Origin of the sequence: Hyphomicrobium sp., assembly GCF_051860585.1 — a bacterium.
In the GTDB taxonomy this organism is placed as follows: domain Bacteria; phylum Pseudomonadota; class Alphaproteobacteria; order Rhizobiales; family Hyphomicrobiaceae; genus Hyphomicrobium_C.
The window spans coordinates 1-41476 of the sequence record NZ_JBHYDS010000018.1; the positions used below are offsets into that span (position 1 = coordinate 1).

The 41476-nt window shown below is 63.7% G+C and carries 47 protein-coding genes and 1 tRNA gene; 28 read left to right on the forward strand and 20 right to left on the reverse strand.

Annotated elements, in window-relative coordinates:
- The coding region (locus tag ACTIFK_RS18725; protein WP_439544533.1) for a hypothetical protein at positions 1 to 719 on the forward strand (719 nt) is incomplete at its 5' end.
- A 313-nt stretch (positions 720 to 1032) separates the two neighbouring features.
- Here ACTIFK_RS18725 and ACTIFK_RS18730 read toward each other — a convergent pair.
- The 3 genes from ACTIFK_RS18730 to ACTIFK_RS18740 form a co-directional block, all read right to left on the reverse strand.
- Positions 1033 to 1626: an RNA 2'-phosphotransferase gene (locus ACTIFK_RS18730; protein ID WP_439544534.1), complete on the reverse strand. Its 594-nt coding sequence runs from the start codon at positions 1624 to 1626 to the stop codon at positions 1033 to 1035.
- Positions 1627 to 1961: 335 nt separating this feature from the next.
- Positions 1962 to 2096 (reverse strand): hypothetical protein, encoded by a 135-nt coding sequence (locus tag ACTIFK_RS18735; RefSeq protein WP_439544535.1) that lies wholly within the window; start codon positions 2094 to 2096, stop codon positions 1962 to 1964.
- A gap of 319 nt (positions 2097 to 2415) precedes the next feature.
- On the reverse strand, positions 2416 to 3267 hold the full coding sequence (locus ACTIFK_RS18740) for a hypothetical protein (RefSeq protein WP_439544536.1): 852 nt from the start codon (positions 3265 to 3267) through the stop codon (positions 2416 to 2418).
- Between the two features lie 140 nt (positions 3268 to 3407).
- On the opposite strand from ACTIFK_RS18740, the gene ACTIFK_RS18745 reads away from it, so the two are divergent.
- The gene (locus ACTIFK_RS18745; RefSeq protein WP_439544537.1) at positions 3408 to 3542 is read left to right on the forward strand and encodes a hypothetical protein; all 135 of its coding nucleotides are present in this window, start codon (positions 3408 to 3410) and stop codon (positions 3540 to 3542) included.
- A gap of 282 nt (positions 3543 to 3824) precedes the next feature.
- Positions 3825 to 4541: a hypothetical protein gene (locus tag ACTIFK_RS18750; protein WP_439544538.1), complete on the forward strand. Its 717-nt coding sequence runs from the start codon at positions 3825 to 3827 to the stop codon at positions 4539 to 4541.
- Positions 4542 to 4598: 57 nt separating this feature from the next.
- Here the strand turns inward: ACTIFK_RS18750 and ACTIFK_RS18755 are convergent, their stop codons facing one another.
- Positions 4599 to 4889 (reverse strand): hypothetical protein, encoded by a 291-nt coding sequence (locus ACTIFK_RS18755; RefSeq protein ID WP_439544539.1) that lies wholly within the window; start codon positions 4887 to 4889, stop codon positions 4599 to 4601.
- Positions 4890 to 4965: 76 nt separating this feature from the next.
- Here ACTIFK_RS18755 and ACTIFK_RS18760 point away from each other — a divergent pair, with 76 nt between their 5' ends.
- Both ACTIFK_RS18760 and ACTIFK_RS18765 read left to right on the forward strand, forming a co-directional pair.
- The gene (locus tag ACTIFK_RS18760; RefSeq protein WP_439544540.1) at positions 4966 to 5379 is read left to right on the forward strand and encodes a hypothetical protein; all 414 of its coding nucleotides are present in this window, start codon (positions 4966 to 4968) and stop codon (positions 5377 to 5379) included.
- Between the two features lie 767 nt (positions 5380 to 6146).
- Positions 6147 to 6515 (forward strand): hypothetical protein, encoded by a 369-nt coding sequence (locus ACTIFK_RS18765; RefSeq protein WP_439544541.1) that lies wholly within the window; start codon positions 6147 to 6149, stop codon positions 6513 to 6515.
- A 77-nt stretch (positions 6516 to 6592) separates the two neighbouring features.
- On the opposite strand, the gene ACTIFK_RS18770 is transcribed toward ACTIFK_RS18765, so the two are convergent.
- The 3 genes from ACTIFK_RS18770 to ACTIFK_RS18780 all read right to left on the reverse strand — a co-directional run bounded on the left by ACTIFK_RS18770 (position 6593) and on the right by ACTIFK_RS18780 (position 8059).
- Positions 6593 to 6669: transfer RNA gene (locus ACTIFK_RS18770), tRNA-Pro, on the reverse strand.
- Between the two features lie 193 nt (positions 6670 to 6862).
- A complete protein-coding gene (locus ACTIFK_RS18775; protein WP_439544542.1) occupies positions 6863 to 7372 on the reverse strand; it encodes a DUF192 domain-containing protein in 510 nt (169 codons plus the stop codon).
- Positions 7373 to 7456: 84 nt separating this feature from the next.
- Positions 7457 to 8059, reverse strand: a complete 603-nt coding sequence (locus ACTIFK_RS18780; RefSeq protein ID WP_439544543.1) for a cold-shock protein — start codon at positions 8057 to 8059, stop codon at positions 7457 to 7459.
- Positions 8060 to 8963: 904 nt separating this feature from the next.
- Between ACTIFK_RS18780 and ACTIFK_RS18785 the strand changes: the two genes are divergently transcribed.
- The 5 genes from ACTIFK_RS18785 (at position 8964) to ACTIFK_RS18805 (ending at position 14045) form a co-directional block, all read left to right on the forward strand.
- The gene (locus ACTIFK_RS18785) at positions 8964 to 9767 is read left to right on the forward strand and encodes a phosphoadenylyl-sulfate reductase (protein ID WP_439544544.1); all 804 of its coding nucleotides are present in this window, start codon (positions 8964 to 8966) and stop codon (positions 9765 to 9767) included.
- Positions 9764 to 10669: a sulfate adenylyltransferase subunit CysD gene (gene cysD / locus ACTIFK_RS18790; protein ID WP_439544545.1), complete on the forward strand. Its 906-nt coding sequence runs from the start codon at positions 9764 to 9766 to the stop codon at positions 10667 to 10669. The genes ACTIFK_RS18785 and cysD overlap by 4 nt, the downstream gene beginning before the upstream one ends.
- Positions 10669 to 12225, forward strand: coding sequence for a sulfate adenylyltransferase subunit 1 (locus ACTIFK_RS18795; protein ID WP_439544546.1), 1557 nt, complete (start codon positions 10669 to 10671; stop codon positions 12223 to 12225). The genes cysD and ACTIFK_RS18795 overlap by 1 nt, the downstream gene beginning before the upstream one ends.
- A gap of 156 nt (positions 12226 to 12381) precedes the next feature.
- On the forward strand, positions 12382 to 13122 hold the full coding sequence (locus ACTIFK_RS18800) for a sulfite exporter TauE/SafE family protein (RefSeq protein ID WP_439544547.1): 741 nt from the start codon (positions 12382 to 12384) through the stop codon (positions 13120 to 13122).
- A gap of 125 nt (positions 13123 to 13247) precedes the next feature.
- Entirely contained in the window at positions 13248 to 14045 is a 798-nt protein-coding gene (locus ACTIFK_RS18805) for a sulfite exporter TauE/SafE family protein (protein WP_439544548.1), read from the forward strand.
- A 67-nt stretch (positions 14046 to 14112) separates the two neighbouring features.
- Here the strand turns inward: ACTIFK_RS18805 and ACTIFK_RS18810 are convergent, their stop codons facing one another.
- Together ACTIFK_RS18810 and ACTIFK_RS18815 are read right to left on the reverse strand one after the other, a co-directional pair.
- Positions 14113 to 15831: an NADPH-dependent assimilatory sulfite reductase hemoprotein subunit gene (locus ACTIFK_RS18810; RefSeq protein ID WP_439544549.1), complete on the reverse strand. Its 1719-nt coding sequence runs from the start codon at positions 15829 to 15831 to the stop codon at positions 14113 to 14115.
- A gap of 94 nt (positions 15832 to 15925) precedes the next feature.
- Positions 15926 to 17713, reverse strand: coding sequence for a diflavin oxidoreductase (locus tag ACTIFK_RS18815; protein ID WP_439544550.1), 1788 nt, complete (start codon positions 17711 to 17713; stop codon positions 15926 to 15928).
- A gap of 562 nt (positions 17714 to 18275) precedes the next feature.
- Here ACTIFK_RS18815 and pqqA point away from each other — a divergent pair.
- The 6 genes from pqqA (at position 18276) to ACTIFK_RS18845 (ending at position 22356) form a co-directional block, all read left to right on the forward strand.
- On the forward strand, positions 18276 to 18365 hold the full coding sequence (gene pqqA / locus ACTIFK_RS18820) for a pyrroloquinoline quinone precursor peptide PqqA (protein ID WP_023786421.1): 90 nt from the start codon (positions 18276 to 18278) through the stop codon (positions 18363 to 18365).
- Between the two features lie 173 nt (positions 18366 to 18538).
- Positions 18539 to 19459 carry a pyrroloquinoline quinone biosynthesis protein PqqB gene (pqqB, locus tag ACTIFK_RS18825; RefSeq protein WP_439544551.1) on the forward strand — a complete coding sequence of 307 codons (921 nt, stop codon included), beginning with the start codon at positions 18539 to 18541 and terminating at the stop codon, positions 19457 to 19459.
- The gene (gene pqqC / locus ACTIFK_RS18830; RefSeq protein WP_439544552.1) at positions 19456 to 20217 is read left to right on the forward strand and encodes a pyrroloquinoline-quinone synthase PqqC; all 762 of its coding nucleotides are present in this window, start codon (positions 19456 to 19458) and stop codon (positions 20215 to 20217) included. The genes pqqB and pqqC overlap by 4 nt, the downstream gene beginning before the upstream one ends.
- On the forward strand, positions 20217 to 20537 hold the full coding sequence (gene pqqD, locus ACTIFK_RS18835) for a pyrroloquinoline quinone biosynthesis peptide chaperone PqqD (protein WP_439544553.1): 321 nt from the start codon (positions 20217 to 20219) through the stop codon (positions 20535 to 20537). The genes pqqC and pqqD overlap by 1 nt, the downstream gene beginning before the upstream one ends.
- 60 nt (positions 20538 to 20597) lie before the next feature.
- A complete protein-coding gene (pqqE, locus tag ACTIFK_RS18840; protein WP_439544554.1) occupies positions 20598 to 21821 on the forward strand; it encodes a pyrroloquinoline quinone biosynthesis protein PqqE in 1224 nt (407 codons plus the stop codon).
- Between the two features lie 157 nt (positions 21822 to 21978).
- On the forward strand, positions 21979 to 22356 hold the full coding sequence (locus tag ACTIFK_RS18845; protein WP_439544555.1) for a c-type cytochrome: 378 nt from the start codon (positions 21979 to 21981) through the stop codon (positions 22354 to 22356).
- A gap of 82 nt (positions 22357 to 22438) precedes the next feature.
- Here the strand turns inward: ACTIFK_RS18845 and folK are convergent, their stop codons facing one another.
- Positions 22439 to 22948 (reverse strand): 2-amino-4-hydroxy-6-hydroxymethyldihydropteridine diphosphokinase, encoded by a 510-nt coding sequence (gene folK, locus ACTIFK_RS18850; RefSeq protein WP_439544556.1) that lies wholly within the window; start codon positions 22946 to 22948, stop codon positions 22439 to 22441.
- The gene (locus ACTIFK_RS18855) at positions 22941 to 23312 is read right to left on the reverse strand and encodes a 4a-hydroxytetrahydrobiopterin dehydratase (protein ID WP_439544557.1); all 372 of its coding nucleotides are present in this window, start codon (positions 23310 to 23312) and stop codon (positions 22941 to 22943) included. The genes folK and ACTIFK_RS18855 overlap by 8 nt, the downstream gene beginning before the upstream one ends.
- 233 nt (positions 23313 to 23545) lie before the next feature.
- Here ACTIFK_RS18855 and ACTIFK_RS18860 point away from each other — a divergent pair, with 233 nt between their 5' ends.
- From ACTIFK_RS18860 to fae, 7 genes are all read left to right on the forward strand, one after another.
- On the forward strand, positions 23546 to 24529 hold the full coding sequence (locus tag ACTIFK_RS18860) for a beta-ribofuranosylaminobenzene 5'-phosphate synthase family protein (protein WP_439544558.1): 984 nt from the start codon (positions 23546 to 23548) through the stop codon (positions 24527 to 24529).
- Between the two features lie 50 nt (positions 24530 to 24579).
- Positions 24580 to 25479 carry an NAD(P)-dependent methylenetetrahydromethanopterin dehydrogenase gene (locus tag ACTIFK_RS18865; RefSeq protein ID WP_439544559.1) on the forward strand — a complete coding sequence of 300 codons (900 nt, stop codon included), beginning with the start codon at positions 24580 to 24582 and terminating at the stop codon, positions 25477 to 25479.
- Positions 25476 to 26603 (forward strand): ATP-grasp domain-containing protein, encoded by a 1128-nt coding sequence (locus ACTIFK_RS18870; protein WP_439544560.1) that lies wholly within the window; start codon positions 25476 to 25478, stop codon positions 26601 to 26603. Before ACTIFK_RS18865 ends, ACTIFK_RS18870 begins: the two co-directional genes overlap by 4 nt.
- A gap of 20 nt (positions 26604 to 26623) precedes the next feature.
- Positions 26624 to 27592 (forward strand): methenyltetrahydromethanopterin cyclohydrolase, encoded by a 969-nt coding sequence (gene mch / locus ACTIFK_RS18875; protein ID WP_439544561.1) that lies wholly within the window; start codon positions 26624 to 26626, stop codon positions 27590 to 27592.
- Positions 27593 to 27636: 44 nt separating this feature from the next.
- A complete protein-coding gene (locus ACTIFK_RS18880) occupies positions 27637 to 28584 on the forward strand; it encodes an ATP-grasp domain-containing protein (RefSeq protein WP_439544562.1) in 948 nt (315 codons plus the stop codon).
- A 55-nt stretch (positions 28585 to 28639) separates the two neighbouring features.
- The gene (locus tag ACTIFK_RS18885) at positions 28640 to 29509 is read left to right on the forward strand and encodes a triphosphoribosyl-dephospho-CoA synthase (RefSeq protein ID WP_439544563.1); all 870 of its coding nucleotides are present in this window, start codon (positions 28640 to 28642) and stop codon (positions 29507 to 29509) included.
- A gap of 221 nt (positions 29510 to 29730) precedes the next feature.
- Positions 29731 to 30243 carry a formaldehyde-activating enzyme gene (gene fae / locus ACTIFK_RS18890; RefSeq protein WP_439544564.1) on the forward strand — a complete coding sequence of 171 codons (513 nt, stop codon included), beginning with the start codon at positions 29731 to 29733 and terminating at the stop codon, positions 30241 to 30243.
- A gap of 193 nt (positions 30244 to 30436) precedes the next feature.
- On the opposite strand, the gene ACTIFK_RS18895 is transcribed toward fae, so the two are convergent.
- Entirely contained in the window at positions 30437 to 31420 is a 984-nt protein-coding gene (locus tag ACTIFK_RS18895; RefSeq protein ID WP_439544565.1) for a HisA/HisF-related TIM barrel protein, read from the reverse strand.
- Between the two features lie 24 nt (positions 31421 to 31444).
- Here ACTIFK_RS18895 and ACTIFK_RS18900 point away from each other — a divergent pair, with 24 nt between their 5' ends.
- Entirely contained in the window at positions 31445 to 32476 is a 1032-nt protein-coding gene (locus tag ACTIFK_RS18900) for a hydantoinase/oxoprolinase family protein (RefSeq protein ID WP_439544566.1), read from the forward strand.
- A 179-nt stretch (positions 32477 to 32655) separates the two neighbouring features.
- Positions 32656 to 32790: a hypothetical protein gene (locus tag ACTIFK_RS18905; protein WP_439544567.1), complete on the forward strand. Its 135-nt coding sequence runs from the start codon at positions 32656 to 32658 to the stop codon at positions 32788 to 32790.
- A gap of 4 nt (positions 32791 to 32794) precedes the next feature.
- Here the strand turns inward: ACTIFK_RS18905 and ACTIFK_RS18910 are convergent, their stop codons facing one another.
- From ACTIFK_RS18910 to ACTIFK_RS18945, 8 genes are read right to left on the reverse strand one after another with little or no spacing between them, the layout of a single operon-like run.
- Positions 32795 to 33379: a DUF447 domain-containing protein gene (locus ACTIFK_RS18910; protein ID WP_439544568.1), complete on the reverse strand. Its 585-nt coding sequence runs from the start codon at positions 33377 to 33379 to the stop codon at positions 32795 to 32797.
- A 19-nt stretch (positions 33380 to 33398) separates the two neighbouring features.
- A complete protein-coding gene (locus ACTIFK_RS18915) occupies positions 33399 to 34064 on the reverse strand; it encodes an amino acid kinase family protein (RefSeq protein ID WP_439544569.1) in 666 nt (221 codons plus the stop codon).
- A complete protein-coding gene (locus ACTIFK_RS18920; RefSeq protein ID WP_439544570.1) occupies positions 34061 to 34447 on the reverse strand; it encodes a dihydroneopterin aldolase in 387 nt (128 codons plus the stop codon). Before ACTIFK_RS18920 ends, ACTIFK_RS18915 begins: the two co-directional genes overlap by 4 nt.
- Complete coding sequence (locus ACTIFK_RS18925) at positions 34444 to 35187, reverse strand: (5-formylfuran-3-yl)methyl phosphate synthase (protein WP_439544571.1); 744 nt, start codon at positions 35185 to 35187, stop codon at positions 34444 to 34446. Before ACTIFK_RS18925 ends, ACTIFK_RS18920 begins: the two co-directional genes overlap by 4 nt.
- An 11-nt stretch (positions 35188 to 35198) precedes the next feature.
- Positions 35199 to 35930: an ABC transporter ATP-binding protein gene (locus tag ACTIFK_RS18930; protein ID WP_439544572.1), complete on the reverse strand. Its 732-nt coding sequence runs from the start codon at positions 35928 to 35930 to the stop codon at positions 35199 to 35201.
- Entirely contained in the window at positions 35927 to 36700 is a 774-nt protein-coding gene (locus tag ACTIFK_RS18935; protein ID WP_439544573.1) for an ABC transporter permease, read from the reverse strand. The genes ACTIFK_RS18930 and ACTIFK_RS18935 overlap by 4 nt, the downstream gene beginning before the upstream one ends.
- A 1-nt stretch (position 36701) precedes the next feature.
- Positions 36702 to 37691, reverse strand: coding sequence for an ABC transporter substrate-binding protein (locus ACTIFK_RS18940; protein ID WP_439544574.1), 990 nt, complete (start codon positions 37689 to 37691; stop codon positions 36702 to 36704).
- Positions 37688 to 38221, reverse strand: coding sequence for a DUF3280 domain-containing protein (locus ACTIFK_RS18945; protein ID WP_439544575.1), 534 nt, complete (start codon positions 38219 to 38221; stop codon positions 37688 to 37690). The genes ACTIFK_RS18940 and ACTIFK_RS18945 overlap by 4 nt, the downstream gene beginning before the upstream one ends.
- A gap of 547 nt (positions 38222 to 38768) precedes the next feature.
- On the opposite strand from ACTIFK_RS18945, the gene ACTIFK_RS18950 reads away from it, so the two are divergent.
- The 3 genes from ACTIFK_RS18950 to ACTIFK_RS18960 all read left to right on the forward strand — a co-directional run.
- Complete coding sequence (locus ACTIFK_RS18950) at positions 38769 to 39875, forward strand: ABC transporter substrate-binding protein (RefSeq protein ID WP_439544576.1); 1107 nt, start codon at positions 38769 to 38771, stop codon at positions 39873 to 39875.
- A gap of 37 nt (positions 39876 to 39912) precedes the next feature.
- Positions 39913 to 40896: a PQQ-dependent catabolism-associated beta-propeller protein gene (locus tag ACTIFK_RS18955; protein WP_439544577.1), complete on the forward strand. Its 984-nt coding sequence runs from the start codon at positions 39913 to 39915 to the stop codon at positions 40894 to 40896.
- Positions 40897 to 41053: 157 nt separating this feature from the next.
- Positions 41054 to 41476, forward strand: a 423-nt coding sequence (locus ACTIFK_RS18960; RefSeq protein ID WP_439544578.1) for an ATP-binding cassette domain-containing protein, incomplete at its 3' end; no start/stop codon positions are given.

Below are 41476 nucleotides of genomic sequence, written 5' to 3' on the forward strand. Positions count from 1 at the left end.
GAGCGCTCTCCGTGGCGCAGGGCGGCAGCTTCATGGAGGGGTTTGCGTCCGCGGGCCTCGGCAGCGTCGGCGGGTTCGCGGGCGAAGGCATCGCCGGCGGCGGGCCCGACGGCTTCTACGTGCGCACGGCATTTGCCGCGTCGGCCGGCGGTCTCGCCTCCGAGATCACCGGCGGGAAGTTTTCCAATGGCGCGATTACGGCCGGATTTGCGCATATGTTCAATGCGGAGGCGCATCGGGAACGCGGAGCGCCCGGAACGCAGAGCGGCACCGACTTGCGCGCGTTCGAAGGTCGAGGAATTCAACAATCCTACATTTTCGAAGAAGCTGCTCTGATCTTGGCGCCTTTTGTGAGGGGATTTTACCTGATTGCGCCAGGAGGGCTAGCGGCCGATGCGAAATTCGCGCAAGCAACGTTCAGCAGGATGTTTAGCCAGGGCGGTACGTTTGCGGGCAAAAGCGTCGACGACGTGGCGGCCGCGCTTCGGTCTGGTGCGACGAAGGCGTCGGATGTTCCGGTCAACTACATTGTTAGGGATGGTCAGACGATCATCTTGAATACTCGTTCTGCGCAGGCGCTCGAGGCGGCGGGCATTCCTCGCGCGCAGTGGAACGGTGTCAATCAAACAGGCAATTCGTTCTTCGAGAACTTGCTGAACGGGCAGCTCGGCCGCAACCCCGGCGCCCCGTTTAGCACAGTTCGTCCGGGTGGGCAGTGATGCAGAAGCTTAAAGTTTTGGAATTACCGTTGCCTTCGACCGCAGTCATCCATGGTCCCACGTTGAGCACGGATGGTGGCGACATGCTGCTGTCAATGGACTTCGACGATGAGGGGCGGAAGCGTTCAGCGTCACTTCGGTTCGTGAAGCAACGCGCGCTCCGAATGCGATCGGAAATCTACTGCACGGCATGGCACGTCACTGACACCTTCGATACGGTGTGCGAAGTGCAAGGGTCCGACTGGGTGCAGGAGCTGCGTGCTGCCTCTCAGGCTGAGTGGCGCGATCGATGGGTCATGCGCCACTTCATGATCTACGTTGACAGCTTCGGCTGCCTTGAGGTCGTCGCGGAGTCCGTCTCGCTTGATGACGGTATCAAGAACTCCGGTGGCACCTGATCGGTCAGCCATACGCCGTTGTCCGCGAGGTAGAACTTGAATCCCTGCGCGTGCATGCGGAGGGCGTCGATCTTGAGGATCGCAGCCTTGCCATGACGTTGCCCGACGCGCCGCGCCGTCGCTTCGTCGGTGGATAGATGGACCTGCTCGCGATCCTGTGGCTTCAAGCCTTCGCGCAGGATCGAGTCGATGAAGCGCGTCGCGGTGCCGTGCAACAGCACCGGAGGAGGCGCTTGTGGCGGCAGGCCAAGGTCCACCGAAACCGAGTGTCCTTGTGCAGCGCGAATGCGGAGTCCGTCGGTCGAGATCGAGAATCGCTTCTTGTCGCTGGTCTTGACGACATGCAGCAGGTCTTCGCGGCTGAACCGGGGTCGAGCTACGTTGCCCTTCTCGATCAGTTCGTCAATGCGCACCCAACCCTGCGGGTCTAATGCAAGGCCTATGGCGTCGGGCTTGTGGCGCAGGACGAAACTCAAGAACTTGCTGAGCTGAATGGGATCGACCGGCATTGACTTTGTGTCCTTGCCTTCGGACATCGCTATGGATGGCGCGAGAGGTATCGAAAACTGAGTGAGGCAGGATAGCCCCGCGCTAGCTTTTTGGTCCAAAAGGGACCCAAAAGCTAGCGGCGCGGATCCTCAGGGGAGCTTGGCGAAGAACGCCTCGATGGTCCCGAGGAGCGCGTCTTGGTCGCGCCTGGGGATGTGGAAGGTCACGGGCGGGTTCCTCGAGGGCATTTCCTCAGGTTTTGAGATACGCACGGCTCATAGTGGAGCCAGATACTCTCCGGCGCGCTTGGGCCGAAGGAGATAGGTCGCGAACATCGGTCACCGACCTAAACGAATTATTCGAGCAGGTTTTCGGCGATCTGGACTCGGAAGCGATGTTGAAGCGCGCGAGCGTCGAAGTAGCTGACAAGGAGCTTCTGGCGCGACTCGAGAGCTTTATCGGAAGCCTTCTTGCGGTTGAACGGCAGCATGACGATGCCAGCACTTCCGAGGCGGTTCTCAATTCCGGAGAGTGGGAGAAGGCAACCCGCGCAGCGAACAATCTACTGTCCTATGCCAATGATTGGCCCGCGACACGTCCTGCTTCCTAAGCTGCAATCTCAGTATGAAATAGTCGTGCTTTGCCGCCGCGGGCCAAACGTGAGCCGTATCAGCGCTAGCGGCACGATTCAACTATCATCGCCCGCACTCGAATCGCGCGCACGGGCGGGAGACCCATGAGTGACCCCGACCATCCCTTCGGCGACACCGCCGACCGTGGCGTACCGCAGTTTGCCGCGCGGCGCCTCGTCAGCCGTCAAGGCGCGCGAAATCCATATCTTCCGTAAAGGCGTCCAGCTGTTCCGATGCGGCATCGCAGAAGGAAATGATGTCAAGCCAAAGCGGCCAGCCGCTCTCGAGATTGTAGATGCGCACGGCAGGCCTCGGTCCTATGTCCGTATCGATCTCGTCGATGCCCGCGAGGCCGTAAGCATCAAGTTGATTTACTCGCTCGGCTACGATCGCCTCGCCGAGGCTGAAGGCGGCGCTGAGGTCGCTGATAAGGATCAGGGTGCCGGAAGTGGTCGATTGGACAACACGACTGTCATCCATCTTCGCCGCCCGCCGGGCGACTATCCCAAGAAACTTGCGGAGCTCGATTGGCACTTTTCGCAGACCCACTACGTATTCGTTTAAGTCGTTGACCAATTCCGTAAGTTCGGCGGTGCCGAGATTCCACCTAAGCACTTGATCCATGCGCTTGAGATTGCGGACCTGTGTCGGCTCGTCCATCTCGGTCCAGTCGGTGAGCTTTTCGAGGATCGCGCGGTCCGGGCGCGAGAAGCGATTTTCGTGGTCGGCCTTCATCTGTCTCAGCTTCTCGACAGGGTAGGCGGTCACGTCGTTTGTGATCTGGTGATGCTCGTAGCACATCAACATGAGGTTCGAGAAAGCGCGCCGGTCCTCATTGCTCATCGCGGGATTAAAGCGCTCGCCCTTCTTCTCCGCACCCTCGATATGGCAGAGTTGGCCAATGAACACGCCCTCCGCATTCATCATCAATCGACCGCAGCCGGGAAAGGTGCAGAGGTTACCGGACTTGAGAAAAAGTTCCCGTAAAGTCTCGCCTACGGGCGTCAGTCGTTTTGGCTTCTCTGTCATCGAAGGTCTTCCCGCCCCCCCACCATTTTGCCAGAACGCATCCGAGAATCGCCGAGAACCATCGGCGGTGTGCGGGCGCTCTAGTCTAGGGAAACCCTTCGCGCCATGCTACGCCGTAAGTCGATTCGGCGGAGGGATGAATGGCGACCACATGCTTTTTCGAGGAAGTGCTTAAGGACAAAGAGGAGAGCGTCGAGATCGATCTCGAATTTGGCCGATCCTCCTGCTACGGCGGAGAAAGCCTCATCTATCTTAGGTTGGCGAGACGCATCTAATCATGAACGAGAAGAGCGGCCGCGCCCTCTACGCGGCGATGAGCAAACTCGGCACGTACCTCGGTTATGATCAACCGTCCGCGCGAACGTGACGCGGATATACGAGAGCAAACGGCATCATTGGTGGCCAAGCGCCATATCGCGCTATTGGGCAGACGCGCGCGGGATGGTCACGCAGGTGCTTGCCGACGGCAAGGATGTGACTGGAGCCCCGTGGACATTCGGGCATGACAAGCACACAACATTCGCATTGGGGGTCCCTGGAACTCATCGTTTGAGTCCATGTACGGGAAGGCCGACAACAGCGCGGGAACGATCATTGACTGGCTAAGCACTCTCGATGCCAGGCGCGCAAATTTCAGCGGCGGGTTCTCGGAGCGCATGCTCGCCCAGCCAATGATCCGAGATCGTCGCGGGCTGCTTGCCGAAGTGCTCGCTTCGCTTGTCGTGCGAAGCCCGCTGATGAGGCACCGCATCGCGTGCGGCGTTGAAGGCGCGCGAGACGCCTTCCCTTCGTTGGATATTATCGCGGACACCTCTATCGTCGCGGCGAATATGCGTCCGCTGCTCGCGGCATTCACGAGACGCATGCTGGTGACCGGAAAGTTCGCCGTTCTACTGAGTGAGGATCGGGAGCTGATTTTCGGAGACGGCTTCTTCAGCACCTTCCCGACGAACGGGCATGTGTCCGGTTTTCACAGGTGGATCATCCCGATGACGCCAAGCATGGCTGTTCTCTACACATGCCCCTTTCGGTACGTCAGCAACTGCGAACTCGCGACGATCGTGCTTCGCAAAGATGAAGTGGACTTTTTGAACCTGCTTGTGCAGGTCTACTCCCGCGACCGCATCTTTTATCGAAGCGATCGCCCAGTCATCCACGAGGCCTTCTTGGTGCGTGAACACATGCAACTAACTGGCCACAGCGACCCTGAGCTGGATTGCCTGTTCGCTTCGGTCGCGGAGTTCGCCGACCGACCTCTCGCCACATCGGCCTGAATTTCGCCTGGTGTCTTGCCGCGCTGCCGCTAACCTGCGGCGGGCGCGTGGCATGACCTAGTCGGACGGCCTGGGGCCGGCATTTTGAATTGCGACGCCGACAATCTGCGACGCGTCGGGCGCATCGGGAAGATGCCCAACATACGTATTGATGATCTCGGCGATGGCCTGCTTCACGGCGACGAAGACCTTGTGCACGCCGTCGCTGGAAAAGGAAATCCGCTCGCCGGACTTGAGCTCGTGACCAAGCTTCTTCAGGCGTGCATGTTCGCTAGCGGCCAGGACACCCTTGTTGTGAATGATGCTGTTGCGGATGATCCGCAAATCGCCCAAGGCATCCACCTTCACGTCGTCGACCTTGACGCCCCGAACGCCCGCGATCCTGGGCCGAACCTCCTCGTCCCAATACGCAAAAAGAAAGACGATGATCGACCAGCAAACCTGCTGTTCGTTGAAAACCGCCTCCGGCATTGACCGCGAGGAACTTCTCCGCACGAATGATGCGGTGGTGAATGACATCCGGGGAGCTAGGATCCTCGAAGCTCGCATACATCATGATGGGCCGGCCTTCTTTAATTTGGCAGCCAACGGGCCGCTGCACTCTCGCGATCTGGCGGCGGATGCGAACCGTGTTGCCTTGGAAGCCTGCAAGGCAGTCCATGTAAACGCCGGATTGGCGGTTCACGAAATCGATGAAATCCCGGAGGATCGGAAGCTCCGCCTGCGCCTTTTCAAAGTCGACGGTCACGTGCGTCCTCCCTGCGGAAGCGACTCAGAGCTACAGCATCGCCTCGATGCATTTGCGGTGGATGATAGGACTGGCGATGACGGGGGATAAGCGGACGTTGTTATCGAGTAGGCTTTGGCGATTAAATGAGGTCCTCGGCACTTCAGCTGTCTCGGCTAAGCAGGCATGGCCTCCGCTTGGCACGCCCTGAGGTTGACGTCCGCGCGTCACGCTTCCCGGTGCCCCTCAGAACGTCGATGGCTCGCTGAACGCGGAGTGGTGGGCGAAGTATCGCGAGCTGTCTGGCGACGTTCCCGCCGGGCGGAGACCGGGCACGATCGCGGCGTTGATCTCATCTTACCAAGCAAGCCCAGAATGGGCTGCGCTGGCCGCCAGCACGCGTTCCGAATGGACGCGCTATCTTTTCTACGTCAACTCGGTTTGGGCAGAACGTCGCGTCGATGCACTTGAGCCCAAACACGTGTTGGCGATGCGAGATGCCTACGCCGACATGCCGCCGGCGCCACCGCGATCCTAACGAAGCGTGTTGAAGCCTATGCAAATCGCCCGGCTGCGGCGAACAACCTTCTCCGCGCGCTCTCGGCGATGATCGGCTGGAGTATCCCGCGCGGTTGGCGGCAAGACAATCCTTGCGACCACGTCCCGAAATTCAAGAGCGGCGATGGCTATGCGCCTTGGAGCTGGGATGACATCGCTCTGTTTCGGGAACACGCATCCCAACGATTCATCATCGCGCAGGCGCTCGCACTTTACACAGGCCAACGCCTCGGCGACGTGCTTGCCATGTCAAGACCGACATCAAGGCGGGGCTGATCGCCGTCGTTCAGGAAAAAACAGGGACGAAGCTTTGGATTCCGATGCATCGCGATCTCAAGCCGATGGTGGCCAACCTCAAACACGAGAGCGTCACCATCCTTGTCAATTCGGATGGACTGCCTTGGACAAAGGACGGGTTCAAAGCGAGTTGGAACAAGCAGATGAATGTCGACGCGTTCGCGACGCTTCGTTCAAGGCGGCTCGTGTTCCACGGGTTGCGGAAGTCGGCGGTGGTGTTTCTACTTGAGGCGGGATGCACTGATGCAGAGGTGTGCGCCATCACTGGCCAGAGTCGTGAAATGGTCGAGCACTACGCAAAGCAAGTGAACCAGCGCCGCTTAGCTGCAACCGCGATCCTCAAATGGGAGGCCGCCGAGCGGAAGCGCTCCAAGCGGGGACGGAACGAATGATGTCCACAGTTTGTACAACGACCGAAGATTCTTGTACAACGAGAGCCCTTCTTGGTCAGGTAACTCGTTGAAAGAAATGGTCGGGGCAGAGAGACTCGAACTCCCGACTTCCTGCTCCCAAAGCAGGCGCTCTACCAGGCTGAGCTATGCCCCGTCTCGATGGTGTCAGCCGTGATGGCGCCCTGGCAGGCTCACCATCAGAAAATCAAATCGCCGCACCGTCCGCCTCCATGTGCCGCTTCGCGCGCGCCCGGTCAAGCTCCGACCGCACTCGGGGTCGCAACCGAGGCAACATGTCCATGTTCTGTTGCCGGTCGATTGGTGCCCGTCGATTGGTGGCCCGTCGATTAGGGCGTTGCGTTGAAAAGCCGATGGCGCACTTTATCGCCCGGCTTCAAGCCCAGCTGCTCGGCCCGGCCGCCGGCGATTTCGAGAACCGCGCTGACATTGCCCTGCGAGGCGATCATCCGCTCCGAGAACGGCTCCGTGCGCGCCGCGATGCGATGAACCGTTCCGTCGGCGCGGATGAACACCATGTCGAGCGGGATGTAGGTGTTCTTCATCCACATCGTGATCTCGCGTTCCTTGGCGTTCTGGAACAGCATGCCCTTATCGGCCGCGAGGCTGGTGCGGTACATCAATCCCAGCGCCTGCTGTTGCGCCGTGGTGGCAATTTCGACATCGAATGCGTGGGTGCCCGTTGCCGAGACAATCTCGAGGCGTTCGGTCGCGACGTGCGCCTTCGTGGCGGCGCTTTCGGCGAGTTTCAGGGGTTCGCTCGCGGCGAGGCCGGGAGCCAAAACGGCAAGAAGGGCCGCACCGATCGCAGCCCCTCTTCCATAGCGTGAATCAGTCATGCGGCACCGGCGCTGGAAGCACGAAAGGCGTGCGGGTTTCGCGAGCCTAAGGTGTTTCGTCGCGTCATTGAAGTGCCGACACCGTCAGTGCGGCGACGTGATGCCCGTGGTCGACCCGTCCGGCTTCAACTCGGCCGCCATGTGGCCCTTCGAGCCCATGCCCCAACGGACGTGGACGGTCTGGCCCGGGCGAAGCTCCGTAAAGCCGAAACGGCGAAGGGTTTCCATGTGGACGAAGATGTCCGGAGTGCCTTCTCCCTTGGTCAGGAAGCCGAAGCCCCGAACCCGGTTGAACCACTTCACGATAACCCGTTCCCAATCGCTCTCTGGTTGCACATGAACGTGCGTCCGCTGAGGAAGGAGCGACGGGTGGATGGCCGTCGATTCGTCCATGGAGAGGATACGGAAGGCCTGCATGCCCTTCGGGCGGCGCAGGACCTGGCAGTGGATGCGTGCGCCTTCATAAGCGGTCTGATAGCCCCCAGCCCTCAAGCACGTGACATGCAAAAGCACGTCGGCGAGGCCGTTGTCGGGCACAATGAAGCCGTAGCCCTTGGCAACATCGAACCACTTAATCAGGCCGGCGATCTCGAATACTTCGAGACCACCTTCTTCGAGGCGTTCGAGTTCGCCCGCTTCCAATGCACTGCCGCCCGGAAATTCCGGAGGTAGCTTAGAATCCCCCATAATAGTACCCCGCCTTACTTGGTCTACGTTGAACAACTCATGTGTCTCATCACGCAAATACAGCTTCAGCCCTCAACATCGGCTGTCTGCGTTTCTGATACCTGCCAAGATTATTCGTTTGGGATGGGCGAGGCTAGTGTTCGTGTTGTGGAGGGACATCTCGCGACAGGTCGCTGACATCATGTCCACATGAGACGTGGTCTCTAAATGGCTGAGTTCGTTAACCAATTATTAGTATTCCGAGTTCGTTGCAATATTTCCGGGGCGATGGGGACGGATCGCCCGGGAACGCCGTTTTGTATCCGTTTACCCTGCAACACGACGCTTTGGCCGCCAACTGATTCGCGCGTGAAATGGGCCCCGAATGCGCTTTCGCTCAGCGATCTGGTCGCCGGCAAGACGCGCACGTCCGAGCCGGAGCCCCTGGGGATAACCTTCGTATTCCAGCGCGATCTCGAATTGCGAGCGTTCCGTTGAACTTGGACGTCCGCGTTGCGGATGTTCACACAATGTCCTGCGTGTTCAATATGCAACATCCGGGTAATGACGTATGCGGCGGCTGACGAAACGGCGCTCGCCCCAGTGGGCCGGACGGATTCGCGCCCAGGTTGCAGGTGGCGCGGGTCCGGGGCGTCGTTACGCCGGCCATCGCTTACCGGCGTAACGACGCCCACAAGCGGTGGCCTCTTAGCCGCAGGCGGTCATCTAGGGCCGCCCGCCCCCACCCCCGGCGCGACATACCCGCAGGCGGTCGGCCCACCTCAGAATTCCGTTCCGGAAGGACGCAAAGTAGAACAATATTTCTCCACAAGTCGGGTTTGGGAATGCGATCCTATTCTTATTTCGCCTTGCCCCTTTATTTAAGAACCATATTTCACTAACTTCCGGCGATCGGAGGATTCCCATGTCTCACACACTGATTGGAGCGCGTGCCGGTGGCCATGCCGGGGCGACGACCGCCCTTGAATCGCCCAGCGATGGACCGGAACTCGCGGCGCGGCTGGATGCTGCGCTCGGCGGCCTTGCCACGCTTGAAGAGCGCCTGATCGCCATCGCCGACGCCATTCCCGGCCGCATCACGTTCTCGACCAGCCTCGGTCTCGAGGACCAGGCCGTGCTGCATGCCATCGCAGCCACGGGCCGGACGTTCGACGTGTTCACGCTCGACACGGGGCGGCACTTTCCCGAGACGCTGGAAACGCTGGATGCGAGCGAACTCCGTTACGGCCTCAAGATCCGCGTCGCTTTTCCGGATGCCGAGGACGTACAGATGCTCGTCGCCCGCGACGGGATCATGGGCTTCCGCCAATCGATCGAGGCCCGCAAGGCCTGCTGCGACGTGCGCAAGGTGCGCCCGCTCAATAAGGCGCTGGCGGGCGCTCAGGGCTGGATCACGGGGATGCGGCGCGAGCAGTCGGCCGGCCGCGCGCACGTGCCGTTTGCCGCCTGGGACAGCGAGCATCGGCTCGTGAAGCTCAACCCGATCGCCGATTGGACCCTCGAGGGCCTCGAAGCCTACATCGAAACGAACGCCATTCCCGTCAACCCGCTGCACGCCCGCGGCTTCCCCTCCATCGGATGCCAGCCGTGCACGCGCGCCATCCGCCCCGGCGAGGACATCCGCGCCGGCCGGTGGTGGTGGGAAAACGAGGACGGCAAGGAATGCGGGCTGCACAACCGCCCGAAAGCGAAAGAGACGCAAGCATGACGCAAGCCATCTCCCACCTCGATCTGCTCGAGGCCGAAAGCATCCATATCTTCCGCGAGGCGGCGGCGCAGTTCCGCAAGCCGGTGCTGCTCTATTCCATCGGCAAGGACTCGACGGTCCTCCTGCATCTGGCGCGCAAGGCGTTCTGGCCGGGCAAGCTGCCGTTTCCGACGCTACACATCGACACCGGCTGGAAGTTCCGGGAGATGATCGAATTTCGCGACAAGACGGCGCGCGATTTCGATCTCGACCTGATCGTGCACACGAACGAAGACGGCCGCGCCAAGGGCATCAATCCGATCGACTACGCGCCGTCCGTCTATACAGACGTGATGAAGACCGTGCCGCTCAAGCAGGCGCTGGACAAGTATGCCTTCGACGCGGCCTTCGGCGGCGCGCGTCGCGACGAGGAGGCCAGCCGCGCCAAGGAGCGTGTGTTCTCGTTCCGCGCCGAGGGTCATCGCTGGGATCCGCGCCGGCAGCGGCCCGAGATGTGGCGGCTCTTGAACGGCCGTCTCGGCGCCGGCGAGACGGTGCGCGTGTTTCCGCTCTCGAACTGGACCGAACGCGACGTCTGGCGCTACATCCTGCGCGAGAAGCTCGACGTGGTGCCGCTCTACTTCGCCGCCGAGCGCCCGACCATTCTGCGCAACGGCCAACTCCTGATGCGCGACGACGAACGCCTGCCCGTCAAGGCCGGCGAAGAAGTCGTAAACCGGCGCGTGCGCTTCCGTACGCTCGGCTGCTACCCGCTCACGGCCGCGGTTGAATCGAATGCCGACACCATCGAAAGCGTGGTCGCCGAGACGCTCGGCGCGCGCACGTCGGAACGCCAGGGCCGCCTGATCGACCACGACCAGGCCGGCGCCATGGAGAAGAAAAAGCAGGAAGGGTATTTCTGATGACACGCCCCAATGCCCTTCAGGAGAAGAGCGTGAAGAAGACCAAGACGCCGCTCAAAGTCGTCGCTGGGCAAGCGGCCGACACGCAGCCCGCGCCGACCGATCTCGACAAGATCGCACCGGAACTCTCGGGCATGCTGCGCGTGCTGACCTGCGGCTCTGTCGACGACGGCAAGTCGACGTTGATCGGCCGCCTGCTCTGGGACGCGACTGATCTCTACGACGATCAGCGCGAGACCTTAAAGCGCGGCAAGACCGTCGATGGCGGCAATCCCGATTTCAGCCTGCTCATGGACGGGCTCGTCGCCGAGCGCGAGCAGGGCATCACGATCGACATCGCGTGGCGCTATTTCGATACGGCGACGCGCCGCATCGTCGTCATCGATAGCCCTGGCCACGAGCAATACACGCGCAACATGGCGTCCGGCGCATCGCACGCCGACGTCGCCATCCTGCTGATCGACGCCCGCCACGGCATCAAGAAGCAGACCCGCCGCCATGCCGCGATCCTCGACCTTGTCGGCGTGAAGCGTGTCATCCTCGTCGTCAATAAGATGGACCTGGTCGACTGGTCGGAGTCGGCATTCCGCAAGATCGAAGCGGATTTCGAGACGTTCTCTTGGCATTTCGGATTCTGGGAGGCAACCGCCATCCCGACGGCGGCCGTTTCGGGTGACAACGTCGCCGCGGCTTCGACGCACATGCCTTGGTATACCGGACCGACGCTGCTGCAGCATCTCGAACAGCTGCCGAGCCGCGTGACCGAACCGAGCGGCCCTTTCCGCTTTCCGGTGCAGACGGTGCTGCGCGACAGCCGCAACGATTTCCGCGGGCTCGCGGGCACGGTCAGCGGCGGCAGCGTGCGCGTCGGAGAAACCGTGGTCGATGCGCTCTCGAAACGCGGCGCCAAGATCCTGCGCATCGCGACCATGGACGGCGATCTCGATCAGGCCTCGCAGGGCCAGGCGGTCGCGATCCAGCTCGATACCGACATCGACGTGGCGCGCGGCGCCGTGCTGTCCAAGGCCGACGCGCGGCCCGTGGTTGCGCGCGTCGTGGAGGCGCGCATGGTCTGGCTCAGCGAGACGGCGTACGACCCCCGCGGATCCTACCTGCTGCGCACCGCGACCGATCTGACACCGGTCTCCAATCTCAAAATCCAGGCGTTGCTCGATCTCGAAACGCTGGAGAGCCATCCGGCGGACGTGTGTTCGACCAACGACATCGCGATCGGCGAAATCGCGCTCGCGCGGCCCGCGGCCATCGACACCTTCAGCGAGGCGCCGGAGACGGGCAGCTTCATGCTGGTGGATGCCATCACGGGTGCATCCATCGCCGGCGGCGTCGTGACGGCGGCGAAGGCGGAAGCGGCATTGGCGGACGAGAACTCCTTCATGCTGACGCGCGCCATGCTGGAGCGGGGGCTGAGCGCCGACCTTCGGGACATTCCCGGGACCGAGGCCGAGTTCCGCCGCCGGGCCAATGAAGTCGCGCTCATCCTGCGGGCGGCCGGCATCAACGTCGAAATCGAGAGCCCGCCGGATTACTCCATCTAGGGCGCCATCCGGCGGGCCGATCCCTCGCAGTTGCAGCACGGTGAGATCGGGAAGATTCGATTTCTCGCCGGCTGCGGCAGCGGCGAATTCCCCGTCGTCACGGCAGATCATCTCTGCTATCGGTTGACTGCAATAACGGAAGCGCCGCCTACCATCATGGATGAAGTTTTACTCTACGTGGCCATAGGCTTCGTAGCGCAGATGATCGACGGCGCCATCGGCATGGCGTACGGCGTGACGGCAACGTCGGTGCTGCTCAGCACGGGCGTGCCTCCGGCTACCGCAAGCGCATGCGTACATGCGGCGGAGACGTTCACCACCGGCGCGTCAGGGCTAGCCCACTGGAAGCTCGGTAACGTCGACCGCAAGCTGTTGTGGCGGCTTGCCGTGCCCGGCGCGATCGGCGGCGCAATCGGCGCCTATGCGCTCTCAGGCTTCGAGGGCGAGACGCTGAAGCCCTACATCGCCATCTATCTCCTGCTGCTCGGCATCGTCATCATCTGGAAGGCGCTCGTGCGCCGGCCGCTCGAGTCCCCTCAGCCGCGTTCGGTCGCCCCGCTCGGGTTTTTCGGCGGCTTGTTGGATGCCATCGGCGGTGGGGGCTGGGGCCCGATCGTGACCTCCAGCCTGCTCGGCCAAGGCACGACGCCGCGCTACGCCATCGGCTCGGTCAACCTCGCCGAGTTCTTCGTCACGCTGACGATCTCGATAACGTTCTTCTTCACCATCGGGCTCGGGCTCTGGCCGATCATCACCGGGCTCATCATCGGCGGAGTCATCGCTGCGCCGTTCGCTGCGCTGGCGGCAAAGCATGTGCCCGCGAAGGCCCTCATGCTGGTCGTGGGATGCGTCGTCATCGGGCTCAGCCTGAACACGATCATCAAAGCGTTCACCTAGAGCCGTTCGCGGAACGGCTCTAGGTCTTTATTTTATCGTGCTTCTTATCGGACACTGTCGCTGGCATGGCTTAGCCATGACCGGTTCCCACTTTTCCGGAAGCACTCTAGCAGGCGAAGGAACTCATGCTCGATACTTCGCTGCTTTCCCTCTGGCCGCTCATCGTGTGCGGCGGCTTCGGCGTCGGGTTCCTCGTCGGGATGACGGGTGTCGGCGCGGGCTCGCTCATGACGCCGTTCCTGATCGCGCATGTCGGCGTGCAGCCCGCGCTCGCGGTCGGAACCGATCTTTTGTTCGCGTCGATCACCAAGGCGTCGGCGGTGGCGCCGCATCACAACTTCGGCAATGTGGACTGGCGCATCGTGCGCTGGCTCGCGGCCGGAAGCGTGCCTGGCTCGATCGCCATGCTGGGCCTGATCGAATGGCTCGAACCCGACCTCGCAACCATGGCGCATGTCATCAAGACCGCGCTGGTGGTGGCGCTGGTGCTGAGTTCGCTCGCGATCCTCGTCTATCCGTTCATTACGCGGGCGCGTGCGATACCCGAAGGCGCGACGCAATCCATTCGCCCGTTTCCGACGCTGATGCTGGGCCTGCTGCTCGGGTCGATCGTCACGCTGACCTCGGTCGGCGCGGGCGCCATCGGCGTCGTTGTGTTGACGCTGCTCTACCCGGCGCTGCGGCCGCGCTATCTGATCGGAACTGACATCGTGCACGCCGTGCCGCTGACGCTGGTTTCCGGGCTCGGCCACCTCGGCATGGGAAACACGAACTTCACGCTGCTGGGGCTGTTGCTCGCGGGCTCGCTGCCGGGCATCGCGATCGGCTCGCGCCTCACCGGGCGGCTGCCGGACAAAGCTCTCAGGTTCGCGCTGGCGGGCATCCTGCTGTTCGCGGCCTACCAGCTCTTCGCCAAGATGTAATAGGCAGCAGGCAGCAGGCAGCAGGCAGCAGGCAGCAGGCAGCAGGCAGCAGGGTAACGCCGCGCCGTCAGCTGACGAGCGCGATGTCGCTATGGAAGGTGTTGCCGCCGAGGGTCGGCTTGATGACACCGGCGCGAATGACGAAATCGCCGAAGCGCTCGCCATCGTTGCGTTCTTTCGCATAGCGCAGGAACAGCGGCTCAAGCAGCTCGACGATGCGCGCCTTGCCGACATCCTGCGCGTAGAGCTTGTTGAGACGCGTGCCCTCGAAGGCCGCACCGAGATAGAGGTTGTAGAGCCCGGGCGAGCGGCCGACGAAGCCGATCTCGGCCATGTAGGGGCGGCCGCAGCCATTGGGGCAGCCCGTCATGCGGATGACGATGTCGTCCTCGCGCAGACCCGCCTTATCGAGCGAGCCTTCCAGCGACGTAATGAGCTCGGGCAGGAAGCGTTCGCTTTCAGCGAGAGCAAGCGCGCAAGTCGGAAGGGCCACGCATGAGATCGAGTTGCGGCGCAGACCCGATGACGTCGCGATGTCGATGCCGTGCTTCTTCAGCGTGGCCTCGATCTTCGCCTTCTGCTTGGCGCCGGCATTGCAGATGATGATGTTCTGGTTGCCGGTCACGGAGAATGTAATGCCACCGGCCTCGGCTATTTCGCGGATCGCCGTGCGCAGGCGCTTGTCGGGCGTATCCTTGATGCGGCCGTTCTCGATGAAGAGGCCGAGATGCCACTTCTTGTCGGGGCCCTGCTGCCAGCCGAGCGGATCGCCCATGTGGGTGAACTTGAAGGGGCGCGCTTCGCCGAGCTTGTAGCCGAGACGGCTTTCGACTTCGGCGCGATACTTGTCGGCGCCAAAGCGCTCGACGGTGTACTTGAGCCGCGCGTTGGCGCGGTTCTCGCGGTTGCCCCAGTCGCGCTGCACGAGCATGACTTTTTCGGCCACGTCGATGGCCTGCTCCGGCGCGCAGAACCCGATCACGTCGCCCGTGCGCGGGAACGTGGCCGTCTCGCCGTGAGTCATACCCATGCCGCCGCCGATGGAGACGTTCCAGCCCTGGAGCGCGCCATTGGCGTCAGTGATCGCAATGAAGCCGAGGTCGTGCGCGAACACGTCGCCATCGTTGACCGGCGGCACGGCGATGACGATCTTGAACTTGCGCGGCAGATAGTGGACGCCGTAGAGCGGCTCCGTATCCGGCACGGCGGGGCGCGTCTTGTCTTCGACTTTCTCGCCGTCGAGCCAGATCTCGTGATAGGCGCTCGTCTTCGGCAATAAGTGATCGCTGACCTTGCGCGCGAAGTCGGCGGCCGCGGCGTGCGTCTCGGAAAAGAACGGATTGGCGACGCACATGACGTTGCGGTTCACGTCGCCGCACGCCGCGATGGTGTCGAGGCAGGCGGCGTTGATCGCCTGCATGGTGCGGCGCAGGTTCGACTTGATGACGCCGTGATACTGGAACGTGGCGCGCGTCGTGAGGCGAAGCGACCCGTTGGCGTACGTGCCGGCGATGTCGTCGAGCTTGATCCACTGATCGGGCGACACCAGACCGCCCGGCAGACGCAGGCGGATCATGAAGCTGAAGGCCTTCTCGAGCTTCTTCTTGGCCCGCTCGCCGCGCACGTCGCGGTCGTCCTGCATGTAGGAGCCATGAAACTTGATGAGCTGCGTGTCGTCCTCGGCGATGGCGCCGGTTTCGACCTGCGACAGTCCTTCAGCGATTGTGCCGCGAAGGTAGTGGCTTTCCTCTTTGAGGAATTCGTTCTTGGCGCGTTTGTCGGTCATGGGTTCTTCTCGGCAGTAGGCAGTGAGGCAGTCGGCAGTTAGGGGCAAACTGGAAGCGGCACACGACTGCCGACTGCCTTACTCCCGCACTGCCTCAATAGACGTCGCGTTGATAACGGCCGGCCTTGGCCAGTTCCTTGAGCTTGGCGCGGCCGGCTTCCTCGTCGCCCTTGGCGGACTGGGCGAGAATGCGAGCGAGCGTCGTGTCGACGTCCTTTGCCATGCCCTTCTCGTCACCGCACACGTAGATGTGCGCGCCCTCTTCGAGCCAGCCGAGAAGCTCCTCGCGGCGCTCCCAGAGACGCGTCTGCACGTAGATCTTCTCCGGCTGATCGCGAGAGAAGGCCACGTCGATGCGCGAGAGCGCGCCGGACGCCAGATGGTCCTGCCATTCGAGCTGATAGAGGAAGTCGTTCGTGAAGTTGCGTTCGCCGAAGAACAGCCAGCTCTTGCCGGTGGCTGCGGTTTCGCTGCGCTCCTCGATGAAGCCGCGGTAGGGCGCGACGCCGGTGCCTGCGCCGATCATGATGATCGGGCGGCTGCCGTCGGCGGGCAAGCCGAAGTGGCGGTTCGGTTTGATGTAGACGCGCGCGGTGCCGCCCACCTTGCAGCGGTCCGCGAGATAGGTCGACGTCACGCCCTTGCGCGTGCGGCCGTGCGACGACCAGCGAACGGCGCCGACGAGCAGATGGGCTTCGCCTTGATGCGCCTTGAGGCTCGAGGCGACCGAATAGAGACGGCCGGGCAGCGGGCGCAGGAGCTTCACGAACTGATCGGCGGCGAGCTTCTCCGGAAAGGTCTCGAAGAGGTCGATCAACTGGCGGTCGGCCGAGAAACGCGCAAGCTCTCCGTCCTCGAGGAGCTTGGCGACATCCTTGCGGCCGGTGAGCTTGGCATAGCCGTCGACGAGCGGACGCGAGAGCGTCGTGATGTCGAAGCTTGCCATGAGCTTCTTTTGCAGGTCGGTATTGCCGGCGAGCCCGACAGCGGCGAGCAGATCGGCCGCGAGGTCGGGATCGTTGTCCGGATAGAGGCCAATGGCGTCGCCGGGCTTATAGACGAAGGCGGGATCTTCAACGGCGAACTCGGCGTGCCACGTCTCGCGCGTTGAGCCCGAGCCGTTGAGATTGACGAGCGCCGTGATCTCGGCTTGGGCCGGATTTTCAGCCGTGTAGCGCGGCTCGTCATCGTCCTCGGGTGCGCCGGGGCCTTTGAAGTCGACGTGCACGACGGTGGTCGCGCCGGCGGGCTCGGCCGGAGCGATGACTTCCAGCGCCTTGTCGGTCCAGGCGGCCGCGGCCTTCTGGAAGTCGAGGTCGAGATCCTGGCGGTCGGCGACGCGGGTTGCACCCAGCGCCTCGAGACGGGCGTCGATCTCACGGCCGGTCTGACAGAAGTTGACGTAGGCGGTGTCGCCAAGCGCAAGGACGGCAAAGCGCACGCCATCGAAGCGCGGCGCATCGTCGGCCATCAGGGCCTTATGGAAATCGACCGCGCGCTGCGGGGGATCGCCCTCGCCCCAGGTCGAGATGTAGACAATCAGGTTCTTCGCCTTGGCGATGGTCGCCGGATCGGCGTCGGCCATATCGACGACGCGGGCGTCGAAGTTCAGCTTGGCGGCGAGCTTCTTGGTCTTGAGGGCCAGCGTTTCCGTGTTTCCGGATTCGCTGCCATAGAGGATGGTGAGCGGCTGGCGCGCACGGGGGGCTTGAGCGGTCGCGACGAGGCCCGCAGTCTGGCCTTGCGCCGCATCGAGGCCGGCCAGAAAACCAGACAGCCAGCTGCGCTGCAGCGGCGTCGCGCGCTGAACGAGTTGGTTCAGCACATCGATGTCTTCAGCCGTGAACGGCGCATTCTTCGGCAAGTAAGGGACCGCGGCCACCCGCTCCTCCTGAAAATTCGCTGGAACTGGGCGCGGTTAGGATCTCATCGCAGCCCCGTCCAGGCGTCATAGCAGACTTTGGTAAAGTGCGCCCTACGTCGCCTCCCCAAGCATACCCGGGGCATACACTAACGTAGAATAATTTTCCATTGCTTTAAGAGCGCACCTTTAAAATCGCAACGCTATTCCCTCTTGTGCTTTTGTAGGGGTACAAGCTTCTAGGTGTGCGATAATTTGCGCCATCGCGGCTCAGTCAGCCGAAGTCAGCCGGACGTGGATCGGCACCGGCCGCTGACAACGGGGGCATCCTGCGAAAACGCGCGAACCGTGGGCGGCGATTCAGGGGCTCGTCCGTATACACCGGGCGTCCCCGGAAACACACGAACTCGTGACGCACTGTTACTTTTCTACAGGAAGGGTTTGTGGTCTTTTGCCCTTACGGCGGATGGGCTTGACAAGCGAGGCTCCATCCGCAGACTGAGGCGGTCAAAAAAGGCAACCTCGGCGGGCCCTGGCGGGGCCTTTCGGATAGCAAGCTTGCCGACATTAGGAGGAGAAGATCATGAAGGTTTGGATGAAGCCCGCAGTGCGTGAGCAGGAAGTTGGCCTCGAGGTCACGAGCTACCTGCCGGCAGAGATCGACATCATCTAATCGATCCGCTCGCAAAGCGTTGATGCAGTATTGGCGCGGCGGTCGAAACATTCGACCGCCGTCGCTATTTGCGACCTCCTCGATGCCGCCGAACGCGGCGCAGGAGCATCATCGATACCATCTCTCGCGGCGCCGCTTTCGGCGAGGCACGCCGCTTCAAAGCGATCAGGTTCATGCACATCAGGATCCTGGGGGCGGCTGCTGGCGGCGGCTTTCCTCAATGGAACTGTAACTGTCGCAATTGCGCCGATGTGAGACAGGGGAAGCCGGGGTTTCGCGCCCGGACCCAGTGCTCGCTCGCGGTGTCTGCGAACGGGTCTGACTGGGTGTTGCTCAACACCGCTCCAGACCTGCGCCAACAAATCAACGAAACGCCCGAGCTCGGCGCCCGGGCCGACGGCGGTCTGCGTAACAGCCCGATCAAAGCGGCCGTGCTGACGGGCGGCGACGTCGATTTCATCGCAGGGCTCCTCAATCTGCGCGAGCTGCAACCGTTCACGGTCTACGGCTCGTCTCGCGTCTTGAGCACGCTCAATGCGAACTCCGTTTTCAATGTGCTCAATGGGGATGTTGTGCCCCGCCGTGAGCTGCGGCTCGGACAGACCACGTCCATCGCCGATACCGGTTTGGACATCGAAGCTTTCGCGGTGCCCGGCAAAGTCGCGCTGTATCTCGAAAGCGGCGCGGCGGATGCGAACTACGGCAGCCGGGAGGGCGATGCCATCGGCCTCAAGGTGACCGCGCCGGCGACCGGCAAGACATTCTTCTATGTGCCGGGCTGCGCCGTGGTGGATGCCGATCTCGCCGGCCGGCTAAGCGGCGCGCCGCTCGTTTTCTTCGACGGCACGCTTTACACCGACGACGAAATGCTTCGGCAGGGTCTTATGAAAAAGACCGGCCAGCGGATGGGGCACATGAGCATGTCCGGGCCCGAGGGCTCGATAGCGGCCTTCGCGGCACTCGGCGTCACGCGCAAGATCTTCGTACACATCAACAATTCGAACCCGGTTCTGGACGACAACTCGTCCGAGCGCCACGCAACTGAAGCGGCCGGCTGGGAAGTCGGCTGCGACGGAATGGAGATCCGCCTATGAGCGAACGCCGATCAACCGCAGACACGACGGCGCTTTGGACACCGGACGAGTTCGAGGCTGCGATCCGCGCCGTCGGCGCCGAGCGCTACCATGACAAGCATCCCTTTCATCACCTCCTGCACGGAGGAAAGCTGAACAAGGGCCAGGTGGCTGCCTGGGCTCTCAACCGCTATTGCTATCAGTCGGCCGTGCCGCGCAAGGACGCCGCGCTCGTCAGCCGCGTACTGGACCGGCAGTTGCGCCGCGAGTGGATTCACCGCGTGCTCGAGCATGACGGACACGGCGACGACCCGGGCGGGATCGAGCGCTGGCTGGTGCTCACCGACGCTCTCGGGCTCGACCGCGACTACGTCCAGAGCATGACGGGCGCGCTGCCCGCCACGCGCTTCGCCGTCGAAGCCTACGTGCGCTTCGTCTACGAACAGCCACTGACGGTCGCCGTCGCCTCGTCGCTCACCGAGCTGTTTGCGCCCAAGATCCATAAGGAGCGCATTTCCGGTATGCTCGAGAACTACGACTTCATCGACGACAAGGTCATGGCATACTTCAAGAAGCGGCTCGTACAGGCGCCGTTCGATGCGGATTTCGCGCTCAACTACATCAAGGACCATGCGCGCACCCGCGACGAACAGGAAGCCTGCGTCGAGGCCGTGCGCTTCAAGTGCAACGTGCTGTGGTCGCAGCTCGATGCGCTGCATCATGCCTACGTCACGCCAGGCTGGATTCCGCCGGGCGCGTACAAGCCGGAGACAACTTAATGTCCGATACGTCGGCGCCAAAACCGGTTCCAACCCGCCTCATAGTAACGGGCGAGACTATTCTCGTCATGCCGAGGCACAACAAGATGCGCCACGATGCCGGGCGCGGCCGGTGGATCATTCTGGCGCCGGAACGCGTGTTCAATCCGGACGAGACCGCCGTGGAAGTTCTCAAGCGTTGTGACGGACAACGTTCCGTGAGCGAGATCGCGGAAGCCTTGTCTCAGGAATACCAGGCCCCACTTGACGTAGTAATGAACGATATCTTGGAAATGCTTCAGGACCTTACCGACAAGGGCGTCCTGATCAAGGCTCCATAATTCAGAGGTCGAAACGGGCCGCACGGCGAGCAGGCACGGCACGACCAGAGGAAGGCGCATATGAACGAGATCGCACCGACCCACGTGACTGAAACCGCGATGCCCGACGTTGCGCGCGTCGCGGAGTGCTCGACGTCGCCCGATCCGGGGGCGGAACCGGCGCTGTGCGCACGGGCGCCGATCGGCATGCTCTGCGAACTGACCCACCGCTGCCCGCTGCAGTGCCCGTACTGCTCCAACCCCGTCGAGCTCGAACGTGCGAACGCGGAACTCACGACGGCGGAGTGGCAGGACGTCATGCGCCAGGCGGCGACGCTCGGCGTGCTGCAGATCCATCTGTCCGGCGGCGAGCCGACGGCGCGCAAGGATCTGGAGGACATCGTCAAAGTGGCGGCCGATGTCGGCCTGTACACCAACCTGATCACCGCCGGCGTGACGCTGACGCGTGAGCGGCTGGCGAAGCTGGTCGAGGTGGGCCTCGATCACGTGCAGCTGTCGGTGCAGGACGTCGACGCCGAGAACGCCGACCGGATCGCGGCCTACAAGGGCGGCATGGCCAAGAAGATCCAGGTGGCCGGCTGGGTGAAGGAGAACGGCCTCCCCCTCACCATCAACTGCCCGATCCACCGGCAGAACATCCACAACGTACCGCGCATGATCGAGTTCGCGGTGGAGATGGGCGCGGGACGCGTGGAGATCGCGCACGTCCAGTACTACGCCTGGGCGCTGATCAATCGCGCGTCACTGATGCCGACGCGCGAAGCCTTCATGACGGCGGCCAAGCAGGTCGAAGAGGCGCGCGAAAAATACAAGGGCGTCATCGTCATCGACGCGATCGTGCCGGACTATTACGCGAAGTTTCCGAAGCCCTGCATGGGCGGCTGGGCGCGCGGCATCGTCAACATCACGCCCTCGGGGCGGGTGCTGCCCTGCCATGCGGCGGAATCGATCAAGGGTCTTCCCTTCGACAACATCAAGGACCGCCCGCTGGCCGACATCTGGCTCAATGGCGAGGCGTTCCAGAAATATCGCGGCACAAGCTGGATGAAGGAGCCGTGCCGGAGTTGTCCGCGCAAGGAAATCGACTACGGCGGATGCCGCTGCCAGGCGTTCGCGCTGACCGGCGACGCCACCAACACGGATCCCGCCTGCTCGCTTTCGCCCATGCATGCGCAGTGGCAGGCCGTGGCGGAAGTCGAAAGCCACACGCCCAATGCCCCTGAGTTCATCTACCGACGCGTGGGCGGTGCAGCAAAGAAGCCCGAAACCCACAACGCGTCTTGAGCGGAACCGAGCACTCCGATAGAGGTTGATATTGGGCCCGGGTGCGGCACTTTGTTCAGCCCGGGTTCAGGCGAAACTTGGCAGAATGCGACGATTGCCAGTGTGTGCGGGAGCGCGGCTGGCAGCTCGGTGGTAAGAAACTTCGGAGGAATTGGAAATGCTTAAGTGGGTTATGGCGGCTGCCATGCTGGTAGCTGTGCCGGTTGCTGCCTCGGCGCAGGATGTCGAAGCAGGCAAGGGCGTGTTCAAGAAGTGCGCCGCCTGCCACCAGATCGGCGCCGACGCGAAGAATGGCCTCGGACCGTCGTTGCAGTGCGTTGCCGGTTCGAAAGCCGGCCACCATGCTGAAGGTTTCGCCTATTCCGATGCCCTGAAGAACGCCGGTTTCAACTGGGACGACGAGCATCTCCTGAAGTGGATGGAGAAGGACGACGCGCTCGTGAAGGGGAACAAGATGATTTTCCCCGCAGGCGTGAAGAACGAAGAGGATCGCACCAACTTGCTCGCCTACATCAAGTCTGAGTGCAAACAGTAAGACCTCTTGTCGATCGCTGAAATTCGGAACGCCGCGGACCCCTATCCGCGGCGTTCTTTTTTGTCGTCAACCGTGTTGGCGCTCAGTGTCCGTCGAAGGGCACGACATCGCTGGTGTCGATGCGCGACATCCAATGGGCGAGCCCGTGTCCGGACAGCTCGAGGTCAGGCGCCAACTCGGCGAGCGGGACCAGCACGAATCCACGCTCCGTGATGCGCGGATGAGGCAAAACGAGATCGGAGTCGTTCAACGTCACGCCACGGTAGACCAGCACATCGACGTCGATCGCGCGCGGGCCCCAGCGCTGCTCGCGCACCCGGTGCATGTCCTGCTCGACACCGAGGCAGCGCGCGAGAAGGCCGTGAGGTGAAAGCGATGTCTGCACGGCGATGCAGGCGTTGACGAACCAGTCCTGCTCCGTCACGCCCCACGGCGCCGTGCGATAGAGACGCGACGCGCCGACGCGCCGAACGTCGCCCGGCGCAGTCAGCAGTTCGATCGCGCGCGCGATATTGGCGGCCTTGTCGCCCATGTTCGAGCCGAGCCCGAGCAGTGCGGTCCAGGCCGGCTGCGCGGGCTCCCGCTCAGTCATACTTGATGTAGGCGAAGCGCTGGTCCGATGGCGTGCCCTCGAAAACGCCTTCGCCCGCTGGCTGCCAGTGGACGACGTCCTCGATCTTCTTGGCCAAGTTCAGGTCTTTGTCCGTGATGCCCTTGGCGGAATGGGTGACGAGGCGGACCTCGACCCAGGCGTAAGACGCCGTGATATCGGGGTGATGCCATGCCGCTTCAGCCAGATGGCCAACGGTGTTGATCACCATCATCGTGCTTTTCCAGCTCGCCGTCTTGTAGGTGCGCCGAATCCAGCCGTCTTCCAGGCGCCACCGGGGGAGATTCTCGGCCAGCCACGCCGTCACCTCGGCGTCAGACAGGGCCTTTTCACGCGGGCTGCTCATATTGCTCTCTCCTCGTCTTTCGTAGACAAATACGTCGTTCGTCGACAAATACTTGGCGACGCCGCGCTTTGGACCGACCCTAGAACACGTTTGGCGGTTTTGGAACTCAGGCCCGGCGGCTCAGCTATGATCTAAGCCTGTTCGGCGACGCACGCCTGGCCTCACGCGGCTCACGCGAGCGGCCGACGGCCGCTTCACACCAACCACGCATTTCGGCAAGGGCGCATACTCATATGCACGAAACACACGGGCGGCCGGACCCGGTCAACGGTTGCAGCGTTTCGGCGCCGGCACGGCTCCATCTCGGATTTCTCGATCTCAATGGCGGACTGGGGCGGCGGTACGGATCGATCGGGCTCGCGCTCGATTCACCGGCCACCGATGTGCGTGTGACGCGCGCCGAGACGAACACGGCGACGGGGCCCGAGCGCGAGCGCGTGCTGACTGTCCTCCAGCGTTGCCGAGAGGCTTTGTCGCTGCCGGGCGCCTATCGCGTCGAGGTGGCGCAGGCCATTCCGGCTCATGCGGGACTCGGCTCCGGAACGCAGCTTGCGCTGGCGATCGGGCTGGCGCTGGCCCGTCTCGAAGGTCTCACGTTTTCACCGCAGCAGATCGGCGATCTCGCAGGGCGGGGCGCGCGCTCGGCGATCGGCATGGCCGCGTTCGAAAGTGGGGGCTTCATCGTCGACGGCGGGCGCGGCGCGATCGACCAGCCGCCACCGGTGTTGATCCAGCTTCCGTTTCCGGACGCGTGGCGCTGCCTGCTCGTGCTGGATCCGCGCGACCAGGGTGCGCACGGCGACCGCGAGACGAAAGCGTTCGCGACGCTGCCGCCTTTTCCGGAAGCGCTGGCGGATCGCCTCTGCCGGCTCGTGCTGATGCAGCTCGTGCCGGGACTCATCGAGGGCGACATTGCCGCGTTCGGGGCCGCGTTAACCACCATCCAGGGAATCGTCGGCGGTCATTTTGCTGCGGCGCAAGGTGGAAGTCCCTGGACGTCGCCGGCCGTCGGCGACCTGCTCAAACGCGCCGCCGTGCTCGGCGCCACGGGCATCGGACAGACGTCTTGGGGGCCAACAGGCTTTGGATTTACCGCCGATCAGGATGTGGCAGACCGCCTCTATCATTCTTTAGTCGAAGACGCTAAAGCGATGGGCCTTGAAATCGCGATTGTACGCGGCCGGAACACCGGCGCCACGGTCACGACCGGCGACTAATTGCGCGGCCATAAAACGGAAACGCCTTACACGAACGGGAGACGATTTAGATGAGTGACGCGACGCCCATTCTGCACATGCTTTCGCCGCAGAAGCACATGAGCCCGTTCGACGTGAACATGGCCGCGGATGCCGGTTTCAAAGTCATCGTCCCCTATATCAACGTGACGCTCGACGAGACGACGGCGCTTGTGCAGGACGCCATCTTCTCGCGTCCGCCGGATTACGGTGTGCGCACGGGCATGTTCATCGGCGGCAAGGATGCGATCGTCGCGCTCGACATGATGGAAGCGGCCCGCAAGGCGATGGTGCCCCCGTTCGAGCTTTCGGTCATCGCAGATCCCGCAGGCTCGTTCACGACGGCCGCCGCCATGGTCGCCTGCGTCGAGCGCGTGCTGAAGCAGAAGTTCGGTCGCGGCTGGAAGGGCACGAAGGTTGCCGTGTTCGGTGCCACCGGCGTCGTCGGCTTCGCCTCGTCGATCATCACCGCGCTGGAAGGCGCTGAGGTTACGCTTGTCGCGCACCGCGGCGTCGATCGCGTCATCAAGTCTGCCGCTGTTTCGAAGGAGCGCTTCGGCGTCGACCTCACCGCAGCCAGCGGCGAGACCGAGGCGCAGAAGCGCGAGATCCTGGCCAACGCCGAGGTCGTCTTCGCCGCCGCTGCTGCCGGCGTGCAGGTGATCACGAAGGAGGACAAGGAGTTCGCAAGGAACCTCCTCGTCGCCGCAGACGTCAACGCCGTGCCGCCTGCGGGCGTCGAAGGCATGGATCTGTTCATGGACGGCGCGCCGCTGCCGGGCACCGATGCCTTCGGCGTCGGCCCGCTTGCGATCGGCGACATCAAGTACAAGACGGAGTCCGGCCTCTTCAAGCAGATGCTGTCGTCGAAAGAAGCCCTTTCGCTCGACTTCCGTCACGCCTTCGCGCTGGCCCGCCAGCTCGTGGCTTGACGGGCGAAACCGTCCTCATCGCCGCCTTTTCCGCGCGGGCGCTCGCAGCGTCCGCGCGGCGCGCCGGTTACAGGCCGCTGGTCGTCGACTGCTTCGGCGACCTCGATACGGCGGCGCTGGCGGAAGCGTCCCGCTGCCTGCCCGCCCGGGTGCAGGTGGGATTCACCGCCCGCCCGCTGATCGCCGCACTCGAAAGTCTCGTTGCGGAGGCGCCCTCGCCTCCGATCGGGCTCGTGCTCGGCGGCGGCTTCGAATGTAACCCGCGCCTGGTGGCGAAGCTCGCCGAACGCTTCACGCTGATCGGCAACGACGCCGAGACGATCTGGCGCGCGAAGCATCCGCAGCAGTTTTTCCAGGTTCTCGACGATCTCGGCGTGCCGCACCCCGAGACGCGCCTCGACGCGCCGGACGTCTCCGACGGCTGGCTCATGAAGCGGATCGGCGGCAGCGGGGGCTTGCACATTCACGCCTGTCCGGCGCAGCCCCGTCCCGACAAGCGGCGCTATTACCAGCGCATCGCCGGGGGGCACGCCGTGTCCCTGCTCGGGCTGGTCTCGGACAAGAGCGCGGCCTTCGCCGGCAGCCGCCAGTGGACCAATCCGCTGCCGCGGCGCCCCTATCGCTATGGTGGCGCAGTCGGCTCCTGGCCGCTCGATGAGGATCTCGAAGCGCGCCTGATCGAGATGTCGCTCGCGGTCTCGGAGGCGCTGTCGCTCAAAGGCATCGTCTCGTTCGACTATCTGGTGGACGACGGCGAGCCGTCGCTGCTCGAGGTCAATCCCCGGCCGGGCGCGACGCTCGACGTGTTCGACGACGCCGCGGGAACGCTGTTCAAAGCCCACATCGAAGCGGCGCGCGGGGGCGACCCGGCAGCGCTTCTCTCCACCGACTGGCATCCGCCGATCGCGCGGGCCGCGGCTTTTCTCTATGCCGATCGCGGGGCGTTTACCGTCCCGGCGATCGACTGGCCGGACTGGACCGCGGACCGGCCGCGACCGGGTAGCGCCATTGCCGCCCGCCAACCGCTCGCGACCGTGCTGGCCGAAGGGGACGACGCCAATGCGGTCGCCGCCACCTGTGTTCAGCGCTTGGGCGCGCTCGAAGATTTGCTGTATGACCATTGAAACGAAAAAGGAGCTCAACAATGAGCAGCAGTTCCAGTTTTGCGCCGAGCGTGAACGCGCTGGCGGGGGTAATGGTTGACGATCTCGTATTGCGTGCGGACTCGCTGCGCTGCGCGGTGACGACCGGCCAGGCTGGCGAGCGGTGCATCGATCTCGGCTCGAACGTGCCCGGCGGGCTGGAAGCCGGCCGTCGTCTCGGCGAGATCTGCATGGGCGGGCTCGGCACCGTGACGCTCACGTCCTCCTCCGGCCTCGAGCGCTGGCCGCTCGGCGTCATCGTTCATTCGTCGAACCCCGTGGTGGCCTGCCTCGGCAGCCAGTACGCCGGCTGGACCATCACGGACGACAGCGGCTTCTTCGCACTCGGCTCGGGCCCGGCGCGCGCGCTGTCGCGCGTCGAGGACCTCTACAAAGAGCTCGGCTACGCCGACAATCACTACACGGCGACGCTGGTCATCGAGGGCGATAATGCGCCGCCGCCGGCCGTTGCGGAGAAAGTCGCTTCGGCATGCGGCATCAAGCCAAGCGATCTCACGGTGCTGTTCGCACCCACCGGCAGCCTCGCAGGCACGGTGCAGATTGCCGCGCGCGTTCTGGAAGTGGCGCTGCACAAGGCGCACTCGCTGCACTTCGATCTCAACAACATCGTCGATGGTTATGGCGTGGCCCCGATCGCGCCGCCGATCCCGGATTTCGTCAAGGCGATGGGGCGGACGAACGACGCCATCATCTACGGCGGCCGCATCCAGCTGTTCGTGCGCGGCGGCGACGCGGAGGCCGAGAAGCTGGCCCAGCAGTTGCCCTCCAACACGTGCTCGATCTACGGCAAGCCGTTCGCCGAGATCTTCGCCGCTGTCGGCGGGGACTTCTACAAGATCGACGCGTCGCTGTTCAGCCCGGCGCTCGTGACGGTGTCGAACCTCGATACCGGATCGAGCTTCCACGCCGGCAAGCTGGCACCCGACATCGTCGACGCAAGCTTCCGCTAAACAACTTCCCTCTCCCCGCCTCGCGGGGAGAGGGGGAGACATTCATGAACAAGCCGGTCACGACGACAGAACTCGGCAACGCGACCCCGCAGGGGCCGCGGATCGTGCTGTTCGTGGAGGACGGTTCGGGCGATTGGCATGCGCGTCGCCTCAAGAAGGCGATGGAGGCGCGCGGCGCCACGGTCGTCACGACGACGCTCAGCGCGTGCGCCTTCGACACGTCCTGCCCGAGCGGGCTCGACATTCCGGGCTTCGACGGGGGACTGCCGGACGGGGCGTTCGTGCGCTCGGTCTCGACGGGAACGCTCGAGCAGATCACGCTGCGTCTCGGCATTCTGCACGCGCTCCGCGAGAGCGGCGTGCGGGTGTGGAACGATGCGCGCGCCATCGAGCGCTGCGTCGACAAGTCCACCGCAACGTTTCTGTTTCAAAAGGCCGGGCTCGCGACGCCGCCGACCCGTGTCGTGGAAACGCACGCGCGGGCGCATGCGCATCTCACCGCCGATCCGCGCCCGTTCGTTTTGAAACCGCTGTTCGGCAGCCAGGGCAACGGCGTGCGGCGCGCACACAACGCCGACGAGTTGCCGGCGCCCGAAGAGGTCGGCGACGTCTACTACATGCAGCACTATCTGCGCGCTCCGGAAGCGACGCTGTTCGAGGATTGGCGCGTGTTCGTTTCGAACGGCCGCCTTCTCTCCGCGATGGTCCGGCGCGGCAAGAGCTGGATCACGAACGTGCATCAGGGGGCGGAGCCGATCGCGCACGATCCCTGCACCGAGATGAGCGCGCTTGCGCTTGCGGCGGTGGCAGCGATCGGGGCCGATTACGCGGGCGTCGATCTGATCCGCGACGCGTCCGGCAAGCTCATGGTGCTCGAAATCAATTCGAACCCGGCGTGGAAAGGCTTGCAGAGCGTCACCGCGACCGACATCGCCGACACGCTGGCAGCGGATTTCCTCGCCGCTGTTACACAGTTGCCAGCGTTGGCTTGATGGCTATGCCGGTACGCCGCCTAGTTCGTGGAGACGAGGCCCGCGGAGACGAGAGATGACATTTCCGCTTTCTCGCGACGCCATCGAATCCGCCTTCGTTGCCGCCTGCCACGCGGAGCTCAACGCGCTGAAGCCTGGCAACGTGCACGTCCACAGCGCCGGGCACGGCATGGACATCCATCATTTCGAACGCGCTGCCGCTGCCGCCGCGCCGTTCATCGCCGATCCCTCGCTCACGGTCGGGGCGCGCATTCTCGGCGCGGTCAAGGCGAGCTTCGCGGTCACGGGGCTCAACACGAACCTCGGCATCGTTCTGCTGGCGGCGCCGCTCTCTGCCGCGGCCGATATGAGCGAGGGCGGATCGAACCTGCGCGACCGGCTGGCGCATGTGCTCGACAAGCTCGACCGGGCGGACGCGGCGGATGCCTTCGAAGCCATCGTGATCGCGAACCCCGCAGGCCTCGGACGCGCCGAGACCGGCGACGTCAATGGGCCGGCCACGGTGACGCTGCTTGAGGCGATGGCGCTTGCGGCCGATCGCGACAGGATTGCGACGGCGTATGTGACCTGCTTCGAAGATCTCTTCGATTTGGGCTTGCCCGAACTTTATGCAGCGCGTCGCGCTGCAACAAATGAGGGCATGGCAATTACTGCGCTGCACATGCGCTACCTCTCGGCGTTTCCGGACAGCCATATCGTTAGAAAACACGGTCTAAACGTCGCCGAGAGCGTCCAAAACGAAGCGCGGATTGCGGCGCCATTTTGGCATCCCGCGCCCACTCCAGATACGTGGATGTCCTTGCTTGCGCTCGACAAGAGCCTCAAAGATCGGGGCATTAACCCAGGTACAACTGCGGACCTGGTGGTAGGTACTCTCTTCGCGGATGTGCTCATTCGTCAGAGTGCGACCAACGGGCCCGTCTAGCCCCTTGTCCAAAACATCGACCTAGGTCTATAGAGGGGCGGCGCTCAGCGCCGCTATCCGGCCAACCGGGTCGGTGACACCCTGTGTCGCCGTTCGCTGCAACTGGGATAGGTTTTACACTGCAGCCGGCTCTCACACCCCGGGCAGACGCTTCAGGCGCACGTCACTGACGGACGCCCGGATTGCGTTTTATGTTCAATATGAAGGAAGGGAACCCCCTAATGGCCAAAATCAATCGCGTTCTTGTTGGCGAGTCGCTCGTCGGTGACGGCAACGAAGTCGCTCACATCGACCTCATCATGGGTCCGCGCGGCTCCGCCGCTGAGACCGCGTTCGTCAACGCGATCGCAAACAACAAGGACGGCTTCACCACCCTCCTCGCCGTGATCGCTCCGAACCTGCCCTGCAAGCCGAACACGATCATGTTCAACAAGGTCACCATCAAGGACGCCCGCCAGGCCGTTCAGATGTTCGGACCTGCCCAGTACGGCGTCGCAAAGGCCGTTCAGGACTCGGTCGCTGAAGGCGTTATCCCGGCAAACGAAGCGGACGACATCTACATCCTCGTCGGCGTGTTCATCCACTGGGAAGCTGCCGACGACGCCAAGATCCAGGACTACAACTATCGCGCAGTCAAGGAGTCGATCGCTCGCGCCGTTGCTGGCAAGCCGACGGCTGCCGAAGCGACCGCTCAGCGCAACTCGGTTTCGCATCCCTTCGGTGCGAAGACTTGAAGCGGAAACCGTCCACAGCAGGAAAATGATGCCCCTCCTCTGAACGGGGGTCTGCTGCAGCGATTGGGAAGACTACTCTCCGGCCGTTGGAACGGCTGATTCTACCGGGTGGACTTTCACGATCCACTCAAAGTGGACTAAAACTTCCGGGGCCTGATTGCGAAAGCGATCGGGCCCTTTTTTCGTGCCGCCGTTATGTGGCCGCGCGCTCGATATCGGCGGCGGTGATGGTGCCCTGGTGGAGCGCGCTGGCGATGAGCGCGCCGGCCGCGCCGATGCCGCGGAGTGCACGGAGATCTTCCGCGTTGCGAACGCCGCCGGCGGCGTAGACCTCGCGAGACCCAGCGCGCGCGATGATCTCGCCAAGGCGCGCAAGATCGGGACCTTCGCCACTGCCGACACGCGCGAGCGTCATGACAATGACGCGCCCGGGCCAGAGCGTGGCATCCTCCAGCAGCTCCGCGGGGCCGATGAAGCGGTCGCCGCGAAAATCGAGCGAGAGGGGTGCGACGGGGCCTGCGTGCTGGCGCGCGCGGTCGTAGTCGGCAAGGCTCGCAAGCGATTCCGATCCGAGCACGTGACTTTTAATCATGGTGTAGGGCAGCTGACTCTTAATCAGCGGCGGCTGTCGGGATTCCCCCCACCCTAACCCTCCCCACAAGGGGGAGGGGACCTGTTCAACAAGTGGCTCTCGACGGTGTTCCTCCCCCATCTCGCCGGAGGCGAGTCTTCGACTCGACGTGGGGGAGGTTAGGAGGGGGGGAATCCCGACATCAGTTTTCTCGAACCCTGCGCCACCGTCATCGATCCAGCATTCCAGGCCCGGCCACATGTCAGCCAGGCGGGCCTGCATCGCGAGGTCGGCGCCGCGGCCTTCGATGCCGTCGAGATCGGCCACGTAGAGCGTGCGAAACGGATAAAGAGTGCGGAGGCCCAGAGCGATGGCCACCGGATCGGCCGCGGACGGCGCGAGCGGCGTCTCGAGCGGCCGATAGCGCGCGCGGTCGCCTCGCACGGCCGCAACGGCGACGCCGCCGCGAATATCAATGACCGGAATGACCTGCATCGGGCTTCCTTCTGACGGCAGGTGATGTAACACAGGGCTGAGATGTAACCGCACGGCGAGCGATGTAAACATCGCGAGCCTCGCCGCATCGCCACGGACGGCGCGCGGCACACCCTTTCCGGAGCGCTTCACCCAATGACTGTCACGGCCGGGCTCGATGTCGGCGGCGCCCACCTCAAGGTTGCGCTGGTCGCGGATGGCCGCACCATCGCCGCGCATCAAGTCCTGTGCCCGCTCTGGCAGGGGCTCGACAAGCTCGATGCGGCGTTGACTGACGCGCGCCCGCTGCTTGCGCGGGCCGAGCGTTTCGCGGTGACGATGACCGGGGAGCTTTCGGATCTCTTTCCGGACCGCGAAACGGGCGTGCACACACTCGTCGGCCGGATCGAAGCGGACTTCGGCCAAGCGGCGCGCTTCTGGATGGGACCGCACGGCTTCGGCAGCGGCGGCGAAGCGCGCGCCCGGCATGCCGACGTCGGCTCGACCAATTTCCTCGCCACCGCCGCGTTGATCGCCCGCAAGCATTCGGACGCATTGCTGATCGATTTCGGCTCCACCACCGCGGACATCGTTCCCGTCGTGGGCGGCGCGGTGCGCCCCCTCGGCGTATCGGATGCCGAGCGGCAGGCGACGGGCGCGCTCGTCTATACCGGCTACACGCGGACGGCCGTGATGGCCGTCGCCTGCGAAGCCCCGTTCGGCGGACAGTGGGTGGGCCTCGCGCGTGAGTACCTCGCGACGATGGCCGACGTGCGCCGCATTCTCGGCCACGACCTTTCCGGCATCGACCTGCATGCAACGGCGGACGGAAAGGGCAAATCGCTCGAAGAGAGCATCAAGCGGCTCGCGCGCATGCTGGGGCGGGACGCACGCGATGGCTCGGCGGAAGCGTGGGGCGGCGCCGCCCGGCACATTCGCGAGCTGCAGCTTCGTTCCATCCACGACGGCGCGACGCGGGTGCTCTCGGCGGTGGATGTCGGCCCGCAGGCCCCGGTCATTGCGGCCGGTATCGGGGCGGGTGACGTGCATGAAATCGCGCGGCGGCTCGGACGCGAGGCGATCGATTTCGGTGTGCTGGCGGGAGCGAATGCGAGCTGCCTCGACTTCGCGACCGGCGCCGCCCCGGCGGTAGCAGTGGCGCTTCTGCTCGACGCGGAGACCAGCTGAATTAGGGACCCAGGGGCAGACACATTCGCGTCCGTTGCGCATTGGACGCGTTGGAGAAAGTTTTACTCAAACCTTAAAAGTTTTCCTCGGATTCGTGCGGCGAACTGAAGCGGGCTCTAATGTGTCCCTGCTAGACTCACCCCATAAGTAAAAAAAGCCTGATAGGGGAGGCACGGCCAATGAAGACGAGTCTCGCGATCCTTGCAGCCATCGTCATGCCGGGCGGTCTGATCATTCTGGCAATCAGCCTGGCGACGTTCTACGTGGCGCGCCACCGTGCCTACGCAAAAGCTGCCCAGCAGGTGCCGGCCTAAACCCTCATTTCTTGCGCGCGGCTTCGGCGTCGCCCCGGCGATAGGCCTCGATCCGCTCCATCAGCCAGCCCCACGCTTCACGCTCGCGCGGGCCCGCGGTCTTCGAGATCGCGATGTCGAGATAGGCCAGCTCCGCGTCGATCTTTTCCGGCGGCAACATCGAGAGCCGCGTGGATAGCACCGCCAGCTCGATCACCGCAGCTTCCGCCCGGTTGTATCCGCTCCAGACGGCATGGGAGGCGGCATGCACGAGGCGGCAGTGAAAGCGCGGGCGCTGCGGATCCTCGGTCACGCGCTCGACCGCGAGCTCCCAGTGCGAGACGCAATCCTTGAGGCGCACGCCTTTCACCTGATCCGCGGCGACGGTCGGCCAGTCGCGCCGGCCCGTGATGCAGCCCGCAAAAACGCGAACGTCGCCCGGATGACTGGCCACGGCCGTCGGATTGACCAGCAGGTTGTCGTGCGTGCGCGAAGGCTTGAACGGCGCGATGATCCAGCCGTCGCCGTCTTCGATCAGGCCGAGCGGGGCAATGTGCGGCTGGCCCTCGGCGTTGATCGTCGTGACGATGGTTTCGACGATGCGCGGCATGACGGAACTCCTATTCGGTTCACTTGCCCCCTGCGCGCCCACGGCCACGCGCAAGAGCTCTCGTTCTGCTGCTTGGCGCGGCGGACGTTTTCGGCGGGACCGGTGCGGCGTCGAGGGCTTGCTCCAACGCCTGCGCGTCGCCGGTGCCGAGCACGCTCCATGCCACTCTGGCCCGGTCAACGATGATCGGGAACACGCCGTCGACGATGCCCTGGCGCGCCAACGCCGCAGCGGTGGCGTTGCGCCGGATGCGGCACGACTTCACGACGATAAGCTCCGCATTGCCCAGGCGTTCCGCGAGGCGCGCGGCGAGGCCGTCTGAGGTGATCGTCCAGTCGCGCGGAATGCGCCGGTCACCCGCGCAGAGCTTGGCGGGCAGCCAAACCGGGACGCGCCGTTTTCGCCAGGCGCGCGCCATTCCGACCAACGTGTCGGCCGCCACGAGGCGCGGTTCGATCGCGCGCATCGCATCGGCCATCTGATGCATGGCGCGCAGCGCCATGTCGTGCGCGATCTCGTCCGAAAAACCCAACTCGCGTTGCATGTCGCGCACCGCATCGGCGAAGGGGCCGCCGCCGGGGACGATCACCAGCGGACGGCGCGCGCGCCGGACGATTGCGAGCATGGTGCGAAGCCGCCCCGTCTCGGCGAGACTGCCGCCGAGCTTGAGGACGACCGGCGTCATGCGCCAGCCTGACGGACGCGAAAGATCTCGACGCCGCGAACGGGACCGCGCTCGAGTTTTTCGATGCAGACACGGATCGAGTCGATGCGCGGGTCTTTCAGCGTGCGCTCGGCGATGCTCTCGGCGAATGTCTCGATGAGATTGATGTGTCCGGCCGCCATGATGTCGTTCACGGTGTCGATGATGTCCGTGTAGGACGGCACCGTGTCCATGTCGTCGCCCGCGGCGCGCACGCCGGCTGCCAGATGCGCATCGATCGACAGGCGCACCTTTTGCGTGATGCCCTTCTCCTCGGCATAGACGCCGATGTTGCAGTCCACGACCCAATCCTTGAGGAAGATTGCGTCGCGGCCCAGCGCCGGCGCCTTGCTCGTGCCCGTCATGATGCGATTTCCAATGGAGGTGACGTTTTGAGGCCGTGTGGAATGGCGCGGCGAACGGCGGATATCGCGGCGGCATCGAGCGCCTGCTGGCGATCGCGCCCCTTGCACAGCGCACCTCGAAAGCCGAGCACATCCGGCGCAAGAGCCAGAAGCTCCGCGATCTGGCCGACGCGCAGCGAGCCCGCGAGGCCGGCAAAGAGACCGGCGGCGTGCGCGTCCGCAATGAAGCGGCTGAGTTCGGCCGGGGTGCGGTGGTCGGTGAGCGTGCGCCCGTCCTTCTGAGCGGTATCGAGCATCACGCCGGCAAATCCGGCTTCGCCCAGCTGCGAGACGAGCGCGAGGTCAAGCGGCGCATCGGCCATGAGAACCGCGACGAGAGGCGTCTCCCGGGCGATGTCCCGGCCCAGGCTGCGGATGGTCGCTTCGGCGTCACCGCCGGGGAAGAAGCCGATCTTGACGATATCGCATCCGGTCGCGGCCATCTCAGTGGCGGCGCGGACAACCGTTTCGGGATCGGCGGGCAGATCGCCGATCGTCGCGCTGACGGGGATGTCGGGCCGGACGGCTTTGCGGATGGCGGCCACGACCGAAACGGCCAGCGCGCCGAGCGCACCCTCGGCGGGGTTCTTGCAATCGATAATATCGGCGCCGTGCGCGGCCGCGAGGCGCGCCTCAGGTTCCGACGTGACACTGGCAAGAAGGCGGACGAAGCGATGTGGCGTCGTCATCATCGTCGTCATGGAAGGGACGCTCACGTCTCGTGGAAGATCCGATTTTGCTCGGCGCGCACCTTGTCCTTGTCGGTCCGTTCGGACGTGCTCAGGCTCACGGTGTCATCTGACACGATAGTCGCATTTGCGGCCGACATGCGCAAGATACGGGTGCCCAGCATGACGGCCTCGGTGCGGTCGTGGGTGACGAAGATAACCGTCGTCGGGCGGCGATTCCACAGCGCGATCAAAAGCTCCCGCAGGCCCTCCGCGGTGGGATCGTCGAGGGAGACGAACGGCTCGTCCATCAGCAGCACGTCCGGCTCCGTGATGAACCCGCGCGCAAGCGCCGCACGCCGCTGCATGCCGAGCGACAGGCGTTCGGGGTACTGCGAGCCGAAACCTTCGAGCCCGACCTGCGCCAGGATCTCGTCGATCTGCGCGTGCTTGGGATCGCCGTCCGGCAGCGCAAGCTCGATGTTCTGTCGCACCGTGCGCCAGGGCAGCAGGCGCGGCGACTGGAAGATGTAGCCGACGCGCGTCTCGGGGCCGCCAAGCCCGATGTCGCCCTCGTACTCTGAATCGAGTCCGGCGATGATGTTGAGCAACGTCGACTTGCCGCAACCGGACGGACCAGTGAGGACGACAAACGATCGCGGCTCGATTTTGATCGCGATGTCCTTCAAGACCGGCTGCGCCTCGCGGTCGCCGGAGGCGGGATAGATTTTCCGGACGACGCGGATGTCGAGCGGCTCGTGCAGCGCGGAGCTCATCGGCGCCACCTGTTCACGCGCGCTGAAATCGGCTGCAGGACGCAGAATTCGATCAGCTGGATCACGATGCAGAAGGCGAGCGCATAGGCGAGGATCATTGCGACATCGAAGAGCTGAAAATATGTGTTGAGCTGGAACCCGACGCCGTTCGAGCGTCCGAACAGCTCGACGACGAGGACGATCTTCCACACCAGCGACAGTCCAGTGCGCGCGGCGGCAAGGAAGAAGGGGGCGAGCTGCGGAAGCGTGACGTGGCGCAACGTCTTCCACCAGCCGAACCGGTACATGTGGGCCATCTCGTCGAGATCGCGCGACAGGCTGCGCGCGCCCTCGCGCACGGTGACGGCGACGTTCGGGATCTTGTTGACGGCGACGGCGACGATGGCCGCGACCTCGGTGAAGCCGAGCCAAACGTAGCAAAGAAAAATGATGACGAGGGCCGGGAGGTTGAGAAACAGGATCAGCCAGCCGTCGAAGATCCGGTCGATGCGCGCGCTGCGGCCCATGGCGATGCCGATCGCGGACCCGATCAGCATGGCGAGGATAAACGCGACGACGACGCGATAGAGCGTCATGCCGATGTGGAAGGTCAATTCACCGCTAGCGAATTCCTGCATCATGGCGGCGAACACGACACCGGGACCGGGCAAGTGGCGATGCTGGACGAGCAGCGCCATCACCTCCCAGAACACCAGGAATAATGCGAGTGAGCCGATGCCCCAGGCGACACGGCTCTGCCACGGCTGATCCACGCTGGCGCGTGCCGGCATACTAGCTCGTTGCATGGTGGAACAGCTTGACGTCGAATTGCGTCCCACGGCCCATCAGCTCGGCATCGCCGGCATCGACGAGAACCTGCATGAGCTTGCGCGCCGATTCGATCTCGGCCGTTCCCCACGGCTTGGGAATGCCGGCGCGGTAGGCGGCCATGATGGAGCGATACTCGCCGTCGGATTTCGGCTTTACGATCGGCCGCAGCCGGTCCCAGGCGCTGTCGTCGGTGGCGAGTACCGCGTTCGCTTCGCGCACCACGTTGAGCAGCTTCTCGATCTGGGCCGAGTGAGCTTCTTCGAAGGATTCCTTCCAGATGAAGCCCACGAGCGCGGGCACGGGATCAATGCCGAGATCCTTCATGACGCTCTCGATGCTCAGGATCTCCTTGAAGCCGCTGCCGGTGAGGCGCGCCGCGTGGGTCCAGAAATTGAGGACGGCGTCGATCCGGCCGGAGCGGATCTGCTCGGCCAAGAGCGGCGCGGCGCCGAACTGGGGATGGGCATAGCTCGCCATGTCCTGGCCGATGGTTTTCTTCGAATAGGCCCGCAGCAACAGCCAGCTCTTGTCGATGGCGGACCCTGCAACGCCGAGCGTCTTGCCGTCGAGCCCGGAGATGCCGGTGATGGGGCTATTGTCGGCGACGACGACCCCGCCCAGCGCTGACGAGTAAGCCGAAAACTTGAGCTTCTCGCCGAGCGAGCGCTGACGCATCGCCCACGTCCAGTCGGACACGATTACGTCCGCGCCACCGGCGAGCAGCGCAACGGGCCCGGCCTGGTTGGATGCAACTTCGACGACGTCGAGCGCGAGACCGGCCTTCTTGTCGAGTTCGAGGGCGCGGATGGTCTCTATAACCCAGGAGAGGGAGCCATACTTTACTGAAGCGAGACGCAAGGTTCCGGCAGCGGCTGCGTGGACGGCTCTCGGAACCGCGGCCGCGACAAGGCCCGCTCCGGCACTGGCGAGAAGCCGGCGGCGATCGATCATTTCGCGTCTTCCTTTGCCAGCAAGCGGTTCTTCACCAGCCAACGGACACCGTGCAGCCAGGATTCGTCGGTGTTGCCCTGGATCAGGACACTCGCGTTGCTCACGAGCTTGCTGTTCGCGACATCTATGATGGCGATCGTGAGGCTCAAATGGGTTTCGGAAATCTTCTCGACGACGCTCGTCATCGCGAGATCTGCCTTAGCCTTGGCCGCGATGTCTATCTCACAGCCGTTGCATTCGAAGATTGGGCGGACGGCTTTGATGTCGTCCTTGAGAGGCGACAGGTCGATCAGTTCGTAACGCGCATCGTCGCCAAGGCGCTTCGTCAGCTCGGCCTCGGCCATGGCGAGGCGCGCCTGCTCCGCATCAGTCGGCCCCGTGACGCCCGTGAAGAAATCTTCCTCGGACTTCGGCATCGACATGTCGATTGGAAAAATCGCCAGCTTCTGGCTTGCCCACGCGGGCCCGCTTGCGGCCACCATCACCGCCATCACGAGTGCCAATCTTGCCGCCACAAGTCCTCCTGCCATTGCAAATTATTCCGGGCTCCGCCGAGCACGAGTTCTTACACTATAACGTGCGTGCGGAGGCTACGGATTTGCAAGTGTCATCACCCCGGATCAGCATTCACGGGCTGTAACAAAACCGCGAGGCACGCGGCCGGTGAACTTGACAATTGGCAATTCGATGCGATGTTCCCGGGTAAGATGTTACAATATACCCCGGCAAACGGCATTGCCGGAACGTCCGCCGGGAGGACAGATGATGACCGTTTCAACTGGGTCCGGGCTTCGGTCCGCCCGGTCCGACTGTTTTCGCCTTGACAGCTTCGTACTGAGGGACTTGCCCCTCCTTGCGCTGTTGGGCTTGAGCTTCGCCATTCTTAACCCTGCCTTCGCTGGCGATGCCGCCGGGCCCGCGCAGGGTGCGGATGTCCCTGCCGCAGCAAGCCCTCCCAGCGACGCTCCCGCAGCGGCGCCGCCTTCTCCAGCACCAGCTTCTCCGGCGCCAGCCGCGAATGCCCCTGCTGACCCTGCCGCCAAATCCGATCCCGCTGTCCTGAAAATCAGGCTGCTGATGGCTCGCGAAATTCGCGAGGATCGTCTGCCTCCCCTCTCGCTGCTCGATATCCCGCCGCCCGACGACGGCGTGGCTGGCGGCAAGCTCGCGATCTCCGACAACAACACGACCGGGCGCTTCCTGAAGCAGGAGTTTTCGCTCGATGTCGTCCAGAGTGCGACGCCGGATTCGCTCGTTGCGGAGGTGGCGAAGCGCGTCGACGAGGGCATTGCGTACGTCGTTGCCGACGTGTCCGCCGATACGCTGCTCAAGATGGCCGATGCCATCAAGGGCAAGGACGCAATCATTTTCAATGCATCCGCGCCGGACGAGGTGCTTCGCGAAGAGCAGTGCCGCGTCAACGTCAAGCATACGCTGCCGTCGCGTTCGATGCTGACCGACGCGCTCGGCCAATACATGGCCTGGAAGCAGTGGCGCAACTGGCTGCTGATCGTGGGTCCGTCCAAGGAAGACGCCGCCTACGCCGATGCGATCCGCCGGACAGCCAAGCGTTTCGGGCACAAGATCGTCGAAGAGCGGAAGTTCAACTACGATCCCGGCAGCCGGCGCTCGGATGGCGGATTCGAACAGATCCAGCAGCAGATTCCCGGCTTCATGCAAGGCGCCCCCGAGCACGACGTGGTCGTCGTTGCGGATGAAGGTGAACTGTTCGGCGACTATTTCCCGTATCGCACCTGGACGGCGCGCCCGGTGATCGGCACCGCCGGCCTTTTCGCTACGTCGTGGCACCCTGCGATCGAGCTGTGGGGCGGCACGCAATTCCAAAATCGCTTCAAACGCCTCGCGGGCCGTTCCATGCGCGCGCTCGATTACAACGTCTGGATGGCCGTGCGCTCGGTCGGCGAAGCCGCGACGCGCAAAGCCACCGGGGACGCCAAGACGCTGATCGCCTACATGCGCTCGCCGGAATTCGAACTCGCGGCCTTCAAGGGCCAGAAGCTGACCTACCGGGCCTGGAACGGGCAGTTGCGCCAGCCGGTGCTGCTGGTGACCGCCAAAATCCATGTGACCGTCTCGCCTCAGCCGGGCTTCCTGCACCAATTCACGGAACTCGACACGCTCGGCGTGGACAAGCCCGAGTCGAAGTGCACCGCTTTCAAATAATGCAGAACAAGACGCGCGACACCCAAGGAGCTGCCTCGTGACAAGACAACGAACTCGCCTCGCATTTGCACTCGCCGGATCGTTGCTGGCGTTCGGCGCGACGGACGCGCTTGCCTATAAGGTCTTCGTTTCCAACGAAAAAGAGAACACGATTTCGGTGATCGATTCCGAAACGCTCGCCGTCGTGCACACGATCAAGACCGGCAATCGCCCGCGCGGCATCATCCTCGCCAACGAAGGCAAGTGGGTGATCGTCTGCGCCAGCGACGACCACAAGATGCAGGTGTTCGACACCAAGACATTCGAATACGTCAAGGACCTGCCCTCGGGTCCGGATCCGGAACTGCCCATTCTGCACACGTCCGGAAATCCGCTGTACGTCTCGAACGAGGACGACAACCTCGTCACCATCGTCGACATCTTCAAGGGCACCATCATTACCGACGTGCCCGTCGGGGTGGAACCGGAAGGCATGGGCATGAGCCCGGACGGCAAGGTTCTGGTCAACACGTCCGAGACCACGAACATGGCCCATTTCATCGATGCGCAGACGTACAAGAACATCGACAACGTGCTGGTCGACAACCGGCCGCGCGTGGCGGAGTTCACGCCGGACGGCAAGGAAGTGTGGGTCAGCGCGGAGATCGGCGGCTCTGTCACCGTCATCGAGGCCGCGACGCGCAAGGTTCTCGGCAAGGTGAATTTCGAGATCCAGGGGATCACGAAGGACGCCATTCAGCCCGTCGGCGTGCGCATCACCAAAGACAACAAAAAGGCATTCGTCGCGCTCGGGCCGGCAAACCGCGTTGCGGTCGTCGATGTTGCAACGCGCAAAGTCGAGAAATACCTGCTTGTCGGACAGCGGGTTTGGAACCTCGGCTTCACGCCGGATGAAAAATTGATGTTCACCACGAACGGAACATCGAACGACGTGTCGGTGATCGACGTTGCATCTCTGAAGGTGACGAAGTCGATCAAGGTCGGCCGGTATCCCTGGGGCGTGGTGGTCGCGCCGAACTGAGCCATGCCGGCGAGCCCATCGCGATCGAGGCAAGGCAACGGGTAGAGCCGAGCTTTGTCTTTGTCGTGATCGGGCTCGGCGGGTATACGTGGCCGTGCTGAAACTTCGAGACGCTGAGACTTCGAGACAACGGGTAAACCGGAAAGTTCATGACTCCGTGAGCGAAACCAATACCAATTCCCAGCCGGCAGGCTCACCGCCTGCCCTCGTCGTCGCGGGCGTCAGCCACAAGTTCGGCGACAAACTGGTGCTCGACAACGTTTCTGTCACCGTGCCGCGCGGGACGTTTGCCGTGCTGCTCGGCCTGAACGGCGCCGGCAAGTCGACGCTCTTTTCGCTCATCACCCGCCTCTACGACAACGTCAGCGGCGAGATCCGCATTCTCGGCCACGACGTTCGCCGGCGCCCGGGCGCCGCGCTGCAACGGCTCGGGGTCGTGTTCCAGTCCAAGACCGTGGATTCCGATCTCTCGCTGCAGCAGAACCTGCTCTACCACGCGGCCCTGCACGGACTCGGCCGGGGGGAAGCCAAGAAGCGCGCGGCGGAAGCGCTCGCAATCGTCGATCTCTCGGACCGCGCC

Coding starts and splice junctions, on each gene's coding strand:
- ACTIFK_RS18730 (WP_439544534.1), bottom strand. CDS start 1,626: ATGCCGGTCGATCCCATTCAGCTCAGCAAGTTCTTGAGTTTCGTCCTG.
- ACTIFK_RS18735 (WP_439544535.1), bottom strand. CDS start 2,096: ATGCTGCCGTTCAACCGCAAGAAGGCTTCCGATAAAGCTCTCGAGTCG.
- ACTIFK_RS18740 (WP_439544536.1), bottom strand. CDS start 3,267: ATGACAGAGAAGCCAAAACGACTGACGCCCGTAGGCGAGACTTTACGG.
- ACTIFK_RS18745 (WP_439544537.1), top strand. CDS start 3,408: ATGGCGACCACATGCTTTTTCGAGGAAGTGCTTAAGGACAAAGAGGAG.
- ACTIFK_RS18750 (WP_439544538.1), top strand. CDS start 3,825: ATGTACGGGAAGGCCGACAACAGCGCGGGAACGATCATTGACTGGCTA.
- ACTIFK_RS18760 (WP_439544540.1), top strand. CDS start 4,966: ATGATCGACCAGCAAACCTGCTGTTCGTTGAAAACCGCCTCCGGCATT.
- ACTIFK_RS18765 (WP_439544541.1), top strand. CDS start 6,147: ATGCATCGCGATCTCAAGCCGATGGTGGCCAACCTCAAACACGAGAGC.
- ACTIFK_RS18775 (WP_439544542.1), bottom strand. CDS start 7,372: ATGACTGATTCACGCTATGGAAGAGGGGCTGCGATCGGTGCGGCCCTT.
- ACTIFK_RS18780 (WP_439544543.1), bottom strand. CDS start 8,059: ATGGGGGATTCTAAGCTACCTCCGGAATTTCCGGGCGGCAGTGCATTG.
- ACTIFK_RS18785 (WP_439544544.1), top strand. CDS start 8,964: ATGTCTCACACACTGATTGGAGCGCGTGCCGGTGGCCATGCCGGGGCG.
- cysD (WP_439544545.1), top strand. CDS start 9,764: ATGACGCAAGCCATCTCCCACCTCGATCTGCTCGAGGCCGAAAGCATC.
- ACTIFK_RS18795 (WP_439544546.1), top strand. CDS start 10,669: ATGACACGCCCCAATGCCCTTCAGGAGAAGAGCGTGAAGAAGACCAAG.
- ACTIFK_RS18800 (WP_439544547.1), top strand. CDS start 12,382: ATGGATGAAGTTTTACTCTACGTGGCCATAGGCTTCGTAGCGCAGATG.
- ACTIFK_RS18805 (WP_439544548.1), top strand. CDS start 13,248: ATGCTCGATACTTCGCTGCTTTCCCTCTGGCCGCTCATCGTGTGCGGC.
- ACTIFK_RS18810 (WP_439544549.1), bottom strand. CDS start 15,831: ATGACCGACAAACGCGCCAAGAACGAATTCCTCAAAGAGGAAAGCCAC.
- pqqA (WP_023786421.1), top strand. CDS start 18,276: ATGAAGGTTTGGATGAAGCCCGCAGTGCGTGAGCAGGAAGTTGGCCTC.
- pqqB (WP_439544551.1), top strand. CDS start 18,539: ATGCACATCAGGATCCTGGGGGCGGCTGCTGGCGGCGGCTTTCCTCAA.
- pqqC (WP_439544552.1), top strand. CDS start 19,456: ATGAGCGAACGCCGATCAACCGCAGACACGACGGCGCTTTGGACACCG.
- pqqD (WP_439544553.1), top strand. CDS start 20,217: ATGTCCGATACGTCGGCGCCAAAACCGGTTCCAACCCGCCTCATAGTA.
- pqqE (WP_439544554.1), top strand. CDS start 20,598: ATGAACGAGATCGCACCGACCCACGTGACTGAAACCGCGATGCCCGAC.
- ACTIFK_RS18845 (WP_439544555.1), top strand. CDS start 21,979: ATGCTTAAGTGGGTTATGGCGGCTGCCATGCTGGTAGCTGTGCCGGTT.
- folK (WP_439544556.1), bottom strand. CDS start 22,948: ATGACTGAGCGGGAGCCCGCGCAGCCGGCCTGGACCGCACTGCTCGGG.
- ACTIFK_RS18855 (WP_439544557.1), bottom strand. CDS start 23,312: ATGAGCAGCCCGCGTGAAAAGGCCCTGTCTGACGCCGAGGTGACGGCG.
- ACTIFK_RS18860 (WP_439544558.1), top strand. CDS start 23,546: ATGCACGAAACACACGGGCGGCCGGACCCGGTCAACGGTTGCAGCGTT.
- ACTIFK_RS18865 (WP_439544559.1), top strand. CDS start 24,580: ATGAGTGACGCGACGCCCATTCTGCACATGCTTTCGCCGCAGAAGCAC.
- mch (WP_439544561.1), top strand. CDS start 26,624: ATGAGCAGCAGTTCCAGTTTTGCGCCGAGCGTGAACGCGCTGGCGGGG.
- ACTIFK_RS18880 (WP_439544562.1), top strand. CDS start 27,637: ATGAACAAGCCGGTCACGACGACAGAACTCGGCAACGCGACCCCGCAG.
- ACTIFK_RS18885 (WP_439544563.1), top strand. CDS start 28,640: ATGACATTTCCGCTTTCTCGCGACGCCATCGAATCCGCCTTCGTTGCC.
- fae (WP_439544564.1), top strand. CDS start 29,731: ATGGCCAAAATCAATCGCGTTCTTGTTGGCGAGTCGCTCGTCGGTGAC.
- ACTIFK_RS18900 (WP_439544566.1), top strand. CDS start 31,445: ATGACTGTCACGGCCGGGCTCGATGTCGGCGGCGCCCACCTCAAGGTT.
- ACTIFK_RS18905 (WP_439544567.1), top strand. CDS start 32,656: ATGAAGACGAGTCTCGCGATCCTTGCAGCCATCGTCATGCCGGGCGGT.
- ACTIFK_RS18910 (WP_439544568.1), bottom strand. CDS start 33,379: ATGCCGCGCATCGTCGAAACCATCGTCACGACGATCAACGCCGAGGGC.
- ACTIFK_RS18915 (WP_439544569.1), bottom strand. CDS start 34,064: ATGACGCCGGTCGTCCTCAAGCTCGGCGGCAGTCTCGCCGAGACGGGG.
- ACTIFK_RS18920 (WP_439544570.1), bottom strand. CDS start 34,447: ATGACGGGCACGAGCAAGGCGCCGGCGCTGGGCCGCGACGCAATCTTC.
- ACTIFK_RS18925 (WP_439544571.1), bottom strand. CDS start 35,187: ATGACGACGATGATGACGACGCCACATCGCTTCGTCCGCCTTCTTGCC.
- ACTIFK_RS18930 (WP_439544572.1), bottom strand. CDS start 35,930: ATGAGCTCCGCGCTGCACGAGCCGCTCGACATCCGCGTCGTCCGGAAA.
- ACTIFK_RS18935 (WP_439544573.1), bottom strand. CDS start 36,700: ATGCCGGCACGCGCCAGCGTGGATCAGCCGTGGCAGAGCCGTGTCGCC.
- ACTIFK_RS18940 (WP_439544574.1), bottom strand. CDS start 37,691: ATGATCGATCGCCGCCGGCTTCTCGCCAGTGCCGGAGCGGGCCTTGTC.
- ACTIFK_RS18945 (WP_439544575.1), bottom strand. CDS start 38,221: ATGGCAGGAGGACTTGTGGCGGCAAGATTGGCACTCGTGATGGCGGTG.
- ACTIFK_RS18950 (WP_439544576.1), top strand. CDS start 38,769: ATGGCTCGCGAAATTCGCGAGGATCGTCTGCCTCCCCTCTCGCTGCTC.